Raw genomic sequence first — 57,671 nt, 5'->3', positions numbered from 1 at the left:
TGCCAGCATTGCCGACAGGTTTAACACAGGTTCAGATGCGTGAAATTATTCGCCGTGAACGTCAGGTAGAATTGGCTTTCGAAGAACATCGCTTTTATGATGTACGTCGTTGGAAAGTGGCTAATGTTACAGAGAACGTTCCTGCTTATGGAATAGAGGTAACTAAGAATGGTAATACTGTTACCTATAATAAAAAAGAGGCATTAACAGGACGTCATTTTGAGGAAAAAAATTACTTCCTTCCAATACCAAGAGCTGAAATTCAAGCTTCAAATGGTAAATTGAGTCAAACCAGCGGGTACTAATTCAGTAAAATACCTTCTATTCAAGAAAGAAAACAATTGAATAGAAGGTATTTTTGTTTTGAAGAACTAAACGAATCATAACGCTAAACAAATGAGCTTAAAATCAAATATAACCCTCCAAACGCTATTTAATATGAGAAGGATGATTATTTGTCCATTGCTAGTTTCCATATTAAGCTGTTCAAAAGCACAGGTTGTACCAGATAATGTAAAACCAATTGCTGAAAATAAGAAAAGGAATATTAATATTGATGCCACTAAAACGTACCAGAAAATAGAACATTTCGGAGCTTCTGATGCTTGGTCATGTCAATTTGTGGGTAATTGGCCAGATGCAAGCAGAAACGGTATAGCAGATTTATTGTTTAGCCAAGATACTAGTAGTAATGGCCAACCCAAAGGTATTGGTTTGTCCCTTTGGCGATTCAACATTGGTGCAGGAAGTGCAGCAAAAGGGGATAACAGTGGTATTAATGACGAATGGAGAAGGGCAGAATCTTTTTTAAATGACGATGGTACGTATCAATGGGATAGACAAGCTGGTCAAATATGGTTTTTGAATGCTGCCAAACAGCGTAAGGTTGACCAATTTTTAGCTTTTACAAATTCCCCACCTATACAGTATACTGTTAATAAAAAGGCCTTTGCTACCGCTGGAAAATCAAACCTTAGTCCAGATAATTTTGATGCTTTTTCTAGTTTCTTGACTACCGTTATTAAAGGCGTAAAAGACAAAACAGGTATTACGTTTAATTACATAAGCCCAGTGAATGAACCGCAGTGGGAGTGGAGTGACGGAGGACAAGAAGGAACACCTTTCAAAAATGATGAAATAGCAGGAATAACGCGTTCGCTTAGTGCAAGTTTATTAAAAGAAAACCTTTCTACAAAGATTAATATAGCAGAAGCTGGGCAACTAGAATTTTTATATTCAGCCAATAACAATGTTGCTAAAGGAAATCAAGTTGTCGATTTTTTTAATCAAACTTCTCCAAACTATGTAGGGAACCTACCTAATGTAGAAAAGGCAATTTCAGGACATAGCTATTTTACAAGCTCTCCTTTTATACAAGCTCGTGATAAAAGAAAACTATTGTCGGATAAGGTTGCGGAGATACCCTCACTAAAATATTGGATGTCGGAATATTGTATTCTTGGTGATAACGCTGGCGAAATGAATGGAAATAAAAAAGACCTTGGCATAGACCCTGCTTTATATATAGCAAGAACAATCCATAATGATTTAGTGAGTGGTAATGCTACAGCTTGGCACTGGTGGATAGCTATATCTCCTTATGATTATAAAGATGGACTAGTTTATATTGATAAAGCCAAATCAGGAGGCAGTTTTAGTGCTAGCAAAATGTTATGGAGTTTTGGCAATTTTAGTAGATTTATACGACCAAATGCAGAACGTATTGCGGCTGATATTGAAAATGATGATACACAAAACCTATTGTTAGTTTCTTCTTATAAAGACCTTGCCAATAAGCAGCTTATCACCGTAATCATCAATGCTGATATTAATCCTGTTGATGTAACGCTTTCAGTAAAGAACGTAAAAGTTAGCACTGTTAAAGCTTATATTACATCTAAAGATGCTGATTTAAAACCACAAGTGGCTACCAAAATCAACCAAGTTATTACCATTCCAGCTCGTGCCATCACTACTTTGGTTAGTAAATTTGATTAATAAAAATAATGTAGTATAAAAACGAAACAATTTGTGGTTTTGCGGAGCTAGCCTACTTTATTTGTAGCAAGCACCATGAGTAGATAGCTGTCCTTGCTAAATCTTTTGAATAATTTGTAGCTTAAGTGATATACTGTAGTCTCTCTGAGTTCGCTTTACATAATTTGTTTCTTGGTTCATAAGAAAGTTTTTTGTGTATCACATTTTTAGAATAAGCCATAATATTTATCCCCTAGCGAGTGATTTAAGTCACTCGCTAGGGGATAAATGATTTTGAGAATAATAACCCTATTCTTAGATAAGATTCTTTTTAATATAATCGTAGCTCATTTTAACACTTTCAAATTTATCTTCTTTATAAATCTGGTCTTGCTCTACAAAAATGTATTGAAGGTCTTTGTTATGAGCAAAAATTTCTTTGAAATTAACGGCTCCAGTACCCACTTCTGTAAATTTCACTTCGCGTAAAGTATCAAAAATACCTTTTTTGTTGGCATCTGGATAGACTGCTTTGGCGAATTGTTTATCAATATCTTTCACGTGCCACATCACAAAACGTTTTGGATATTTTTTGAATAATGCTACAGGATCTTGTCCTGCTTTCACTGTCCAGAACAAATCCAATTCAAAACTTAATAAATCAGGTTCTGTTTCTTCTAGTAATACTTGATATCCCGATTTATTATCTTGTAAAACCTTAAACTCCCAAAAGTGATTATGATAACCCAATTGTATACCAGATTTATGGCATAATTCACCCGCTTTGTTTAATTGTGCTGCCATAAATTTATAGTCATCCAACGTCATTTTGTCGATTAAACCAAATGGAGGTACTGGCACAACTAAATATTTCTGTCCTAAAGTGGCGGCTTGTTCAATTTGAAACTTGAGAGCATCATCTTTACCATTGTTTGGGGTAAGGTAGTCGTTTAACTGATAATGGCCACTGTGTGTTACCAGATTGTTGTCTGATAATAATTGCTTTAATTCACCTGCTTTTAAATTCCAAAATAAATCTTTGCTAGTATCACCAGTGTAGCCAAAAAAAGTCTCAACATGGTTAAAGCCAATTTTTGAAACTTTACTGATGGTTCCTTTTACATCTTTTGATAATTCATCACGAAGGGTATATAATTGCAAGCCTATTTGTTTAGGCTTAGCAAACGACCGTGCCATTAGCATTTCTGACTGTGCCATCAGTAAGCCTGCACTTGCCAATCCCATCTTTTTGAGAAAGTCTCTTCTTTGATTCATGTAATTTTCAGGTTGATTTAAGATATATGTATTGTGTTTTTGATTGATTTTCTAAATTGGATAAACACTCAAGTAATATTATTTTATCATTATGATACAATAGTACAAAAAAATACATTCTTACCAAAATATTAAATATTTTTATTGAAATAATTATAAATATAAAGCAAGTCAATATTAAATCATTAATGCCATTTAAATGGCAAAGGAAATTCTTGAAATTGGAATACTAATAGTTACTATAAATTACCAGTGAATGTCAGAAAATTTGTAAAGGACTGGAATAGTCATGAAGCAGCTTATCATTGTGCTATTGGGGTTGGGCATATTGCCACCAAGATATATAAACTAGGGGCTTTATTAATAATGGATGTTATTTAAGTCTGCTAAAGGACTAGAGACAAAGATGATTCATCTAAATAAAATAAGAGATTTTATCAAAATAGCCTTATACAGGCGATAGATCGTTGACCACTATTGCGGTAGCCGACTGTTATATTTTACAACGAAAAGGCGATATAGCTATCTCCTTTTTTAGTACCTAGCTTAGTACCGCCACATGCTATGACGATATATTGTTTGCCATTCAACCAATAGGTACTTGGCGTAGCAAAACCAGCGGCTGGTAGCTTCGTTTCCCAAAGAATATCACCTGTTTTTTTATCGAAAATCCTGAACATCCCATCTTTAGTAGCGGCGATGAATAATAGACCACTTGCTGTAACAACTGGGCCACCATAATTTTCAGAGCCAGTGGTAGGAATACCTTTGGCTTTTAGTTCTGGATATTCTCCAAATGGCTTCTGCCAAAGTTGTTTTCCTGTATTTAAATCAATGGCCGTAAGTGTCCCCCAAGGTGGACGAATACCGGGATAGCCCTTAGAGTCAATGAATTTGTTGTAACCATTGAATTGATAAGGAATGTAAGGCGTCTTAGCTTTTACGTTTGAAACACTTGCTTCTACTTTTTCATCACCAAACAAGAACGCTACCAAGGCTTGTCTATCAATAGCTGATAAATGCCCAAAACCTGGCATCATTCCTTTTCCTGAAGCAATGATTTTAGTAACATATTCACGGTCTCTTCTTTGCGAAATATCAACTAATGATGGATAACCACTCTTAGGGTTCCCTTTGAGTTCTTTGCCATGACATACTAAACAAGTATTGGTATAAAGTCTTTGTCCCGGACTCAGGTGTGCAAGTTCATCTGCTTTTGGGGTTGATTTTAGGCTAAATATCCATGCCATTTCGTTGGCATTTACATACATAATACCGTCAGGGTCAACGGCAGCACCGCCCCATTCAGCACCCCCATCGGCACCAGGATACAACAAAGTCTCTTTTTTGTTAAGAGGTTGGAATAAACCTTTTTGGGATGATTTGATGGTTTTTAATAAAGCTACTTTATCGTCTGAATACGGGTTGACATCTGCTTCAGTAATTGTTTGTCTTGAAAAAGCAGCAGGCAAAGTAGGAATAGGCTGGGTTGGCCACGTGCTTTCTTCAGGGATGGTTGATTTAGGAAAAGGTGTTTCTTTGATAGGGAACAAAGGCTTACCCGTTACTCTATCAAATACAAATACGTGTCCTGTTTTAGTTACTTGAGCAACGGCATCAATTTTCTTTCCATTCTTTGTGATGGTTACCAAATTTGGAGGAGCAGGCAAGTCTTTGTCCCAAATATCATGGTGAACAAATTGAAAATGCCATAATCTTTTGCCTGTGTGGGCATCGAGGGCAATCAAGCAATTGGCAAATAAGTTTTGACCTTTGCGATTGCCACCATAAAAATCAAATGCGGCAGAACCAGTAGGCACAAAAACAATTCCTCTTTGGCGGTCAACGGCCATTCCTGCCCAGTTGTTAGCTCCACCGACTTCAGTATTTTTATAAGCATTTTTGGGCCAAGTATTATATCCAAATTCGTTGGGTTCTGGGATAGTATGAAAAACCCAAGAGAGTTTACCTGTGCGTACATTAAAAGCTTGCACATTGCCTAAAGCGGCATCTGCTCCTTCCGAAAGACGCAGTGGCATGATGATGTTATCTTCAAATAAAGTACCAGGGGTATTTGAAATAACAAATTTATTAATGGCTGTATTCCCCAAGCCTTCTTTTAAACTTACTTTGCCTTTATCACCAAAACTTTCTATTTGTTGTCCCGTTTTAGCATCAACGGCATATAAGTAAGAGCCAAGAGCAAAGACAATTCTAGGTACGTCAGCATCATTTTTATCTTTACTTTCCCAATAGGTAACGCCACGATTGGTATTGAGAGAGACGTTTGCTGTATTAGTGAATTTCCATAATTCTTTGCCTGTAGCAGCATCTAATGCGAAGAGTTTGTTGGTAGCTGTGACGGCATACATCACACCATTTACTATAATCGGGTTACATTGTACTTGTCCAGAATCAAGGGTATGATATTCCCAAGCTACTTTTAATTGATTGACATTTGATTTATTGATTTGCGTGAGACTAGAATAGTGATTACGTTCTGGTCCTCCTAGGTATTCGCTCCATCCAGTATTTTCATTATTGGGATTATCCTTTTTTGGCAAATAGGCTGCTGTTAATAAGGCTGTCGCCAAAAATGCTAATACTAGATAGATTTTTTGCATAAAATTGTCAATTTAGTTGTACTCAGTAATGGTATGCTGTATTTTTTAGTCCCTCAAAAACATATTTATCATGTAATTTAAGACTTTTCAAATTTACATATTTTATAACTTTATTCATACTTTTGCTATAGGTGCTTATACTGATAGTCTTTCCCCATTCTCTCTAGGCAGAGACTTAAGTTCCTGCCTAGAGAGAATGGGGAATTCATGCAATAGAATCTAAGAAGATTGTAAAAAAATAAGGTGTTCAAATTATCAATTTGAACACCTTATTTTTTTATTATCGCCTGAAATTATTTCTCTTCTTCTTTTGTGCTTTAGAAACAAGGTCTTGACCAATTACTTTATCAATGGCTGCCTGCTTTTGGCTTTTCAACAAACGTTCAGCCAAATCTGGGCGATTGAGTTTGTGCAAACGCTTACGAATCCAATCTTTAAATTCAGGTTTATACCAAAAGAAATAGTTGTTCTGATTTAGCTTTTCTTCCTTTGTTTTTGCTGTGATGATAGGCTGTAAGGTATAAGGATGCACCCCTGAATAATAAATTACTTCTGCCACCGTCATAGGTGTTGGGGTAAAATCTTGCACCTGCTCCAATTGAAATCCTAAATCTTTGGTTTCAGCAGCAAGGTTTGCCATATCAACTTCTTCACAACCTGGGTGTGAAGAAATAAAATAAGGAATCAACGGTTGTTTCAAGTTATGCTTCGCCTGAATGTTATCATATTTTTCCTTAAACTTTCTGAAATATTTAAAAGAAGGCTTACGCATTACCTTTAAAGTTGCATCAGATGTATGTTCTGGAGCAACTTTCAAACGACCAGAAACATGGCGAGTTATCAACTGTTCCATGTAGATATCATGGTTGCCATCTTGGTTATTTTTGTTGAAATCATCCACCAACAAATCATAACGAACACCTGAACCAACAAAGGCTTTTTTGACACTTGGGTGAGCATCCACTTTTTTATAAATCTCCGTCAACGGTGTGTGTGAAGTATCCAAATTCGAGCAAATAACGGGGTGAATACAACTCGGACTTTGACAACGGTTACAAATTGACTCATCTTTCCCTTTCATTTGGTACATATTCGCCGAGGGACCGCCCAAATCAGAGATATATCCTTTAAATTCAGGGTGTTTCACAATTTGATCCACCTCCTTCATGATTGATTTCTCACTGCGCGAGGCAATAAATTTCCCCTGATGTGCCGAAATCGTACAGAAACTGCATCCCCCAAAACAACCACGGTGCATATTAATGGAGAACTTAATCATCTCGTAAGATGGAATCGGGCCTCTTTTTTTATACTTGGGGTGTGGCATGCGAGTATAAGGCAAATCAAAAGAAATATCCATCTCTTTTTCCTCCATTGTTTTAAAAGGAGGATTAATCACCAATGTTTTATCACCTACCTTCTGAATAATTCTGTTGGCTTGCCATTTGTTTGATTCCACTTCCACTACTTTAAAGTTAGCAGCGTATTTGATTTTATCTTTCAAGCAAATTTCATGGCTTGAAATTTCCACAGTATCCCAATTGTTGAATTCTCCAAGAGGCTCTGTAGAAGGCTGTAAATATGAAATCTGGTTGATGTTGCGAATGGTATCTAAAGGAACACCTTGTTTTACCAAGCGTAAAATTTCACGAAGTGGCTGTTCGCCCATTCCATAAACCAACATATCAGCTCCTGAATCGTATAGAATAGAAGGCAAAAGCTTATCTTGCCAGTAATCATAGTGCGTAACTCGACGAAGAGAGGCTTCAATGCCACCAATCAACACTGGAACATCTGGATATAACTCTTTTAAGATTTTAGTATAAACGGTAGTAGCATAATCAGGACGATAACCCGCTTCGCCACCCGGTGTATATGAATCATTTGAACGCAAACGTTTGTTGGCAGTATAATGATTCACCATTGAATCCATACAGCCAGCCGTTACGCCAAAGAAGTATTTTGGTTTCCCTAATTTTTTAAAATCACGTAAATCATCTTTCCAATTGGGCTGAGCCACAATGGCAATTTTAAACCCCTCACTTTCTATAATACGACCAATCACAGCCGTTCCGAAAGCTGGATGATCTACATACGCATCCCCTGAAATTAGAATTACATCTAATTCCTCCCATCCACGTTTTTCCACCTCTTTTTTGGTCAGAGGTAACCAGTCGGTTATTGGTCTTTCAATCATAACACAAAATTACGCAAGAAATCAATGACAAAAGTCATTTCTAGTGAATTATTCAGCCGATAAATACTATTTATTAATGACTGACCAATTTATAATTGGCTAATTAAAAGGAGTTTACTCATTTTATACACAGCTATTTGACGGTTTTTGCAAACAACAATAGCTAATATTTTACATCAAATTCTAATGATACAAGCTATTACTTAGTAATCATAAATCGTGCCCACTTAGAGATATATACTTCAAAACTTTTTTGATTTAAATATCTCTATGGAAAAACGTGAAAGTCGAAATGCTAAAAAAGCATTAATTTAGCCGAATATAAGTCAAATTGGGCAATAGCACAGAGAAAATAAGGATGAAAGGAACGGTACTGATTATCGATGATGAAAAGCAACTCAGGGGGCTACTCAAAAGGATTATTGAGTTAGAAGATTATGCTGTAACAGAAGTAGGAGATTTAAAATCTGCTTGGAAAATCCTTGAAAATCAGGTGATACAAGTGGTATTATCAGATGTAAAATTACCTGACGGCAATGGTGTGGAGTTTACCCAAAAGTTTAAAGAAAAATATCCTCAGCTCGAAATCATCGTAATGACTGCCTATGGAACTATTCAAGATGGCATCAAAGCCATGAAGAATGGTGCTTTTGATTATTTAGTAAAAGGAGACGATAACGAAAAAATATTGCCTATGCTTAGCTTGGCAATGGATAAAGTTCAAAATCAACCATTAACGTTTCAGAATACGCATCAAGGTTTTGAGAAAGTACTTGGAAAATCTAAACAGATTAAGGAAGTAATCAGTTTAGCGTTAAAAGTAGCTAAAACCAATACGACTGTTTTATTGACAGGCGAAACAGGAACAGGAAAAGAGGTTTTTGCAAATGCAATTCATCAAGAAAGTATAAGAGCATCCAAGAATTTTGTGGCTGTAAACTGTGCTACTTTTTCTAGAGAAATTCTTGAATCTGAATTGTTTGGACATAAGGCAGGTTCTTTTACAGGAGCTACCAAAGATAAAAAGGGATTGTTTGAAGAAGCCGATGGAGGTACTATTTTTCTGGATGAAATCGGTGAAATGTCTTTGGATTTGCAAGCCAAATTATTAAGAGTACTTGAAACAGGAACGTTTATGAAAGTAGGGGATACCAAACTTATCAAGGTAGATGTTCGGATTATTTCAGCCACTAATCGTGATTTGAGTCAGGAAGTGAACGAAGGACATTTTCGGTCGGATTTATTTTATAGACTTTCGGTTTTTCAAATTGCTCTACCACCTCTTCGTGAACGAAAAACAGATATCGAGGTGCTTGCTCGTTTCTTTACGAAAGAGTTTTCAAAGAAATTCAATATTGCCATTGCTGACTTACAACAAGGTTTTCTAGAGAAATTAGAGAATTATGACTGGAAAGGTAATATCCGCGAGTTAAAAAATGTAATTGAAAGAACCATTATCCTGAATGAAAATGGGCAATTGACCATAGATAGTTTACCGATTGCTATTCAATTTCCTAGTGAAAATGTTGCTAGTCAAATCAACTCTTTTGATTTACAAACCATTGAAAAACAGCATATTCAAAAAGTACTGAAACATACAAAAGGCAACAAAACTGAAACTGCCCGCTTATTAAATATTGGATTGACAACCCTTTATCGCAAAATTGAGGAATATGGAATAAATTAGTTGTGAATGAGTTATTATTTTAAAATCTTTGAAAATCAGCGTTATTTATCTCTGTAAATCTGCGGGAAATAAATAATACAAAACCTAATAGTAGCTTTAAGCAATCATTTTTATTAATTCATTCTCAAGTCTATCCATGTTTTCCTCGTTTTTATCGATAACAAATGGTTTTAACTTATTACATTCTTCTTCTGAATTAAAAAGCATTTTAAAAATAACCTTTGTCTTGTTGCTAGATACTACATCAAAAGTTGCCACTACTTGAAATAGCGGCTTAGAATGACGTTTCCATGCAATAAGGTTCGGTTTATCTATCTTTATAAACTCACATTCATTTGGGTAATTCCCTTTGTCTGGCCCGTGCATGATAAAACTCCATTTACCTCCTTCTCTTAAATCAAACTCGTTGAAAGTATTCGTAAAGCCAGTGGGTCCCCACCAATTTTTTAGATGATTTGGATCGGTCCAAGCCTTATAAGCAATCTCGATTGGTGCATTTACAATTCTTGAAGTTACAATTTCGCAATCTGGCGTTGTCGAGATAATTTCTGAAGTCATCTGTATAAAATTTTATTGCTCAAATAGTCTAATTCATCAAAGGTTAAAGATAAAAAATATTTATTAGCTAATACCAAGAATATGCGACTGTCTAGTTCAATTATTTTTAACAGATAATAGCTTTTATGAGCAGTCTAATTAAATGACTGCCTAAATTCCAAAGGAGAAAAGTTGGTTTTTTTCTTGAATAAATTACCGAATGTTTGGGGATAGTCAAAGCCTAATTCGTATGCAATTTCACTTACCGATAAATCAGTCGTTGATAATTTTTCTTTTGCTTTATCAATTAATTTGTCTTGTATGTGTTGTTGGGTGCTTTTCCCTGTCAATATCTTGAGTAAGCCACTTAAATAATTGGGAGATACATTTAATGTTTCAGCAATATATTGAACTGTCGGAATCCCTTTTTTCAACAAAGCATCGTTATTGAAATAGTCAGCCAGTAAACTTTCTAATTTTTCGAGGATTTGGTGATTAGCTTTTTTACGAGTAATGAATTGTCGATGATAAAACCGTTCAGAATAATTAAGTAATACTTCTATCTGTGCAACAATTACCCCTTGGCTGAATTTATCAATGTTAGTATAATATTCCTGTTGGATATTTTGTATGATATTGCCAAGGATAGTTTCTTCTTTGTCCGACAGAAATAAAGCCTCATTTACGGCATAATCGAAAAACTCATATTGTTTGATCGTTTTTGCTAACGATGTATTCCATAGAAAATCAGGATGGATGAGGAGCATCCACCCTGAATGTTGTATCTGCATATTTTGTCCTACTTCAATGCTAAAAACTTGATTGGGAGCCATAAAAAACATCACACCTTCATCAAAATCATACTCCTGTTGTCCGTATTTTATTTTGGTATTTGGATTTCTTTTTATTGAAATAGAATAAAAATCAAGTACCCAACTACTCAAATTACTATCAGTAGAATGTTTAATTTCGGCATAATTTATCACACTGATTAAAGGGTGCTGAGGTTTAGGTAAACCTCTCAGCCGATGAAACTCGGTAATTGTTTTTATTCTCTGAATTTTATTATTAGCCATTTTGCTTTTATTTATTGTTCATACACACGAGCGAACTCTTTAGCAAAATCTACAATTTTTACATTTCCCAATGTAGGTTTGTAACGATTATAATCTTCGTATAAAACACCGCCACGTCTACTTGCATTCATTTCTACAAAACCTTTGGCAGTTTGTGGATTCATTCCTGCCGCTACCATATTGTTCAGCATTTCTTCATCAGAAATTGCTATCCATTTCAAATCTGGTTTGCCGATGGCTTCTCCTAACATTTTGGCAACTTCATTGGGCGACGCTTCATCACTTGCTATGTATCTAATTTCTCTGCCGTCAAAAGGTTTTTCAATTTCTTCAGCAATTACAGAAGCGATATCTAAAGGAGAAACCCAAGGCTCTCTCTCATCACCACCATAGTTAGACACGATTACATCTTGCGCTTTAATTGTTCGTATAAATGCAAACATATTATAATAAAAGCCAACAGGACGCATAAATTTGATGGAAACATCATTAGGCAGTTGCTTCAAAATATTTTCAACATTATAATGAAAGGCAAGTATACCATTTCCTGTATCAGTATGAGCACCAATACTACTAAGATGAACAACGTTCTTTACGCCAGATTGTTCAATAGCTTGTTTATAATTATTACCAATGCTAGTAATTTCAGCGATTACATCAACAGTTGGGTCAAAAAAAGCATTCTCTCCAAGTACTTCCATCACATACACTATATCAGCCCCTTTGAAGGTTGCTGATAAAAAATCCACGTCTTTCATTGAACCAATAGCAGGTTGTGCTCCAATCGCCTCAATGTCTTTTTGTCTTTCGGCTTTGCTACTGATAACCGTAACTGAATGTCCTTTTTCTACTAACGCCATGGTTAGTGGCTTACTGATGTTCCCAAGAGAACCTGTGATGACTATTTTCATTTTTCCTATTTTTTTATTTGACACAAAGTTCTGCAACAAACAAAAAACAGGAATAAGCAAATCTATTTTTATCCTAATAAAATATAAGGTTGATTTGTAATGGGCTAAAGTCTGAGCAAGAATTTAATCCAAGTATTCCTGTTAATCAGATTTATTAGAAAGATATAATTATTGCTTTGATTAGTATTGAAAACAACAAATGTATAAATCATATTTTGGTATTTCCAATATCACTATAAGGCTTCCCTCTCAGTTGTTCCCACGCTCGGGACTGAAAATGTCAATTTATTGATTTGGCAACGTTGCCGGCAACGATTGCATAAAAAAAACAAAAAAAATATTTGTTTACTTAGAAAGATTGTGAGAATTTCGGGAAAGTAAGCCGAATGATAGCTCAATTTTATTCGTGTTTAATGCTCTTCCATAGCAAAAATCATTATCTCCGTGCATACATAATAAGCTTTGATGACAGCTAGAATCTGTCATGATTCTTTATTGTGCTTACCATAAACTACCTTATCAGATTGATTAAAGGTAAGTTATAAATTAACCTTAAAAAACGATAAGTAGGATGCTTTAGGTTAATATAACAGATTGAGTTTAATACTAAAGCTGACAATTTATCGCTTAAAATTTACTAAAATTAAAAATCATTATTCATGAAATGTACACACTTACGATGGATGGTTGCCTTTTGGACATTATCTACTTTCAATGCAGCAGCTCAAAAATCATCTGAGTACAATTGGGAACATTTGCCCAAAGTTGTACAACCCACATTTAGAAGAGACACTATTAATATCCTGTCAAAAGGAGCAAAGCCTGATGGTATAACGCTTAATACGGAGGTCATCAATAATGCTATTATAACCTGTAGCAAAAAAGGTGGTGGTGTCGTATTAGTTCCTAAAGGCTTGTGGTTAACAGGGCCTATCGAATTAAAAAGTAATGTAAACTTACACCTCCAAAAGGCAGCTACGCTTTTATTTACAACAGATAAAAGTAAATACGCGTTGGTAGAAGGAAGTTATGAAGGCAAAAAGGCTGCTCGTAATCAGTCGCCAATTTCAGGTATTGGGCTTGTCAATGTAGCCATTACTGGTAAAGGAATTATAGATGGCAATGGTGACGTTTGGCGTGCTGTAAATAAAGCTCAATTGACAGAAGGGGAGTGGAAAGAAAAAGTGGCTTCTGGAGGAATTGTAAGACCTGACGGCAAAGTGTGGTACCCAAGTGAACAGTTTTTAAAGGCTAGTACTGAGGGCAAAAGTATGTTATTGACAGAAGGTAAAAAACCTCAAGATTTTGCTGATATAAAAGATTTTTTACGTCCTAATTTGGTGGTACTTACGCAATGTAAAAATGTATTGCTTGAAGGCATCACTTTCCAAAATTCTCCTGCTTGGTGTTTACACCCCCTGATGACTGAAAACCTTACTTTCAGAAATCTGACTGTGAAAAACCCAGAGTATGCGCATAATGGAGACGGTATGGACATTGAATCTTGTAAGAATTTCTTGATAGAGGGTTGTGCTTTGGATGTAGGTGATGATGCTATTTGTATTAAATCAGGAAAAGATGAAGAGGGACGCAAACGTGGCATGCCGACAGAAAATGGCGTTATTCGTAACAATGTAGTGTATAATGGACACGGAGGTTTTGTGATAGGCAGTGAAATGAGTGGCGGGGCACGTAATATTTTTGTGTACGACTGTACTTTTATGGGTACTGATAAAGGACTAAGATTCAAGTCGGTACGTGGCAGAGGGGGTATTGTAGAAAATATTTATGCTAAAAATATTTATATGAAAGATATAGCACAAGAGGCTATTTTCTTTGATATGTACTATTTCGTAAAATTTGCTACAGATAGTCCAAGAGACGAAAGACCAGTTGTAAATGAAGGCACGCCAATTTTCAGAAACATGAAATTTGAAAATATTGTTTGTCATGGAGCGACCAAAGGAATTTTTATTCGTGGTTTACCAGAAATGCCTGTAAAGAATATCACGATTGAAAATGCAACTTTGCAATCTGAAATCGGTGTCGAATTGATAGATGCTGCTGAAATTACCTGCAAAAATATTACGCTTTATACAGCAAAAACAGAACCTGTGATTGCTATTGAAAATAGCCAAGCCTTGGTATTTGATAAAATTACGCTGGGAACTACTGCCAAAAGATTTTTCACCATCGCTGGACAGCGTAGTCAAAATATCAAAGTCCTTAATACTGACTTCGAGAAAGCACAACAAAAGATAACGTGGAAAGAGGGTGCGACAGAAGCGGCTTTAGTAAAATAACCTATTATGCTAGGAGAGGTAAACTACTTATCTCTCCTAAATGCTAGGCTCAAACATTCATTATACTCGACACATGAAAAAAATACTCTTTATCCTGCTTCTAATAGTAGGGTTAGCGGATGCTTTTGCCCAAAAATCAAAATATCCGACCAAATTCACGGTTGCCCAAGATGGCTCAGGGGATTTCAAAACGATACAAGAAGCCATTATGGCTTTTCGTGACCATTCCCAAGAAAGAGTAACGCTATTTATTAAAAATGGGATTTATCATGAAAAGGTTGTCATTCCTCCTAACAAACCTAACCTTCATTTACTAGGCGAAAGCAGTGGTGGTGTTATCATTACGAATGATGATTATTCTGGAAAAGTATACCCTAATGGACAAAAAGATGCTACGGGCAAAAGTCAATTCAGTACTTATAATTCCTTTACCGTTTTGGTTGATGCTCCTGATATTATTATCGAAAACCTTACGATTCAGAATACGTCAGGACGAGTGGGGCAGGCTGTAGCATTGCATGTAGAAGGCGATAGATTTATATGCAAAAACTGTTTGATTTTGGGTAACCAAGACACGCTATACGCTGCTAGAGAAGGCAGTCAACAATATTATGTGGATTGTCAGATAGAAGGGACAACAGATTTTATTTTTGGAAAATCTATCTGTGTTTTTGAAAAATGTATCATCAAAAGCCTTTCAAACTCTTTCATTACTGCCGCTGCAACGCCTGCTTATCAAGCCTACGGATTTGTCTTTTTGGATTGCAAACTCACTGCTGATTCGTCAGCCCAAAAAGTATATTTGGGTCGTCCATGGCGACCGTATTCTAAAACTGTTTTTATCAGAACGGAAATGGATAGCCATATTCTTCCTATAGGTTGGAACAACTGGGGAAATACAGATAATGAGAAAACAGTTTTATACGCCGAATATGCATCTTATGGTTCAGGGGCTAATATGGCTCAAAGAGTAGCTTGGAGCCGTCAGTTAAAAAAGAAAGAGGCAGACGATTATAGTGTAGAACGCATTTTTGGGTCAAGAGATACTATTAAAAATTGGTGGAAATAGCTTTAAAAATATAACAATGATGCTGAAAAAATACGTTTATATACTTTGTCTTTTAAGTCTTTCATTAATAGGACAGGCACAAAAAGATAACTATGTTTCAAAGGTTTGGGTAGCTGACTTAGGAAATGGGCAGTACAAAAACCCTGTGTTAGATGCAGATTATTCAGACCCAGATGTTTGTAGGGCGGGTAATGATTTTTATATGACAGCCTCAAGTTTTGATGCTGTTCCCGGCTTACCCATTTTACATTCTAAAGACTTAGTCAACTGGACACTTATTGGTCATGCGCTAAAACGTCAGCCTCCTATTGAACATTTTTCTAAAACCCAACATGGAAATGGCGTTTGGGCTCCTGCTATTCGCTATCATCAAGGGGAGTTTTGGCTTTATTATCCTGATCCTGATTTTGGTATTTACTTAACAAAAACTAAAAATCCAGCAGGTACTTGGTCAGAACCAGTATTGGTTGAAGCAGGGAAAGGATTGATAGACCCTTGTCCTTTGTGGGATGAAGATGGGCAAGTGTATTTGGTACACGGTTGGGCTGGAAGTCGTGCAGGTATCAAAAGTGTATTAACTATCAAAAAATTAAATGCCAATGGGACGAAAGTAATGGATGAAGGAGTAATCGTTTTTGATGGACATGAGACTGACCCAACATTGGAAGGACCAAAGTTCTATAAACGAAATGGTTATTATTACATTTTCGCTCCAGCGGGTGGAGTATCTACAGGTTGGCAATTAGTACTTCGTTCTAAAAAGGTATATGGACCATACGAACGAAAAGTAGTAATGGACCAAGGGAAAAGTACTGTAAATGGTCCACACCAAGGAGCATGGGTAAATACATCAACGGGTGAAGATTGGTTTTTGCATTTTCAAGATAAAGACGTATATGGTCGTGTGGTGCATCTGCAACCTATGAAATGGGTAAACGATTGGCCAGTGATAGGCATTAATCCAGACGGTGATAATAAAGGTGAACCAGTGATTACTTACCGTAAACCCAATGTTGGTAAAATACACCCAATAGTTACTCCTGCCGAGTCGGATGAATTTAATACCAATACGCTTGGGCTACAATGGCAATGGCAAGCAAACCCCAAAGGCATTTGGCATAGTATGACCAACCAAGGGCACTTACGTTTGTATTCTTACAAAGTGCCAGACGAGGCTAAAAACTATTGGGAAGTACCGAATATTTTACTCCAAAAGTTTCCGACAGAAAACTTTATGGCCACTACTAAAGTGCTTTTTACACCCAATGTTCGCTTAGAAAATGAGAAAACAGGCTTGATAATTTTAGGAAAAAGCTATGCTACTATTGCTCTGAAAAGTAAAGGCAAAGATGAAATAACATTAGTATACGTTGAATGTCACAAAGCATCAGAAGGAAAGGCAGAAACAGAAACGACATTGGCTACTATCCCAGCCAAAACACCTGTTTATTTACGGGTAAAAGTGATGAAAAATGCTAAATGTCAGTTTAGTTATAGCATTGATGGAAAAGAATTTAAGGATGTTGGTAATGAGTTTCAAGCAATTGTAGGGCATTGGATTGGTGCAAAGATTGGACTGTATTGTACTCGTGTTTCTCAAATCAATGATTCGGGTTATGCTGATTTTGATTGGTTTAAGATAGAACCTTTACCTTAAAAACAAAAGATGATGAAAAGAAGAGAGCTACTTAAAATGGCTATGAGCCATGGCTCCCCACTTAGATTAAAAAAATGATTTGTACTTTATTTCACCATTTGATTGGTTCTTGTGTACAAAGCAGTTTATCTTATACAATTAATACCATAAAGGCTATCATAGTGAGAAGCTCTTACTTCCGATTATGATAGCCTTTATGTCAATCACTGGACTATATTATGGTAAAACATTCATGGTGTACCAAGCTTCTGTACTCCATAAATTATTGCCATTTTGACTAACAATTGAGTTTCGATTCAAGTGTATATAAACCACATGTTTGCTTTTCATACCCGCCAGTTGTAGGGTTACTTTCTTGCGGTCGGCAGATACACTCACCGATTTTACAGGCAAACTTTCATTATCCAATTTAGGCCCGCCATAATCGCCAGTTGGCTTAAACCACCATTGACGAATATCGTAGTCTGACGTTTTTTCTCCAACACCTTCTTTCAAAGGTTCTGTAAACTCAATTTCTACGCCATCCGATTTGGCTCGAACCGCCAGCATCTCAAATGCTATATTATTATTGAAAGTCAGTTTTTGCAAACCATAACTTAGCTTACCAGTATGTCCCCAGTTGCCCGTTGAACCAACGCCACCAATATAAAGCGAGCCATCTGTCCCCCAAACGAGGCGGTTTACACCTGCTTCTAACCCTTGGGTAAACCGAAATACTGCCCCTTGGTAAATACCATGAATTTTTTCGGCAAATACTCGTTTTATACCTCCGTGTGTTACGTCGCCGTGTATCATTTGGTTTTGGTAAGGCCCAATATTAAGTTTGGCAGGTTGACTAGGCGAATTGCCGATTTCATCTTGCGTGAGCCAAACAACAGGGGGCGTTTCTTTCCGATTGGCAGTTCCCTCAAAATCTACTGAGCGAGAACCATACCATGCACCTTCTTGCAAATGAACGATTTTGTTAGCAGGCAACCAGTCTCCTTGATTATCTGCGATGAAAATCTCATTATCTACCCCTAAACCTATTCCGTTAGGGGTTCTTAAACCTGAGGCTACAAAGGTAAAAGAACCATCCTTTTTAGCGATTTTTACTACTTTCCCACGGTCAGGAATTTGTGGCTTTGTACTTGCTCCACCCGGATTAATGGCGGTTGCAAGTGTTCCGTAAAAATAACCGTCTTTATATACCAACCCAAAAGCAAATTCATGGAAGTTGGCCGAAACCTTCCAACCATTACAAATTGTTTGGTATTCATCAATAAGCCCATCTTTGTTTAAGTCAACTAGCTTAGTAAGTTCCTGCTTTTGCATGATATAAATTTCATCATCAACCACTTTCAAGCCCAATGGCTCGGCCAGTCCGTATGCAATACGTTTTACTGTAATATCATTTGGCGAAGCAGCTTTGCGTCCATCAACAATGTAAACAGAGCCTAGTGAGTCCCAAGTACTAACCACCATTCTGCCATCAGAAAGGAAATCCATTCCCCCTACTCTTGGCTGAAAATTGTCTGGTCGAGCCTGCGACAACGTAAAGCTTGGATGCACTGCAACCAGTGGAGATTGGTCGCCAGGAATATCATTTTTTTGAACTTTTATGGCTGTTTGTCCTGTCTTTTTAATAGCTGTTCCTTGATAAGTAAAAACAGAAGGGGGTATTACTACAAAAGTTTTGCTACCATAAGGTCTCCATTGTAAGGAAAGCCCTTTCCCATACGAGCCTTGATAATATTCTACCCTAAATGGATGTTTTCCGGGCTTCAAAATTACTTCTCCATCGGTGGGTTGAAGTCCGTGATTTACGCCATTATCTGTGATAAGTTTGTTGTCAATAAATAGCTTACCGCCATCGTCACAAACCAATCTAAAAACAATATTTGTTGTCTTTTTAATGTTGATAAAACCGCTGGCATAAATAACAAAGTTATCTTTCAAATCGCCAAAATCTTGTTCATCCAAATGCAAGGCATTGATTGACCCAGATTTTACAGGTAACATTTCGTCATTGATTTCAGGTACTTCTCCGATACCACTAGCAAATTGGTATATGTTTATTGCAATACCTGCTTTTTCAGAAGCCGTTGCCATTTGACTAGGTTTTTCTGATTTTAGTACAATCTTATAAGTTGGTTTGGGCATCAATTTGCTTGCAGCTTGTGCCCTTTCTTTTGCTGCATCTAGGTTCAGAATGTAGGATACCATTGTTTCCACATCTTCTTTTTTCAATGTAGGGTGGGCTGACATCGGGATTTGGCCCCAGTTGCCTGCACCACCATTGATTACTTTGGCAACAAGCGTATTCTTGTTTTGTTCATTGTTTTCATAACGCTCAGCAATTGCCTTATAAGACGGCCCAACTGTTTTTACTTCCTGATTATGGCAAGTATTACAGTCACTTTTAGCAAAAAGTCCAGCAACCATTTCTGATTTACTTATTTTTTGCTCTGATAAAAGTTGCTCTTGTTTTTGGGTTAGGTGAATAGAAAAAGTTGTTTTTCCATTATCATTAAGTAGCAATTTCCCTTCTACAGCTTTAAAAGACTGATTTGGGGTATTATCATCATGCTGATTGACTACTACAAATTTACCATCAGTTTTATAATCTGTTGTAGCAGACAATGAAGCCAAGTGCATATTCAGCAATAAAGCCATACTAGCAGGAATATTCTTTACGGTAAATACACGCTCGAACCCAGCCTTGCCGTTCCCAGCATCAAAAAACTCAGGTTTTTCTTCAACCAATATTTTCTGACCTTGATAATTTAGTTCGTATTTCAGCGTAACCTGATTATCCAGAATGGTATGGCCTTTGTAGCTAATTTCGGGAGTAACTTCCTTTCCATCAACCTCAATTCGCCAAGGGTTTTCATCTGGTTCTTCCATGTAGGTAATTCCTGATGAAACAGGTTGAGGTCCATGCGAAGAAGTATAAACGGGACCGTTGAAATCTATTTTCCCCGTCCAAGCTTTATATAAGGCCGCAGTTTGGGTATTATATGCGAGCCACAGATTATTATGCAATGCAATGCTCAAAATTCTTGGTTTTGAATCAAGTACAGAGCGTAAAACCCATGCTTCACGTGGACGCTTTATATTAGCGATATGTTTTGTTGTTGGCTTTGAGCCAATAAAAGTACTGGCCGAGCCGAGTACCGCAAACATAATTGCGGTACTTAGCACAGCCAAGGGCTTGTTATATTTCATTAATATAATATTTAGTAACCAGGGTTTTGCTTCAATTGAGGAGAAGCATTTAATACATTTTGTCCGATTGGGAATATGTCGGTGTGGTTATCAGCATCAGGGCTTTTATCCCACCAAGTACCAGTACTGAACACGCCCCAACGTACTAAGTCTGTTCTTCTTCTACCTTCTGCCAAAAATTCACGCATCCATTCATCAAGCATTTCTTGGTCGATCAAATCACTACCATTAGCTTTATAAAGACTTGGTGAACCTTCTGGAAAATTGCGTTTACGAACAGCATTCAATAATGCCGCAGCACCAGCTTTGTCGCCAGCTCTGTATTTACATTCTGCCAAAGAATAATAAATTTCAGCATAACGAATTTCAGCATAGGCTGAAGAAATTTTGTTTTGATCGCTACTTGGATAGAACGGATACTTCACTGGAAAAATACCTGAGTTGTTATCAGCATTATTCATATTTGAAACCTTGTCGGCTATCAATGTCCCTGGTTTTGCGTCAAGGAACTTACCAACTTGGTCTCTTAAATAAAGAGGATAAGGACCTTTGAAACCTCTAACAGTATCCTGCTTACCAGTCGAATTAATATAAGGTAAATAGCCATACAAGAACATTCCTTCACGTTTGCTATTTCCTAGATTCTTATATTTTTTCAAACGAAGATCATCTTTGTATTTTTGGAATTTCACAAATGGCTTTCCTAAGGTAAAATTATACTCTACACCATCCACATTAAGGCCTGGTTGCATAGCGTATTTAGGGTTGGCATTACCAAAATCAGTGAATCCAAAATAGCTAGGAGCCATGTTTGGCAACATCCAAAAATACATTCCGCCATCATACTGCCAGTGTGTTAAGCTGAAACTTCCCGGAAAGCCGAAAATTGTTTCTTTTGAAGTTGGGTTAGTATAGTCAAAAGGAGCATCCCAACGATTTTCAAGTTCATAACTACCATATTCACCATTGATAATATCTTGAGCCACTTTAGCACAATCTGCAAAGCGGTCTGTACCAGTATATACCTTAGCGTTCAGATATAGTCTTACAAGAAGTGCAGCCGCACCTCCTTTCGTCCAGCGTCCTCCTACATTATTTCCCAAAGTAGCATTCGTAGAAAGTTTTGGAAGAGCGTCTTTTAGTTCTTTTTCAATGTAATTGAACGCTTCCTGTGGTGGTACTTGAAGCCCACCTTCGCTTTGTCCTTTTACTTTGGTAACAATAATGATATTTCTATAAAAATCTAACAAACGGATGTTTAACCATGCACGAAGTACTTTTAGCTCGGCAATCATACCGTCTAATTCAGCACGTGTCATCTCGAATTTAGCAGGATCAGAGATTCCTTCTAAGTCTTCGAGTGAATTGGTTGCTAGCGTTACACCACCGTAAAGAGCATTCCAAGGGTCACTAGTGAAACCGTCGTTGGGAGTCCAAGTGTGGTAATGAACACGCTGAAACTGACCACCATCAAACCAGTCTCCTTGGCGGTTGGGCGTCATCATTTCGTCTGAACTATTTTCTTGTAGCATAAATGTATTGCCACCTTGAATACTCCAATAACTGTGTTCAAATGCACGCAGGAAATCTCGTGTTACATCATCACGTGTTTGAAGGAAGTTTTCTGATGTTATCCTGTCGTATAGCTCTTCGTCCAGATTAGTACACCCCACCGTCATCGACAGTAGCATACAGGTAAAAAACCGAAATAAGTATTTTGAAATAAGATTCATTTTCATGTTTGGAGTTTTAATCAGGAAATTAAAAAGTAAGTTGTAAACCCAACAACAATTGTGTTGTAGAAGGGTAGTAGTTTAATGAACTATTGACACCCGGATATAGCCCGTTTACTTGTACGAGGTCTGGGTCGCCGCCCGTGTATTTCGTGAACGTAGCTAAATTTCTGGTAGTAGCATAGATACGCGCAGACTTCATAAACTTAAGTTTCAATGGTTGAGTATAGCTTAAGGTAATGTTATCAATTTTCAAGAATCCACCCGGTTCCAAGAAATAATCTGAAAGTGATGAATAAGTTGATGTACTAGTAAGCTTTGAATATTTACCACCATCATAAGCTGATGTAAGGACGTTAGCATTTTCCTGAGTGGCTGGTGTACCCAGATAAAAAGCATAAGTATTAAATAGTTTATAGCCAAATGCCCCACGAAGGAAGATACTCAAATCCCAATTTTTGTATTTGAATGTATTTGAAATACCTGTAGTGAATTTAGGAAGACCATTTCCAACAAATTGCTTATCGTCGTTGTTGGCTTGGTTTGCAGGTATGATTTCGCCATTTTTGTTATAGACTAACAATACTCCCTTATCATTTACTCCTGCGGATTTAAGGGCGTAGAAGCTACCAATTCGTTTATCTTCTTGCAAACGCTGAATTGTTCCGGGGCTTCCTGGAGCTGGCATTCCTACTACGTCAATATAAGTTTGTCCTTTGAACAAGTCACTAGAGAAGGATACAAACTTATTATCATTAAATGCTCCTGTTAAGCTAAGGTTATAACTAAAATCTCCTTTATTTACTACAGCAGCACTTAGTTGTAATTCAACACCTGTGTTTCTCATGGTACCTACGTTGGCAAACGTGCTTCCTTGAATATTGGGTGGGTTCGGCACATTATATGAACCTAACAAATCTTTGTTAGTCCGAACATAGTAATTTACGCTACCGCTGATTTTATTGTCGAAGAGTTCAAAGTCAACACCAGCATTAAAGTTAATTGCTTTTTCCCAACGTAAGTTATAGTTCGTGTTTTGGCTTGGACCCCATACTTGGTAAGAAGTTCCATTATAAGGATAATAGCCATAACCTCCGTAGGTATCAAGTGATAAGTAATTTCCGAAATCTTGGTTACCAGTTTCACCATAATCGGCACGTAATTTTAATTCATTCAACCAAGAAACACCCTTCAAGAAGTTTTCCTGTGTTAAGTGCCAAGCAGCCGAAGCAGCAGGGAAGTACCCCCACTTATTATCATAGCCAAATTTTGATGAACCTTCTTTACGAAGACTAACAGATAGGTAATATTTCTGATCAAAATCATAGTTCAAACGACCAAAGAATGCTATCAACGTTGAGCTATTTCTGTATGAACCCACATTATTAATGCCTTTTTCTAAGTTCCAAAGTCCCGTCCCTAATGCATTGTAAGTAAGTACATTCGATGGGAATTTCTCATTGCTTGCATTAAAGCCTGATGCTGTAAAGTATTGATATGAATATCCAGTAAGCAATTTTAAAGAATGTTTGTTAATATCTAAGAAATAGTTTCCTAACCATTCAACACTTTTCTGATCGTACTCATCTAATGATTGAGAGGCTGTATTACGGCCACTACCATTGATTACTGGCGTAATGGTAGATGGCGTAAAGTTCATGTTACGATACGAAGAACTTACTTCCCCAAAAGTTACGCTAGTATTTAAGTTTTGAAGAATATTCAATTTGGCTGAACCATTGAAGTCTAACAGTTTAAACTCTTGGTCGGCCAAAACATTTTTTGCAACCTCAACAGGGTTGTTCGCAAAAAAACCAGAAGTAATATAATTGTATTTACCTGCTACATCTTTAACCGATAACGTAGGGTTTAGTGTTAATGCATAATTAAATCCGCTGTAATCTGCTCCGCTTGTTTTGGCGTATCGTGGTGCTGCACTAAAGGTTAAGGCAATTAGGTTGTTTGCTGAAGTGTGATTTATATTAACACGCCCGCCGTATTCTCTTTTGGCCGAACGTAAGTCAATTCCATTGGCATCTCTAAAGTCTAATGAAGTAAAATAATTTGTTTGTCCATTTCCTCCTGAGAATTGTAAAGTATGTTTTTGTGAAAATGAAGGTGTACGACTTACTTCTTTCATCCAGTTGGTATTTCCACCAAAATCTACTCCACGCTTATTAGCTAAGAATTGCTCTTTCGAAAGAACCGATAATTCATTCGTTAGATAATCAAAAGTAGCATAACTATCGTAAAACAAACGAGATTCAGAAGAGCCTTTTTTGGTAGTGATTACGATAACCCCGTTACTTCCACGTGTTCCATAAATCGCAGAAGCCGCTCCACCTTTTAGTACATCAATAGATTCTATCTCGTTTTGGTTGATGTTGTCGATATTTCCACCCGGAATACCATTCACGACAAATAATGGACCAAGACCTGCACTACGTGAAGATGCCCCACGAAGCTGAATACTTGGCGAAGAATTTGGGTCAGCACTAGCGGTATTGGTTATTGAAAGCCCCGCTACTTTTCCTTGAATGGCCATTAATGGGTTATTCCCACCCACTCGCAATAAATCTTTTGCATTTAAGTGAGTAATGGCACTAGAAACCTCTCTTTTATTCAATGAGCCATAACCGATTACAACTACTTCGTCCAACGTTTTTAGGTCTTCTTCAAGCGTAATTTCAATAGAAGAGTTGTTTTTTACATCAACATCTTTTGTAAAATAACCCACGTGCGAAATCGTCAATACTTTCGTTTCTGAAGAAAGTTGTAATGTGAATTTTCCATCAGTATCAGTCCTCGTTCCGTTGGTGGTACCCTTTTCAAGAATTGAAACACCTGGTAAAGCACCTTGTTTGTCTATAATTTTACCAGAAATAGTGGTACTCTTCTGAGCCTGAGCCACTCCAGACATCACTACAAACATACTGAAAAGCGCTACTAGGCTCGTCTTGGTAGACAGGCCTTTTTGCAAAAACTTTTTCGTATCTTGTGCCAATTTGTACAAGTTTTTTTTCATCAAAATTGTTGTTTACATGGATTTACTAGATCCATAATTGTTACTATTTGATTAATTAATTGGATATATTTAAAATTTTTCACGAAGTTCCTGCTTAATTAATTAATGGGATAATCGCTGAGTCTCAATTTAAAATCAATCTGTCTCAATGTTTATTTTTGTTAAAAAACTATGATTATATAGGGATATATTTACAAAAGTTGTTATGGAATATGAACCTGAAATGCTAGCATTATTAGAAAGAATTAAGTGAAAAATCTTCTTATTACGATTTGTGGTTTACTCCTTAGTATGACTTGTGTGGGTCAGGACGTTCGATATTATTTCAAAAGCTACAAAGTCTCCGACGGCCTGTCGGGCAATACAACCCACGATATTATTCAAGATAAAAAAGGCTTTATCTGGATTGCCAGCCGTAATGGCTTGAATCGATTTGACGGAAATACTTTCAAAATATTTAGAAACAAACAAGGCGATTCTACTAGCCTAGGCAATGATGCGATATCGTCGTTGTATGAAGATGAAGATGAAAAATTATGGATTGGGACTCATAAAGGAGTATATATTTATAACCCACTCACAGAGCGATTTACTGCTTTTAATTTAATTCGCCCAAGCGAGATTCGAATGCTGAGAGGCGACCATGACGGAGGAGTATGGATTATTTCTGATTATCAATTGTATAGATTTGATAGAAAGACGGGTAAAATTCAATCGTTTGGTTGGGCAGGTTATACCGTTTCTATTCATGTTTCACAAGCTGGGAAAGTATGGATTGCTAATGGTAATGGTACTATTAGGTGCTATAATCCTCAAAAAGGTAAATTTTTGGAATATAATATTTCCAAATTGACAGGAGGGAAGGAAGTTTTTACCAATATGGTGCTTCATACAGTTTCAGACTCGGCACTTTTGGTCGGGAATATGAAGAGAATATGGTTGTTCAATTATAAGACAGGAAAAATTGCTGATATTTCTGAACAAACAGGACAAAAGGATGGGATTCATGTGCATTCCATCTTTGAAAATAATGGACAGTTTTGGCTTGGGTCTGAATCAGGGCTTTTTATTTTAGACCTGAAAAAACATCAAATTAAGCATATTCAGAAAGAAAAGTATAATCCATATTCTATTACCGACAATATTATTAATGGAATATTTAAAGATAGAGAAGACGGCATCTGGATTAGCACACAGTTTGGAGGCGTTAATTACTATTCATCTGAATTTAATCGTTTCAAAAAGTATTTTCCTTTACCGAGTAATAGTATTAGCGGAAACCTGATTCATGAAATTTGTATGGATCAGTACGGTAAACTGTGGATTGGGACAGAAGATGCTGGGCTCAATCAATTGGATTTAAAAACGGGTAAATTCAAATCTTTCCTGCCTGATGGAAAAAAAGGAAGCATTGCTTATAGAAATTTGCATGGATTGGTAGCCGACGGTGACCACCTATGGATTGGTACTTATGAACACGGACTTGATGTAATGGATTTGAAAACCAATAAAGTTATTCGGCACTACTCGAGAGATTCTCCACGTTCATTTGGGAGTAATTTTATTGTAACTTTGTACAAAACCCGAGAAGGAGATATTTTAGTAGGTACGTGGTCTGGGTTGTATAAATATAATCGAGATACTGACGATTTTACCCGAATAGATTTTTTCAATACGCAAATTCAAAGTATTCACCAAGACTCACAGGGAACGCTTTGGGTAGCTAGTTATGGGAAAGGAATATTTTATTTTAATCCAAAAACGAATAAAAAAGGCAGGATTCAGTATGTTGCAGGTAAAACAAACGGGTTACTTGATAACTACATTAATAGCCTTTTCCAAAGTAAAAATGGTGATTTTTGGTTTTGTACAGAACACGGGCTTTCTAGATACAACGATATTACTGGAAAATTTAAAAACTATCATATCGAAAATGGCCTGCTGGATAATCAGGTTTTCCGTGTGTTAGAAGACGACAAAGGTAATTGTTGGATTGCTACTTCCAGAGGCTTGTCTATGCTCGACCTTAAAACAGATAAATTCACCAACTATACTGAAGCCAATGGGCTTCCCAGCGAACAGTTCAATTATAATTCTTCTTATAAAAGTAAAGATGGTGTGCTATTTTTTGGTACGGTAGCTGGAATGATTAGTTTTAAGCCAGAGTCGTTCATCAAAAATATTTATGTTCCGTCTGTGTATATCACCGGAATCCGAGCTAACAGCAAGGAGCTTACTATTGCTGATAAAGATGCGCCACTCACTAGGTCTCCAATTTATACTGAAAGAATTAAGTTGCCTTATGACCGTTCCAGTCTCAGCTTTGATGTAGCGGCGCTTAGTTATGTTATCCCTCAGATGAATAGTTGTCAGTATCAAATGCTAGGCCTTGATAACCAGTGGTATAGTCTGACAAACCAGCGAAAAATATCTTTTTCAAAACTACAGCCTGGCCATTATGTTTTACGGATTAAAGGAGCGAACAACGATAATGTTTGGAACATCCAAGAAACAAAACTAAGTATTGACATTATGCCACCGTGGTGGGCTTCTGGTTGGGCCTATGTTTCATACTTTGTTTTAATCTGTACGATTGCGGTTGTTCTGTTTTGGTACTATCATTTAGCGATGAGCGAAAAAAATAAAAGAGAAATTGAGGCCATCCAAATTGGGAAAGAACGGGAGATATATAATGCTAAAATTGATTTTTTTACGAATGTGGCACATGAAATAAAAACGCCATTGACATTAATTAAAATGCCCTTAGATAAACTATTATCTAATAAAAATACTAATCTAGAAACATTTGATAATTTAAATATGATAAAAAAAAACACCAATCGCCTCATCGACCTTACCAATCAATTACTAGATTTCCGAAAAGCAGAGGCGAATAATTTTAGTTTAAATTTTACCAAAACAGACATCAATGAGTTACTCAGTGATGTATTTACTACCTTCAAGCCAGCAGCCGAACAGAAAAAACTAAACTATAAAATTGAGCTTCCAAGAATAACACTACACGCTTATGTAGATATTGAAGCCTGTAAAAAGATTATTAGTAATCTAATCAATAATGCCGTTAAATATGCTGACAGCACGGTGAAAGTAAAACTATTACCTTTTAGTAGCGATGACCTACTTTTTCATATTGAGTTTACCAACGACGGATTTATCATTGACAATGAAAACAAAGAGAAAATATTTGAACCTTTCTTTCGCCTAAAAGTCAATCAAAAACAAGAAGGAACTGGTATTGGGCTTCCGTTGGCACGTTCGCTGGCAGAACTTCATAAAGGTAAAATTGAAGTGCATCTTCGCAACGAGCAACAAAACACTTTTCTGTTGTCACTACCCATTCATCAAGATTATGAAATGGATTTGAAAGGCAATAATGATGATTATCAAACCGAAGTATTCAGTAATGAACCAAACGAAGCAGACGACACGGGCAAACCTGTGATTTTAATTGTTGAAGATAATGTAGAAATTATGAATTATCTAAGCCGTGAACTAAGTCTTTCTTATCATGTTATGCGTGCATTAGATGGCGAGCAAGCCATTGAAATATTAGAACAAGAAAACGTACATTTGGTGATTAGCGATATTATGATGCCAGTAATGGACGGAATAGAGCTTTGTAAAAGAATAAAAACAGATGTACAGTTTAGCCATATCCCGATTATATTTTTAACAGCAAAAAGTTCGATTAACTCAAAAATAGAAGGTTTAGAAGTAGGAGCGGATGCCTATATTGAAAAGCCTTTTGCGTTAGAACACCTAACAGCCCAAATCACCAACTTGATTAATAATCGGAATATTATTAAAGAGTACTTCGCCCGCTCTCCGCTGACGCATATTAAAGGGATTGCATTTTCAACAGCCGATAAACAGTTTTTGGAACAGTTACACGCTATTATTGCCGAGCGAATAGCGGATACTAATTTGGATGTAGATTTACTCTCATCTATGATGAATATGAGTCGACCTACGCTGTATCGAAAAATAAAAGGTATTTCTGATATGAAGCCTAATGAATTGATAAATTTATCTCGCCTAAAAAAGGCGGCAGAGTTACTGGCGGAAAACAAATATAAAATTAACGAGATTGCAGATATGGTTGGATACAACATTCCTACCAACTTTTCGAGAGACTTTCAAAAACAGTTCGGGATTACTCCATCGGCATATGTCAGTAAACTACAAAATCAGAAAACGTAGTAATTAGACTTTGCTATTTTTAAGGTGAAACCATTTTGGAAGGAGCTACGCCATACGTTTTTTTAAAAGCGAATGAAAAATGAGATAAGTCTTCAAAGCCTAAATCTAGGTAAATGTCTGACGCTATTTTCCCTTTTTCATGGATAAGATAAAAGGCTTCTTTTAGGCGTTTTTGTTGTAACCAATGCCTTGGAGAAACACCAAATACTTTGTCAAAATCTCTTTTAAAAGTAGCTAAACTTCTACCTGTAAGGTAGGCAAAACGGTCTAAGTGAACGTTGAAATGATAGTTCTTATTCATAAATGATTCCAAATCAATTTTGTGTGGGTCTTTGAAATCAAATAGAATATCCTTTAATGCTGGATTGGTGTGTAATAGCAATAAAATACCCTCTTTTAACTTTACATCAACCATTTGCGAATTTTCAAAAATTGTACTTTGGCGATAGGTCAATAAGGAATTAACATAGTTTTCCAGTAGTGAATTTGTTTGCAGAGCGTATATATACTGCTCGTATTGTTTTTGGTCAGGCAGCACTTCGTAGGCTAAACTAAATTTTTTTAAAGTTTCTTGGGTAAAGAAAATACTGAGTGATTGATATTCACCATCAACGGGCGGATGTTTGCTGAATTTTAGGAGTTGATTACGTCTGATAAAACGAAAAGAACCCTCATGAGATTCATACCGGTTGTTCCCATCGTTGAGAATAGAAGTACCTGCAATTTGATAATTTAACACATGGTCAGCCACAAATTGCTCTCCTTCTCTGCTTTGTTTGTAATAGCAGGAGTACACAATACTCGCACGTTTTTCATTTTCAGATTTCATATTAAACTCAAATTAATCTGTTTTCAATAGCAATACAATTTTCCCCCTCTTTTGATTTTCTATTAACGAGCGAATAGATTCACTCGCTAATAGAAAATGAAGCAATTATGCTTTTTTAATTATCCCTTTATCCCTTAAAAATTTTCTACCTTCCTCTGTTTCAAAGAGACTTTCTGCTTCGTCGTGGTCGGTAGAATTACTTACCGTAAGCCATTTTTCAAACTCTGCTTTTCTGTTTTCATCTGCATTTCTCAAAATAGTAGTTGCCTCGCTTCCTAATACCAAATGTATGGGGGGCTCAGGATGTGATGCCAGTTCAAACATCACTTTAGCCGCTTTGTCAGGATCTCCCATAGGTACATATTGTCCTGATAAAATATATCCTTTTATACCGCCAACTGTGCTTTCATAGCCCTCAATATCTTCGGCAAAGCTCATAGATGCACCAGCCCAATCAGTACGGAAACCGCCTGGTTCGATAGACGTCACTTTAATGCCTAAAGGAGCTACCTCTTTGCTCAGAGCTTCTGTAAAGCCTGCTAACCCAAATTTGGCAGCTTGATACATGGTCAGTCCTGCGTTTCCAATACGCCCACCGATTGAACTAATTTGGAGAATTCGTCCTGAGCGTTGCTTACGCATAATTGGCAAAACTACACGAGTGATTTCGATAGGTGCATACAAATTAACGTCTAACTGACTGCGAACTTGTTCATCAGTAAATGCCTCGGCTGCACCCGTAATGCCAAATCCTGCATTATTGACTAATACGTCAATTTTACCAAAATGAGCTATTGCTTCAGCAACGGCAGTATCAATCTGAGCCTTGTTGCTTACATCTAGCGGAAGGACCAACACCTGATTCGGGAATAGCTCTACTAAATCATTTAATTGTGAAACATTTCTTGCGGTGGCAACTACGTTATCACCATTTGCCAAAGCTTCTAAGGCAAGGCTTTTGCCTAAACCTTTTGAGCTACCTGTAATAAACCAAACCTTTGTCATTTTTCTTGAATTTTGTTTCTACAAAGTTCATCCAAAAATCAAGGTGCATCTTTGTTAGAAAGCTCAATGTAGGTTTGTTGAAAAGCTCAAATATAAAGTTATTTATTGGCACAAATCAGCAATACTAATACAAATCTCCAGATTCCGTATTTCTGTACTACTTTTCTGCTAAAATGGGTTAGTTGTACGCCAAGGTGCTGAACGTTGTCATATTAAAATAAACAAAAAACAAATAGTATTATGGACAAGACAATTTTTACTTACAGGAGGAATTAATTCATATTTCGCTTATTTCAGAAGCTAAGATTTACAATTGAAAAGGTTTTACAGCCCCAATCCCAACTTAACAAACAACTTAAAAGCCGAATAGGGTATGATTGAATGAAAACAATATGAACATTATCTTATCATAAATCTACCTCAAGTTCCAATAAGGCATAGTTTAATGTCTTTCCGTGTGGGTCTAGGGCTAAGGAGGTTGTCACGCCACCACCCAAAGCTTCTTCACACACAAAAAGTAGCGATGAAATATTGGGCATTTCATAACGAATGATATTGCCTTTTACGATAGCTTTTAAATGGTCTTTTACTTTTTGAACTGTTACTTGTTCCACCAAACTTGGAAAATCCTCTTCTTTGAAGGGAATCAAGGACAACATCAATGTATTGCCTTTATCGCCTGCTCTGCTGTGAGCGATATGGTATAATTTAGTTTTCATGATTCAAATATTGAAAAAGAGGGATTAATACTATTGCGACTAATCAAGATAGATTGTATTCCAATGATTTCGTTAATAGATTTTCTTACGCCACCACCACCCGATGGTCCATTTGTATAGAGTGCTTCCACTTCCTCGCCGATGAGTGTTGCTATTTCTGGCGAATCTGCGATTCCTGCAACTCTTAAGCGAATTTCATAAGCGGTAGAATCATCTTGATTGATGCCAGCATGAGCCGAATTATTGCCGATATAGTCAATACGGAGTTTATCTGGGTATTGTTCCTGTAAACGTAAACGTATAATTTCACCAGCCATTTTTGCCCTTTCCATCGCAAATGCTCCTGCGTATAAAATTTCTCCTTCGCCCATAAAACCAGCATGATAACCTACACTAACTTTTAATTTTTCGGGTTTTGATGAGCCACTACCACCACTTACTTGTACACTGTTTGGTGCAATTTGCTTGAGTGAAACTGTGGTAAAATCTGCTGAAACGTCGGGTGTAAGGTAGGCAAAAGGATTGAGTACTTCGTAGAGAAGTTGCTCTTTGACGGTGGCAAGGCTAATTATTCCACCTGTGTTTTCTACTTTCCCAAGAAGTGCTGTTCCGTCTTGAGATACATCTACAAACGGATGCCCCAGAATTTCTAAATTTGGTACAATTTTATTTACTCCATCGGCAAAATAACCGCCTGTTACTTGTCCTGCACACTCCATCAAATGACCAATTACCGTAGCTTTTCCGATGAGTTCTACATCATCATACGACCAGCCAAACTCATACATCAGCGGAGCTACTACTAGCGAAGGGTCTGCTACTCGACCAGTAATAATAATATCAGCACCAGAGGCAATGGCTGGTAGAATACTGTCTGCTCCGAGATAAGCATTTGCAGAGATTATTTTGCCAAAACTGTTTAAAGGTTGTCCTGATTCTAAGGTAATTTCATTTCCTGTAATCAGAGAAAGCACATCGTCGCCAACAACAGCGGCCACTTTTATGGTAAGATTGTTCTTTGCTGCTATTTCAGTAATTTTTTTTGCTGCGGCCAAAGGATTGGCCGCACCCATATTACTGAGTATTTTTATATCTTTTTCTTTAATAATTGGAAGCAGTATTTCCATCCGCCTTTCCAACAGTGGGTCATAGCCTTTTGATGAATCGACCATTTTTCTTTTCTGAGCCAATGCAATTGTTCTTTCTGCCAAGCATTCCAATACCAAATAATCTATTTCGCCATCCTGTGCCAATATTTTGGCAGGCTCTAGGCGGTCACCAGAAAAACCTGCTCCTGCTCCAATTCTTATTTTTTTTAATTCTTTCATAGTAAATGAATCGCACCAGTAATGATGGCTGTCAATGTCATTAAAAAAGTAGTCATAAAAGCCCATTTAAAAGTAAATTTCTGATGGTCGGATAATTCAACTTCTGAAAGCCCAACCAGTACAAAAGTAGAAGCCGTGAGCGGACTTAAAGGGAAACCTACCGTCATTTGTCCTAAAATGGCTCCTCTTCCTACTTCTATTGGATTAATACCGTAGTGGATTGCCGCTTCTTTTAGGACAGGTAAGACACCGAAATAATAGGCGTCTGGCGTAAAGACAAAACTCAGTGGCATACTTGTTACTCCTACCAATGCAGGAAGGTAACCTGCGTGTTCGGCAGGAATAAGGGTTACGAGCGACTGAGCCATGGCATCTATCATTTTAGTTCCTGTTAAGATTCCTGAGAAAACACCTGCTGCAAAAATCATTACAGATACAAAAAACACATTGGCAGCGTGTTCTTGTAATCTACTTTTTTGCTCGGTTTGAGAAGGGTAATTAATAAGCATTGCCACAGAAAATCCAATAATAAACAAGGCAGATGGTGGCAATATGGACATAACCAAACAAAATATTAGACAGATTGTCAATATGGCATTCACTAAGATAAGTTTGGGTCTTCTGGTACGTTTTTGTGATTCCGTCAACTCGTCTGCGTGTCTATAATCAAATGCAATGACTCCCAGTCTTTTACGTTCTTTTTTTCCTAACCACCACGATACTCCCAACACCCAAATTATACCTACAATCATTGAAGGAAGTACAGGAACAAGTAAACCAGCAGCATTAGTTTGCATAACTTGTAAAGCCCTCGCCATCGTACCCGACCACGGCACTAAATGCATCACTCCAGCACTCAAAGCTACAATACATGGCAGAATAAGCCTATTTATGCCTAATCTTTTATAGATAGGCAATAAAGCGGAAATAGTAATCATAAATGTAGCTGTTCCGTCGCCATCTAAATGGACAATCATGGTAAGCAGTGCCGTTCCCATCGTAATTTTCAGAGGGTCGCCTTTTGCTAAGTGAATAATACCAGAAATGACGGGGTCAAAAAGACCCGCATCAATCATCAAAGCAAAGTACAAAACGGCAAAAATCAACAGAATACCCGTCGGAGCTACTTGTTTGATGCCTGCCACAATCATTTCGCCGATAGCTTGTGGCTCAAAACCACCTACAATCGCAAAAAATACTGGAATGATAATCAGAGATAACAATACTGATAATTTTCTTGAAATCACCAATATCAGGAACAGGAGTATGGTTGAAAATCCTAATAATGCCAGCATCTTATGTTATTGTTTTTTAGCTTGAAGTACTTTCTGGAAGAATAACAAGTGATAAGGCAAAGCATTTTCCCAATACGGCCATTCATGTTTTCCGGGTCTTTCAGTATAATCGTGGGGCGTTCCGTTGACCGTTAAGAGTTTGTGCATTTCTCGGTTTGGTTCAATTAGGAAATCATCTACACCACAATCAAAAATCAAATGAAGTTTTGCAGCTTTGATTTGCTCTGTCATCGTGATAAGATTAAATCCTGGATAAAAAGGGCCTGATTCTTCACGTTCACCAATCATTTTTTTAAAATTATCTATGCGAATTTTGGCAAAATCTGGGGTAACTTTCCAAGTACTAGGGTTAATATTCAGTACTCCACTCATACTTCCAGCAGCACAGTATACGTCGGGATGTTTGGTGGCAATATACACAGCACCGTGCCCGCCCATCGACAAACCCGTAATCGCTCTACCTTCTCTGGTTTTAATGGTGCGATAATCCTTATCTACTTTTTCCCTTACTTCTTTTGAAATAAAAGTTTCATATTGGCTATCTTTTAGCAAGGGACTGTCGAAATAATAACTTGAAGTACCGCCATCTGGCATAACGATAATGACATCAAATAAATCAGCCATCCTCGCAACAAGAGATTTGTCGGGTGTGAGCTCAGTCCAATTTTTGTAATTACCGCTTCCACCATGAAGTAAATACACTACTGGGTAATTCTTTTTGGAAGATTGATAGCCTTGTGGTGTAATAACCACTGCTTTCAATGTTTTATTCATTACCAAACTTTGTATCGCCAAAGTATCTGTTACGGCAGCTTGAACTTTTTGTGCAAAAAATGTACAGGCAAAGACAAGCAAAATAATTACAGCGTTTTTCATCGAATTATATTTTTTAATACTTACCTGAATTGGCAGATTTAAGGATTTTGGAGAAGTAAAGGGCATGAAAATAAAGAGAGTTTTCCCAATACGGCCAAGAATGCCCACCTGGTCTTTCTGAATAGTCGTGTGGTGTATTGTTGAAGACCAACCTACGGTGAAGTTCACGGTTAGGTTCAATCAAGAAATCGTCTGTTCCACAGTCAAAAATAAGGCTCACGCCATTGGTTTTCATTTTATCGGCCATTGCAATCACCGAATAGGGTTCATAGCCTTTCGGGTCAGTATTGTATGAGCCAATGATGGCGTCAAAAGCTTTTCTGAGGTTCTCAGTAGCTTCTTTTGGTAATTTCCATCCTTGTAAATCAGGATTAAGGGCTCCGCTCATACTTCCAGCAGCCACAAAAAGTTCAGGATATTTTCCTGATAAATACAAAGCACCGTAGCCTCCCATCGAAAGACCCGTAATTACTCGCCCATTTTTAGAAGCAATCGTTCGGTAAGTCTTATCAATTTTAGTGATTACATCTTTTACAATATAAGATTCAAACTGACTATTTTTATCAACAGGGCTATCAATATAATAACTAAACACTTCACCCTCAGGCATCACAATTACTAAATTATACTGGTCGGCTAGGTTCTGGATAAGGTTTTTATCTGGAGATTTGGTAAGCCAGTCATTAAAATGCCCAATACCACCATGCAATAAATAAAGTACGGGGAAAGATTTTTGGTTATTTTCATAAGACTTTGGCAGTGTAACGGCAGCTTTGTAAGTCTTATTCATTTTAGATGAGGCGATTTCTAGCGTATCGGTTTTTGCAAATACCATCAGCGAAATCATTTGGAAAATAATTAAATAGACAAGAAAGTTTTTTTTCATTTTATTAAGGTTAATTGTTTATATTTTTATGTTTTGATTCTTTCTTGGCAAAATATTCTCTTTGTTGTTCTCTTGAATTTGAGTAGTTTTAATTTCAAGCGAAAAAAAACTTTGTACCGTCAACCAATATATTGATGAATAAGGGGCTATACTTCAAAAGTATGAAAGGCAGATAATTTATCACTAATTTTAGTTGAATGAATACATTCCAGAAACCGAATCTTAATTTCTGGAAATTGTTAATTGTCTATTATTCAATAATTTATATAAAATACTGAGTAGTTGTAAATACTCATCCGACGAAATGGAATTAAAATCTGGTAAAGAAGAAATAGCTTATTTATTAGGGAAAGTCATTGAAAAATTTGAAACTGAAAGCGGCCAGAAAGTAGTTAGAAATTCAAACCGAAAAAATTATGAAGAAGTAGCTAAAGTTTTAAGTGAAATAAGTAACCAACTTCCCTTTACTTCAGCGGAGCTTCACCACGAGGATTATGCTCCTGAAAAAACTCATCGACCATCAGAGTATCCTTTTCGTAAGTATGACATTACTGGTAATCAAATCAAAGATGCTTTTTACAATCAGATTGTTACACATCCAAGGTCATTCTTGGTAGATTCCGCTTATATTTATCTATTTGGTATAGGGCGTAAAGGTTTTGCTGAAAACCCTACAGACCCTGAATTGATAAATTACAAAGAAAATATTACTATATCATTAGGTACTCAAAAGCAGTATGAGGCCTTCAAAACTAGAGGTTTTTTTGATTTAAGTAATTTATCTTATTTTGTAAGGGGCTTATTGATATTATTAACCTTTGGTTTTTCATTGAGTAGTTTCTTGTTGATAAAAGAAACTAAAAAACTTGAAACCTTGAAAGAAGATTTGAGTATTGTGCCTTATTTACCCTCAAAAGCAGAGATTGATAGTCTGGAAGGTATCTGGCTCTGTTATACTGGTTCTCCGCAAGCCCGTAGTTTTGATCCCGACCGCTACCACATGGTGGTATCTAATGTGATGAATGTAAGCTATAAAGATGGTTATTTCACTTTTATTCGTTACGGTTCAAATTTTAATCATAAAGGTTTTATGCAATTTGAAGCACCGTGGTTGGTATCTGTTCACTCTCGGGTAAAGAATGCTCCTGAAAATCCATCTCCCAAACACTCGTTGTTAAAACTAGAAAAAGACAAAACATTTACAAGTGTGATTTCTGCTTCTTGGAATTTTGATATAGGCGAACGAAATAAAATTATCGGTATTAGGGAAATATACATCAAATTAGGCAAAGGATTGACAGTAAAAGAAGTAATTAATGAACCAGAAAATGCGCTTTGTCGCTGTAAAATCATTAAATTAATCGAGCCCAATGGGTATATTCGTTCTTTCCAGTTGAAAAATGAAAACCTTGATAAGCTTCCTTATGAGCAAATAAAAGGGCTTTTAGACGAAAATAGTATCTTACTAAAAGACCCTGAAAACGGTGTTGTTTTGGAAAAAAAAGAATAACGATATTGCTGGTTTAATACTCACCTCTGCCAAGTGTCTAATCAAAAATTGTGGTCTGTATGTACAATTCAAATCAATTAGTTCATTCATTTGGTCTTTAGAAAACTCAATGGCGAATTCGGCTTTTTACCCAACATCATTCGATAGACTAAATTCTTAATAAAAAGTATAATGGTGATTTATATACGGTTCTCTAAGATATTCATCGACTTGGCTGTTTTGTTATCAACAGCCAAGCCGATGCTAACCAATTAGTTAAGATTTTAAAAACTGAAAGCCTCTACAGCCTCCAATGCTTTTGTAGTTGCTTGTTCGCCCAAATTTGGCACAGAAATACCTTCTAGGCGAAAAGTGCTTACGTCGGTCAAGCCCATAAATCCGAGAACAGCACGCAAATAGTTTTCCGTAAAATCATAGGCTTTCATCATGCCTTCAGTGTATATCCCACCAGATGCAATAGCCAAATAGACTTTTTTATTCATCAATAAACCTTGTAGAGAGCCTGTTGCATAGCTAAAAGTTTCATTGGCACGAGCAATTTGGTCGATCCATGCTTTCAGGTTGGCAGGAATACTAAAATTATACAATGGAACTGCCAGAACTACAATATCTGACTCCTTGATTTGTTTTATGGCAATTTCGGAAGGCTGAATGATTGCTGTCTGCGTTTGGCTACGTGCCTCTTTCGGGGTAGAAAATGCCTGATACATTTCATTAGTAAGAAAAGGCAGAGGGCTTTCTGATAAGTCTAGGGTTTTAATCGTGCATTCCGAATACGTATTATTGAGCTTTTCAATGATTGCGTTTGAAAGCAGATTGCTTTTAGAGGCATCGCCATTGATGCTTGCTTTAATGTGAAGTACTTTTTTTGTTGACATTTCTTGAAAATTTATTTAAATGATGTCACAAATCTATCTACATTTGCTTTCCAAAAGTTACTACTATACATAAGGTAAGTAGTAACCTTTAGGTTAGTTAGCTATACAAATATGAAAAACGTAATTAGTACAGAAAAATGTAGGAACTCCATCAAAGCCCTCGAAGACGCTATGTACGTAATAGGGGGCAAATGGACTTTGCGGGTAATTCTTGCCCTAAAAGACGGACATACCCGCTTTAATGACTTACAAAGAACCATAGATGGTATTTCTGCTAAGGTGCTTTCAGGGGTACTAAAAGACCTCGAAGAAAATGGCTTTGTAAAAAGAAAAGTGGACATAGGTGTACCTGTGGTAGTAGAGTACGAACTATTATCTTATGCAGATACCTTACAAGATGTGCTTTCGGCCCTTGTTTCGTGGGGTGAAATGCACAGACAAAAAGTGATTAAAAGGCAAGAGGAGTTCGTTTGAAAATCCTATGTTGATTTAGTGGACGAAACACGCAGTTAAACTGCGTGTTCCTGTGACTTGCCACTATAAAAAACGTAGTTGTTAGCTTCTCACTTTGTCAGCCCGTAATTTTCAAAGACTCAATAAGTCCGTCTTTTAATTTAAAATGATATGCCAAAACAATAGGACTTCCTGGGAAATTGCCCGAAACTTCAGCTTTTAGAATTTCCTCTGTTGAAGCATATTCAAGAGGTTTCATAACGGCTTGGTACGCTTCATTGGCTTTTTTAATCCATTGTTGGATTTCCTTTTTCCCCTTGTGATTTTTGCCTTCGTCAAAAACTATGGCAGTTTTGGAAAAACAATTGGCGTAAGCCACACTGTCGAAATTGTTTTGTGCATTTGTTAAATCTGCAATTACATTTGGTAAGTTCATCTTTTTATTTTTTAGGTTATTAAATTGTTGGCACTGTGCCACCATCTATTACAAAATTTGTCCCTGTTAAGTAATTGGCTCTTGGTGAAACCAAAAAGCCAACGAATTCGGCAACTTCTTCGGGTTGGGCTGGGCGACCAAAAGGAATTCCCCCCAAAGCGTCCATCACACTTTGCTGAGCTTCTTCTACGGTACTATTTGCATTTCTTGCAATCTCGCCCAACCAAGCTTCTGATGCGGTTGTATTTATCCATCCTGGCGAAACAGTTAGGACACGAACTCCTTTTGGTGTAACTTCATTTGATAAACTTTTGCTATAATTAATCAATCCTGCTTTTGCGGCTGCATAGGGCAACGTAGAAGCATATAGTGGTAATTTACCTTGAATAGAAGCTATGTGAATAATAACACCACTTTTTTTAGCTAACATTTGTGGTAAAAATCCTCTGTCTAGTCGAATAGGAGCAAGCAGATTGGCTTGTAGGGTTGATTGCCAATCGTCATCAGTTAATACAGCAAAACCACCAGCAGGAGTTACTGAAGAACCAAGGTTATTCACAAGAATATCTAGTGTGCCATAAGTAGATAGCACTTCGCTGACCACTTTTTGTGCATCTTCTGCCTTGCTTAAATCGGCAGGAATGAAATACAAATTACTGTTCTCTTTTTCGGGTGGATTTCTTGCGGTAATAATAACCGTTGCACCAGCTTGTAAAAGCCTTTCTGCAATGGCTCTTCCAGTACCTTTGGTTCCGCCTGTAACCAAGGCAATCTTGCCTAATAACTCATTGTTAAAATTAAATTGTTGTTCCATTTCTGTTTTTTTTTTGTGCAAATTTCATCCGTACATTGCTCTAAAGCAATTACGGAAATACGATTCGGATAGGGATAAATTTTTCCCCTATTGCACAGTTTGGAACTGTGGTTTAAATTTGTTTTATGTATGAAAGGAAAATTTTACCGAACCTAAATTGTGGTTTGGATTTGATCGGCGAAGTGCTTTATGGCAAATGGAAAATCCGTTTGTTGTGGTTTATCAATCAAGGGCATCAACGCCCGAGTGAGCTTCAACGCAAAATACCTGATGCTTCAAGAAGGGTTTTAAATATTCAGTTGAAAGAATTAGAAGACCACGACTTGGTTACGAAAAAAATATATCCAGTAGTTCCGCCAAAAGTAGAATATAGTCTTACCGAATTTGGCAAGACCTTGATTCCTGTACTTTCAGCTTTGGGTCAGTGGGGCGACGAAAATGAAGAACATTTACGGTCGGTTATTTTAAAACGTTTAGATTTGGGAAGTCAATAGTTTTTTAAAACTGCTATTGCATCTTTTTAAATTTGGTGTGAATACATCGATTTCTCACCCTCAGTAATTAAAATAATTATTTGTATGATAAAGAAAAACCTAATTGTTGCACTTTTCTTCTTTTTATTATTGAATAAACTTACAGCTCAGTCTATCAAAAGTAAAGAAAGTACCTTTCCCGAGAATCGTATTTTGATAGCTCCTCAGAGTGTTTTTAAAATGTTTATTGAAGCTGGAATGGAGCCATCAAACCATGTACTGACAGCAGTTGAAAAAGAGAAAGTAGAGCAAGCCTTTGCTATATTACCACCTTTGTATAAAAAAATATTAAAAGAGCATTTGCAGAGTATTAGTTTTATGGACAATATGCCTAATACAGCACTGACTTCGCCAGTAGAAACGACTGATTCTACCAAACAATTTAATATTACTTTTCGAGCAGGGATTCTGAAAGAAACCATTTCTGAATGGGCAACATGGAAAGAAAGAACCATTTTCAATAATCCTAAAAATTCAGGATTTGAAATAATCATAGATGCTGGGAAATTAGATGCAATACAATATGTTTTATTGCATGAGGCTACTCATGTTGTAGATGCCATTTTAAATCTTGCACCACACCTAGACAAAAAAGACACTTTGATTATACCTACACCCTTTACTAAAGATATATGGAGTAAATTGAATACCCCAGTGGCAAAATTTACTAATCCATCACTAGAAAAAACACGTTTCAGAAGTAGCAAAATTCAGCCAATTTCATCTGCCTCAGAAGTATATGGAGCACTCAAGAAAACCCCGTTTCCATCACTTTATGGAATGGCTTCATGGCATGAGGATATTGCCGAACTAGTGTCTATTTACCATCTGACAAATAGACTAAACCAACCATTCGTAATTTATATTAAAGAAAAAGATAAGGTCATAGCAACATTTGAACCGATGAAGAATAAATTAGTAAAAAAGAGAGTAAAGCAACTCCGCTTTTTTTACAGAGAAACGACGGCTTAATTAAGCTATGTTTGTTCGTTGTTTCTCCTATCCTTCGGTTTCCTCTTTAAAGTTTGCATAAATTGTCATAGCGTGTCCATGTCACAATTCAAACGCTTCTTTTAGCCAATTAATAATCTTTGTATGTTTAATTTTTCAAGTACAATTTTAAATTAGTAAAGAGAGAATCTAAAATTACGATTGCTAAAACTGTCTTTTTTTATGTTTGTATCTGTTAGAAATGTTATTGTTTTTTGATGATACAAAGTGGGGGCGCTTCAATGGCCGCTTTTCGCGTTTGGTTGTACTTTTTCCCTATTCATAAAAAAGTTTTTTGGAGTATTCCTATTTGGCAAAACACAAAAAGACATGACCATTAAAGCCATGCCTTTTTTGTGTTTTATGGAATTACCTTAAAATTGCTCTGATTACGATGGTATTGTTTTCTTGAAGTGGATTTGTATGATAAGCCAAATTTACTTTGGCACTGAACACAAAGCATTAAATATGAACACCACCCGAGACTTCAATTCTTTGGGCATTGATCCATTTTGACTCTTCTGAGCATAAAAATACGATAACACCTCCAATATCATCTGGCAAACCAACTCTTCCTAATGCCGTATTGCCTGCAATCATATCGTTTAATGCTTGGTTGTCTCTTACAGCACCACCACCAAAATCAGTGGCAATAGCACCAGGAGCGATTGAATTAACTCTGATTTTTTTAGCACCAAATTCTAAGGCTTGGTAACGTGTTAATGAATCAATACCAGCTTTCATAATGGCATAAGCAGCATAATTGGGATAGCTAAAACGAGCTAGCCCAGAAGAAGTATTGACAATACTTCCGCCTTCATTAATGAATGGAAGTAATTTTTGCGTAAGGAAAAAAGGAGCCTTTAGGTGTGTAGTTGCCATTTCATCGAAGCCAGCTTCTGTGGTATCTTCAATAGAAGCGTAGTAGCCTGTTCCTGCATTATTGACTAATGAATCAATTTTAGTTTTTCCAAAGTCTTTTTCCAAAATATCTTTCAATTCTGAAACAAATCCGTCAAATGAAGCTACTTTCCCTAAATCCAATTGAAGGCTTGACGATTTTCTTCCTAATGCTTTGATTTCATTTACCACATTTTCAGCATCTGCTTTATTATTTTGAAAAGTAATAATAACATCGAAGCCATTTTTCGCCAATTGAAGTGCTGATTCTTTACCAAGTCCACGACTACCGCCTGTTAATAAGACGATTTTATTTGCATTATTTGTCATTGTTTTTTGTTTTTGATTACAATGCAAAGTTGCGAATAATAGGATAATAATGATTTGTAAGAATCAAAGCGATATTTGCAAGAATCAAACAACTATTCTCTAAACGTCAAAGGAGACTTTTCACTATGCTTTTTAAAGAAGTTAGAAAAATGAGCCACTTCTTCAAAACCTAAAGTATAAGCAATCTCTGAAATATTCCAGTGTGTTTGTTTGAGTAATGCCTTCGCCTCTTGGTTTATTCTGCTGGCAATGATTTCGCCAGTAGTCTTTCCTGTGGTTTCTTTCAGTACTCTATTTAAATGATTTACGTGTATGCCTAAAGTAGTAGCATACTCTTTTGGTGTTTTCAATACCAAAATTTGTGTAGTGTTCTCTATGGGAAATTGACGTTCTAGCAGTTCAATAAATAAAGATGTTATTCTGGCAGAAGCAGTTTTGATATTTCCAATAGGGGTGATAGGTTTTAGTTTTTGACCATAATGAATCAACTCCATCAAATAATTGCGTAATAAATCATATTTATATTCGTAATCTGAATTAATTTCTGCGTGCATTTTACCAAAAAGAGTGTCAACTTGTTCAAACTGTTCCTTCGTTATTTGATAAATAAACTCACTCTGATTAGAGAAAATAGGAAGAACATCTATATCTATTCCTATTTTTGATTTAGCCAAAAATTCTTTAGTGAAAACACAAAAATGTCCCGCTTGATTGTTGTCTTGAGGAGTGTAATTGTATGGTATTTTGGGCGTTGCGAATAAAATTCCGTACTCCAATACTTCGATGGTTCTATCAGCATATTCCACTTTATTCTTGCCAGAAATTAAACTTATTTTGTAATAAGTCCTTCTGTTATAAGGCATTTCTGGTTTATCCTTAGCTACTTTATACATTTCGGCTATATCAAAAACATTAAAATGTCCAATGTCTTTATTGATATTAACACTCAAAATATCATCTAAATCTGGATTATTACCTCCAAAAATTTCTTCATAAAATTGTTTTATTGTTATTGAGCTCATCGGTATGTTTGTAAAATTCAAATATAGCTAATTGTTTCAAAAGTAGATGATAGCATTTAATATGAAGTGTAAATTCTTTATTTTTTTAAGAATAAACGCAATTTTATGATGTTTTAATGGCAAATAAAATCCCAAACCCTATACTAAAGGATTTGGGATTAATGAATAAATGGAATTTAATTATTCATTGAGCGAAGCCATATTTATGTTTAGCCGAAACGATAGCTATGATAAAGAATGCTTACTTCCCAACTCTTTGCTGCAAACTTGCAGGATAACGATCTCCTTGTACGTTAGTCTTGGCAAAAGCCTCATCAATGGCTTTTATGTCATTTTTAGATAAGTCAATCGAAGCACCTCCAATATTTTCTGTTAAGCGATGAGATTTTGTAGTTCCCGGAATTGGTACAATCCACGGTTTTTGTGCCAATAACCAACCCAATGCGATTTGTGCAGGGGTTGCCTCTTTTTGACGGGCAATTTCAGCTAACAATTCAACCAATTTTTGATTCGCCTTTCTGTTTTCTTCAGTAAAACGGGGAACAATATTTCTAAAATCAGTTGGGTCAAATTGGGTCTCAGCATTAATAGCACCTGTCAAAAAGCCTTTCCCTAATGGGCTAAATGGCACAAAACCAATGCCTAGTTCTTCAAGCGTAGGTAAAATGGCTAACTCTGGTTCTCTCCACCATATCGAATACTCGCTTTGCAAAGCAGTTACGGGTTGTACGGCATGTGCTTTTCGGATTGATTCAACCCCTGCTTCTGAAAGTCCAAAATGTTTTACTTTTCCTTCATGAATAAGGTCTTTTACTGTTCCAGCCACATCTTCCATCGGAACGGTTGTATCTACACGATGTTGATAAAATAAGTCGATGATATCTGTTTTCAATCGTCTTAAAGATTCTTCGGCTACTTCTCTAATACGCTCAGGGCGACTGTCTTGTCCTTTCTTTGAATCGCCGTCACGGAATCCAAACTTAGTAGCAATCACAACCTCTTTTCTAAAAGGAGCTAGGGCTTCACCCACTAACTCTTCATTATCTTTGCCATAGGCTTCAGCTGTATCGAAGAAAGTAATTCCTTGTTCATACGCTTCTCTAATTAATTTGATGGCGGTGGCTTTATCGGTAGCTGGGCCATAACCAAAGCTTAACCCCATACAACCCATCCCAAGGGCTGATACTTCCAACCCGCTATTTCCTAATATTCTTGTTTTCATGTTGAATCTTGTGATTGTTTATTAGTTCTACCTTAGTCAAAACCTTAATGGCGATACAAATTTCCCCCTTTATTATTTTCAAAAAGTATATATATTCCTGATGTTGCTACCATCATTACTGATTTAAAGATTGGGGTAAGCATAGATAAAATCCTAGTGCTATATTTACGTCAATGGATTTAAAAATTAAGGTCATGGAGCAGATTATAAAGCTTGAAAAGATTTCTCAATATAATGCTATAAAGGGTGTAGAAACGCAACATCCACTAATAAGTGTGTTTGATAATTCAAATACAAAAGCCTTGCCCAATCACAGTCGTTTTCATTTTGGTTTTTACGCTATCTTTTTGAAAGAAGTACATTGTGGGGAATTGAAGTATGGACGTAATAGCTATGACTATGATGATGGAACACTTGTTTTTATAGGGCCAGGGCAAGTGATAGAAGTAAATAATGAAGAAAATTATCGACCAACTGGCTGGGCGTTACTTTTTCACCCTGATTTAGTAAAAGGAACGGCGCTAGGAAAACTAATGAGTCAGTATTCATTCTTTTCGTATGAATCGCATGAGGCGCTTCATTTGTCCTTGAAAGAACAGCAAATTATCAAAGATTTATTGAGTAAACTTGAATACGAAATAAGTCAAGCGATTGATAAACACAGTAAAAGAATTATTACAAACAACATTGAATTACTCTTGAACTACTGTGTTCGTTTTTACGATAGACAATTTATTACTCGAGAAAGCATCAATAATGATGCTTTGACAAGATTTGAACATTTGTTGAATGACTATTTTCAAACAGAAGTTACACAGGAATTAGGGCTGCCATCGGTGGGGTATTTTGCAAGTCGTTTGAACCTATCTCCAAATTATTTTGGTGATTTAATCAAAAAAGAGACTGGTAAATCTGCTCAAGAACATATCCATTTAAAATTAATAGATGTAGCCAAAGAACGGATTTTTGATACAGAAAAATCGGTAAGTCAAATAGCTTTTGAGCTTGGATTCAAATACCCACAACATTTTAATAGAATGTTTAAAAAGAGTACAGGTTATACGCCTAATGAATACAGGATGTTGAATTAATGATTTTTTGATGCTTATTAGACTTTTAGGGCTTTGCTTTGGCTGGTATCTTGCCTAAAAAGCTGAGTCATTTAGTCCAATACATGCTTTGAGATATGAGTAATACGATCTCAAGAAAGCCTACATGTGGATTTACTTCAATTAAATCAATTTTTATAATAAAGATTATTACAGTTATCTTCTTGATTTTTTATTAACATAGTTGATTATCATTGTGGAAGTCTTGAAAGAAATACGAAAATTCATCTTCCTTTGTTTTGAAATATTCATTAGCATAGTATGATTTAAACACTAATAATCAAAATACAGTACACGGTTTGGTAATTGTATTAGGGCTTTCAGTAGCGAATTAGGTAGATTAAGCAAGAAAAAAATAAAAGTTAATATAGAATAATTCAATTTTGGGAACTTATAAATCCATAAAGATATAAATGCTTATCTTTCAAGCAAAAACTTTCATCAATAATTCAACCTACAATCACAGTTTTTTTAATAAATGAGAAGTAAAAAAGATACATTTTTAAGCAATAAAGGTAAGCGTATAATCATTGTGGTATTCGCTTTTATCTTATTGAATCTCGTTTCTTATGTCATTGACCCTTATTCTTCTTACTGGATTTCTTACTTAAAACGATCTGTACTTTCTATTACAGAAGATTTAGCTTTATCATTTGTTTTCTGCTTATTAATCTCTGAATCAAGTATCTGCATTAGCAACAAGCTCAATAATTCTATTTCTTGGACAGAAAAACCCTTGAAACGATTAATCATTGAAACGGCACTAAATTTGGTTATTATTTTTGTAAGCCTTGCCATATTAGACCAACTGTACCGATTAATGGATGAGGCTGAAACTTGTATAGAAATCCACTCGGCTGACAAAGTGAGAGGTTTTTTTCAGTGGATTGTAGTCAGTATTATTATTGCTTTTATGATTATTGGAATTAATACTTGTAATTACCTGATTGTCAGCTGGAAAAATGCGGCCATGAAAGCTGCCGCACTCGACCAACTAGCAGTTGAAGCAGAACTACAATCTTTAAAACTTCAGATAGACCCCCATTTTGTATTCAATAACCTAAGTGTGCTTTCTGAACTGATATTGGTCAATCAACAATTGGGCTATGAATATGCTGAAAATTTTTCAAAGATATATCGCTATATGTTGGTCAATTCCAAGAAAGATATAATTCTATTAGAAGAAGAGTTGAAGTTTCTGAATTCGTATATGTTTTTGATTAAGAACCGTATAGGTGATGGCGTAGCATTTGAAGTAAACATTGACCAAGCCAGTAAACAACTGTATTTGCCACCGCTGACCTTACAATTATTGGTAGAAAATGCCTTGAAACACAACAAAACTAATAAGAAAAATCCCTTGAAAATTAGTATTTACAATACGGATGAACAGGCATTAATTGTTGAAAATATATTACTTCCCATCGAAAATCAGCTTGAATCATCAGGAATAGGCATTCAAAATATCATTAGAAGATATGATTTGCTTTGGCAAAAACAGCCTGAAATTATAAAGGATGAAACTACATTTAAAGTAAAAATTCCGTTAATAAAACAATGATAGAAAAAATACTGATAGTAGAAGACGAAAAACCTAATGCGGATAGGTTGCAACGTTTGATTAAAATAATCAGACCCAAAGCTACAGTCATTGAGGTATTAGACAGTATTTCTGACAGTGTGATGTGGTTTAATACCCATGAAAAACCAGATGTAGTGATGATGGACGTAAGATTGTCGGACGGACTGAGTTTTGAAATTTTTGAACAAGTAAGCATAAACTGCCCAATCATTTTTACAACGGCTTATGATGAATATGCCGTAAAAGCATTCAAATACAACAGCATTGATTATTTATTGAAACCCGTTGAACAAGACGATTTACAGACAGCCTTCACAAAATTGGAAGCTTTGTCTGTCGATTTTCACCAGAAGTCTTTGAAAGGATTATTAGAATTTTTAAAACCAAAAGATTTTAGAAATAGATTTTTACTTCCTTATAAAGATGGTTATAAAACGGTTCAAGTAAGTGATATTGTCTTCTTTTATTCTAAACATAAAATCACCAGAGCCAAACTTCTTAATGGCTCAGAAGAAACTATTCCACTGACAATGGAAGAACTTGAGTTACAACTCAATCCAAAAATCTTTTTTAGGGCAAATCGTCAAATTATCATTCATATTGATGCCATTCAGCAAGTACATAATTATTTCAATGGAAAATTGAAAATTGACATTGAAAAAAACACAGAAGTAGAAGTAATCATCAGTCGAGATAAAGCTGGCTTATTCAAATCGTGGATGGATTATTAAGTAATGATTATTTAATCCAACATTAATTAAAAGTACTCTTTCCAAATACTTTTCCCTATAAAATTCGGAAAGATAAATCTTCAATTCAGGTGTGAAAATATACACTTCAGTTATTTTCCCCATAATTAAATCAGTCAGTGAAACTTTCTTTGTAGTATAAATTAATCCTTATACTCAATGTTAGAACTCACTTTTAAAACAAGGCATACTATTAAAGGAATGATATTTCTGCTATGTTCCTTAGTAATATTTTCTTGTAAAGAACAAGCCCACGAACAGCCTGAACAACTACCGCCAACAGTGGATTTCCTTCAAATAAGTATTGCAAATGCTGATGTTGCAAAAAAATATCCCGGAGCCATTGAAGGGTCAGTCAATGTTGACTTAAAAGCACAAGTATCAGGCTATTTAGAGAAGATATTCGTGAAGGAAGGCGATTATGTACAAAAAGGGCAAGCCCTTTTCAAAATCAAAGCAGAGGTCTTCAATGAACAGGTGAATAATAGTTTGGCGACATTAAAAGCTGCTTTGGCAGCACAGGCCAATGCCAAATTGGAAGTTGAAAAGATTCGCCCTTTGGTAGAAGGAAAAGTAGTTTCTGAAATCCAATTACAAACGGCACAAGCCAATTATGAGGCTGCTTCTGCACAAGTAAACCAAGCAAAAGCCATGTTGAGCTCTTCTAAAATCAATGCAGAATTTAGCCTGATAAAAGCTCCTATTAGCGGTTATATTGGTAGAATTCCGAACAGAATTGGCAATTTGGTAACACCAGCTGACCTTGTTCCGCTTACAACTCTTTCAGACATTAATCAGGTTTTTGTTTATTTCTCGCTCACAGAAGCAGATTATATCGCTTTTATGAAAGAAAAAGGGCTACAAAAAAACATAAATACAGTTTCATTGGTAATGGCTGACGGTAGCGAATATGAACACAAAGGTAAATTAGAATTTGCTAGTGGGAATATCGACCGCACTACCGGAAGCATTGCCTTGAAAGCCATTTTCCCTAATCCTGACAAACTACTACGTTCGGGAGGTTCCGCAGGTGTGGTTTTGCAAAAAGCTTATCAAACTGCATTGTTAGTACCAATGGCGAGTGTTAAAGATATTCAGGATAAATACTTCATTTTCTCCTTGGCTGATAGCAACAAAGTAGTCATGAAGCCTTTTGAAATAGAAGGTAAATCAGGCAGTAATTATATCGTAAAATCAGGAATAAGTGCAGGTGAGAAAATAGCCCTTACTAGTATTGATGTATTGAATGAAGGAATGACGGTTATTCCTAAAATTACAAAAAGTTCATTGGGGAAATAGGTGCATTTCAAAATTGAAAAACCATGTTAAAAAGAATAATTGATAGACCCGTTTTGGCGACGGTAATTTCTATCGTAATTGTGGTGTTAGGGATTGTCGGACTTGATAGACTTTCCGTAACACGATTTCCAGACATTTCACCTCCAACAGTCATGGTGTCGGGTTCATATCCAGGAGGTAATAGCGAAACCGTAATTCGTTCTGTTGTTACGCCACTCGAAGAGCAAATCAATGGAGTAGAAAATATGCAGTACATCAAATCTACAGCTAGTAATGATGGAACATTTTCAATTTCAATTATCTTCAAGCAAGGAGTAAATGCCGACCAAGCAGCAGTAAATGTGCAAAATCGTGTGCAACAAGCTACACCGATTTTGCCACAAGAAGTAATTAGGATGGGACTCACTACTTCTAAACAACAGAATAGCATGATTATGATATTCAACTTGTTTACAGAAGATAATAAAAAATACGATGAAAAGTTTTTGCAGAATTATGCTAATATCAACCTTATTCCGCAAATCAAAAGAGTTCCGGGCGTAGGGCAAGCTATGGTTTTTGGGACAAAGGATTATTCCATGCGTATTTGGCTGAACCCACGCCAAATGGCCAATTATAATTTAGTTCCTGCCGACATCAGTAACGCCATTGCCGAACAAAGCTTAGAAGCTGCCCCCGGAAAATTGGGTGAAGAATCTAACGCTGCTTTAGAGTATGTAATTCGTTACAAAGGGAAGAAGAATCTACCTGAAGACTATGATAATATTGTTGTTAAGAATGCTGGGAATAATATTATTCGTTTGAAAGATGTAGCACGAGTTGAATTTGGAGCAATTTCTTACAGTGGCAATAGTACTTCAAACGGAAGGAATACGGCTACTATTGCTATTTTACAAACAACAGGTTCGAACGCTAATGAAATCGAAATAGGAATAGATAAAGAAATTGAACGACTGTCCAAATCGTTTCCTCCAAGTATAAAATACTCGAAATTAATGAGTACAAAGGAAAAACTGGACGAAGCAACTAGTCAGGTAAAATCAACTTTGTTTGAAGCCTTTGTTCTTGTATTCTTGGTCGTATTTCTATTTTTGCAAGATTTTCGTTCTACGATTATTCCTGCAATTGCTGTACCTGTAGCCATTATCGGAACGTTTTTCTTTTTGCTCGTACTGGGTTTTACGATTAATGTATTGACCCTTTTTGCCTTAGTTTTAGCCATTGGAATCGTGGTAGATGATGCCATTGTAGTAGTGGAAGCTGTGCATAGTAAAATGGAGGGGACTCATTTAAGTGGGAAAGAAGCGACTCATTCGGCAATGGGGGAAATTACAGGTGCTGTAATTTCTATTACACTTGTGATGTCTGCTGTATTTATTCCGATTGGCTTTATGACGGGTTCAGCAGGAATTTTTTATAAGCAATTTGCTTATACACTGGCTATTGCGATCATCATTTCAGCTGTAAATGCCCTGACCCTAACGCCTGCTTTGTGTGCCTTACTCTTGAAAAATACACATCGTGAAAGTAATGCAAAGATAGGTTTTATTAAACGCTTTTTTTCTGGTTTCAATGCGGGTTTTGATAATCTGACCAATCGCTATGTAAAGAGTATTCGTTTCTTAGCAATACACAAATGGTTGGCTGTGGGCTTTGTGGTTTCAATAATAGGTGTGGCTACTTGGGCTATTATGAGTACTCCCAAGAGTTTTGTGCCTATGGAAGATGATAGTATGTTTACTTACGTACTTAGTATGCCTCCGGGTACGGCATTGACTCCTACAACCAAAGTAGCCGATAAAATTGATAAGCTTTTGTCTGAAATAGAAGCCATTGAAGATAATACCACCATTACTGGCTTTAACCTGATGACCAATAGTACAAGCCCTGCTTATGCAGTAGGTTTTGTTAAATTTAAGCCCAGAACACAGCGAGGGAAAATTCAAGACATTGATGAATTGATGAAGGTTGTTGATGCAAAACTATCTGTCATTAAAGAAGGTAGTATCCTCACGATGAGAATGCCCCCAGTAGATGGATATGGCGTTACGAACGGAGCTGAAATTGTATTACAAGATCGTCAAGGTCGTAGTTCAGTAGCATTGAAAGCTCAGGCTGATAAAGTAATTGTCGACTTAATGAAGGTTTCTGGCGTGCAATTAGCCTATACTATGTTCCGAGCTGATTATCCACAATTAGAGCTGGAAGTAGATGAAGACAAAGCCAAACAGATGGGGCTTAATATTAATGGTATTTTGGGTACTGTTCAAAGCTATTTCTCTGGTGACCAATCTTTAAATTTTTCCAGATTTGGGAAATTCTATAGGGTAAATATCAAAGCAGATGGTGTATTTAGAATGGACGAACAAGCTTTTGATGAAATTTTTGTTCGAAACGATAAAGGAGTAATGATTCCTGTAAAATCAATTATCTCGTTGCATAAAGTATATGGTCCAGAATCGGTAAGTCGCTATAATCTCTATAATGCTTTGACAATTAATATCAATGCGATGCCCGGCATAAGTAACGGAGCTTTGATGGAACGTTTGGAAGCCGTTTTGGATAAAATGCCAACAGATTATAGCTACGAATGGACAGGACTGAGCTTGGAAGAAAAATCGGCAGGGAATCAGACGATAGCCATTTTGGGGCTTTGTTTACTCTTCGTGTATTTACTATTATCCGCTCAGTACGAAAGTTATTTATTGCCTCTTGCGGTTTTATTATCTATTCCAACGGGGATTCTGGGTGCTTATATCGGGATTAAAAGTATTGGATTAGACAATAACATTTATGTACAGATTGGGATTATTATGCTGATTGGTCTATTAGCCAAAAATGCTATTTTAATAGTAGAATTTGCTGTACAACGTAGGCGTGCAGGATTATCCATTCTGGATGCAGCATTAGATGCTTCCAAAGCTCGACTAAGACCCATTGTGATGACATCATTCGCATTTATTGTAGGAATGCTTCCTCTGATGTTTTCAAAAGGAGGAACTGCAACGGGAAATCATTCTATCAGTACCAGTGCCGCAATGGGCATGCTAAGTGGTGTGGTTTTGGGCGTAATTGTTATTCCTTTATTGTTTATGTTATTCCAATACTTACAAGAAAAAGTAGCAAGAAAAAACTAAGAATTTTAATCTTGAAATGACCTAAAATGAAATTATCAAAAATACATATATTCCTAAGCGTTATTATATCATTACTACTTTCTTCTTGCATGATTGAGAAGAAATATAGCCGTGCGAACTTAAACGTTCCTGAACAGTATAGAGAAACTGTTACTGTAACAGCTGATACTATTCAATTGCCTTGGAGGACATTTTTTAAAGATACAATATTGGTCAATCTCATTGAAAAAGCTCTTCTCAAAAATAATGAAATTGTTGTGGCAGTAATGAATATGCAACAGTTGGATTTGATGTACAAACAGTCAAAATTGGGGCTTTATCCCTCTGTAGATTTGAACGTAGGGGCAAATAGAAATTGGCTTTCTAAAAGTTCTCTTAACGGTTCATTAACTGAACAATTTTTGGGGACAAGTTATATGGATGATTATGCTGCCAGTTTAAGACTTTCTTGGGAAGCTGATATTTGGGGGAAAGCCAAAATGCATAGAGAGGCTTCACTTGCCAACTATTTTGCACAAAAAGAAAATCTTTCTGCCTTGAAAACTAGGCTCATCGTTCAGGTTGCTCAAGCCTATTATAACTTAATCGCACTAGATGAACAATTGAAAGTAGCAAAACGTAACATTATTTTGGGAGATAGCACTCTAGCGATGATTCGGCTTCAATATAAATCTGGACAAGTAAATTCCTTGGCAGTTGAACAGACAGAAGCACAGAAAAAAACAGCGGAATTGTTAGTGCCATTAGCTTTACAAAATATTACAATCCAAGAAAATGCACTCAGTATTTTGTGTGGAGAATACCCTAGCAGTAAGGTAAGAGTTGACATTATAGACAATGTCATGCCTTCTTCCATATTCCCTTTGGGGGTTCCAGCCATGCTTTTGAGTCGCCGACCTGACGTAAAAGCAGCAGAATATGCTGTGGTTTCAGCCAATGCAAAAAGGAATCTTGCCAATCTTGCCATGTATCCAAGTATCAGTTTTACGCCATCTGTAGGGATGAATTCTTTTAAGCTTGATACATGGTTTAATCTGCCAGGTTCTATCGTGAAAAATATTGGAGTCAATTTAGCACAGCCAATTTTTATGAAAAAGTCGCTTAAAACGGCTTATGATATTGCTATCCTTGATCAAGAAAAAGCAGTAAGTACTTTTAAACAATCGCTATTAACAGCTGTAGGTGAAGTATCTGATGCCCTTGCCAGAGCTAAGTATGCAGATGAAAGAATGGACTTAGTTAAACAAAAAAAAGCATCACTCACAAAAGCTTCAAATGATGTATTTATGCTTTATAAGAGTGGGATGGCTACTTATTTAGAAGTAATTACTACACAGAACAATTCTTTACAAAATGAATTGGAAGTCATAGAAATCAAAAAAGAAAAGTTTAATGCCATCACTGATTTGTATAGAACATTGGGTGGTGGTGAGAAATAAAATTAAAGCGTAATTGTTGCCAATAGTATTTGGATAACTAAAAATACATAAATACCACAAAGGCAGGGTCATGATTTTAAAACACTCACTGTGTTGTATCAGTTAGTATCATAGAAAACGGCGGTGTGGTAGCATGAACTTCACAATATCAAAAAAAGGAATTTTGATATTGTGAAGTTCAATTTACCTAATGTTGTTGTGTGTATTGCTCAAGTCTGTAAAAAATATGAATATCTACATACGTATCAAACCTTATGAATATGTTGTAAAATATAATCTTTGATAACTACCAACCCTTTATTGCACGACCTTTAAAAGCTTTTTCGGCAGCTTTTTCAACGGCTTCTGATTGATAAGCTTTTACGAAATTTTTCACTTTTTCTTCGTTTTTATTGTCTTCTCTTGCTACTATCACATTTACATAAGGAGACTCTTTCTCTTCTTTCAAAATGCCTAATTCATCAGGATTTAATCCGGCTTGTGCAGCAAAATTATTATTGATAATAGCAATCGTAACTTCTTTGTCATCTAAGACTGTGGGTAATTGCGGAGCTTCTATTTCCAGAATTTTCAACAGTTTTGGATTTTCAACGATGTCTGTTACCTTTGGTAAAAGCCCGACATTTTCTTTCAGCTTCAGCAACCCGTTTTTTTGTAAAAGCAATAATGAACGTCCGCCATTGGTCGGGTCGTTTGGAATGACAATCGTGCTACCGTTTTGCAGCTCAGCAATGTTTTTGATTTTTTTGGAATAAGCCACAATTGGGTAAACAAACGTATTTCCCACAACCGCCAATTTGTAGCCACGCTGTTTGGATTGTTCTTGTAAATACGGAACGTGTTGAAAGGCATTTATGTCAATCTCGCCATTGTTCAAGGCTTCGTTTGGAATAACATAATCATTGAACGCAATCAATTCTACTTCCAAATTGTATTTTTCTTTAGCTTCTTTTTTAGCAGCTTCGGCAATTTCTTGTTCCAAACCCGAAGTAATCCCAACTCTGATATAATTCGGGTCATTCTTTTTTGAATTTCCGCAAGAATTAAACAATAGTAATCCTGCCGTAACCAAACTTAATAATCCTATTTTTCTCATTTTCTATTTGTTTTATCTATGATTAAATCTTTTTGAAAGTTTATCGCCCGAAAATTGTATCACAAATACTAATGTTATCAATAGAACCAGAACCGTATTCATAATAAAAGCATCATAGCCGACATAACCATATTGGTAACCAATTTGTCCCAATCCGCCTGCACCAACAGCTCCGCCCATTGCAGAATATCCGACTAATGTAATGAGCGTAATGCTTGCATTATTTATTAATGACGGCAACGCTTCAGGTAACAACACTTTGATAACAATTTGTAAAGGACTTGCACCTAATGCTCTGGCAGTTTCTATCAATCCGTTTGGCACTTCAAGCAAACTGTTTTCTACCAATCGTGTAATGAATGGTGCAGCACCAATACTCAACGGAACCAACGCCGCATTTACGCCAATGGAGGTCCCTACCAATGCTCTTGTAAATGGTATGAGCCACACGATTAAAATGATAAAAGGAATGGAGCGGAATACGTTTACCAATACCGATAATATACGATTGTAGATAGGGTTTTCAAGTAGCTGTCCTTTTTTTGTAAGAAACAAAATAACTCCCAAAGGAAGTCCGATTAAAAAACCAAAAAATCCTGATGTAAACGTCATAAAAACCGTTTCCCAAATTCCTTTTAATAGTAGTGCAATAGTTGTTTGCTCAAACATATCCTTTAATGGTGTTTTGAATGTTATTTTGATTGAAATACTGAATCACTTTTTCATTTTCCTCCGAACTTCCTTGTAAGGACAAGAATAATTTTCCAAAATTGGATTTACCCAAATATTCCACTTCTGCCGAAAACAATTTGTATGGAATTTTATAGTCGCTGTGTACACCCGATAAAAGTTGTTCAAATGAAATTTGTCCATTTAATTCAATTTCCATCAATGGAAACAAACCTTCAGATGATACTGGTTGTAATTGGCTACTTAAAGATTGAGGTATAGTCGCTGTTTTAGGAATTATAAATTGTTTGATGATAGGATTTTCTTTATTTGATATGATTTCTTCCAACGTTCCTTTTGCAATCAGTTTTCCCTTGTCTATAACGGCAACGTGGTTGCAGATGGCTTTTATTACTTCCATTTCATGAGTAATCAATAAAATGGTGATGTTCAATCTTTGATTGATGTCTTTTAACAGTTGCAAAATGGATTGCGTTGTAGCGGGGTCTAATGCACTTGTGGCTTCATCGCAAAGCAGTAAATAGGGGTCATTTGCCAAAGCTCTGGCAATGGCAACTCGCTGTTTTTGTCCGCCTGAAAGGCTTTTTGGATAATCATTTGCTTTATCTTCCAAGCCAACGACTTTTAAAAGTTGGTTTACTTTTTCTACAATTTCAGATTTGCTGGTATTGTCCAATTCTAAAGGCAATGCAACATTGTCAAAAACAGTTCTGGAAGAAAGAAGGTTAAAATGCTGGAAAATCATTCCGATTTTTTTACGTTCTCTAGCCAATTCCCTATTATTTAATGTTGTTAAATCTTTTCCGTTGATGATAATTTGACCTTGGTCAGGTTTTTCTAACAAATTAACCGACCGAATTAAGGTACTTTTACCGGCACCTGAAAAACCGATGATTCCGACGATATCACCTTGTTCTATATTTAAACTTACTTCATCAAGAGCCTTGAATGATTGTTTTTTCTGATGAAATGTTTTGGAGATATTTTTAATTTCAATCATTAGATTTCTATTGAATTTTTAGTTTGTTGATTATCAATGCTATTA

General features: G+C 36.3%; 42 protein-coding genes (1 of these 42 running past the window's edge). 17 read left to right on the top strand and 25 right to left on the bottom strand.

The window, feature by feature from the left end; genetic code table 11:
• Together AC07XN_RS01095 and AC07XN_RS01090 are read left to right on the top strand one after the other, a co-directional pair.
• A protein-coding gene (locus tag AC07XN_RS01095; RefSeq protein ID WP_494741739.1) for a RagB/SusD family nutrient uptake outer membrane protein crosses the window boundary here: on the top strand, nucleotides 1–305 show its end. 1,378 nt of this gene lie to the left of the window's left edge; the window shows 305 of its 1,683 coding nt (coding positions 1,379–1,683); the start codon falls outside the window, past its left edge; it ends in the stop codon at nucleotides 303–305.
• 91 nt (nucleotides 306–396) lie between these two features.
• Nucleotides 397–1,998, top strand: coding sequence for a glycoside hydrolase (locus AC07XN_RS01090; RefSeq protein WP_494741738.1), 1,602 nt, complete (start codon nucleotides 397–399; stop codon nucleotides 1,996–1,998).
• A 294-nt stretch (nucleotides 1,999–2,292) separates the two neighbouring features.
• On the opposite strand, the gene AC07XN_RS01085 is transcribed toward AC07XN_RS01090, so the two are convergent.
• The 3 genes from AC07XN_RS01085 to AC07XN_RS01075 all read right to left on the bottom strand — a co-directional run bounded on the left by AC07XN_RS01085 (nucleotide 2,293) and on the right by AC07XN_RS01075 (nucleotide 8,073).
• The gene (locus AC07XN_RS01085; protein WP_494741737.1) at nucleotides 2,293–3,252 is read right to left on the bottom strand and encodes a sugar phosphate isomerase/epimerase family protein; all 960 of its coding nucleotides are present in this window, start codon (nucleotides 3,250–3,252) and stop codon (nucleotides 2,293–2,295) included.
• Nucleotides 3,253–3,752: 500 nt separating this feature from the next.
• Nucleotides 3,753–5,876 carry an outer membrane protein assembly factor BamB family protein gene (locus AC07XN_RS01080; protein WP_494741736.1) on the bottom strand — a complete coding sequence of 708 codons (2,124 nt, stop codon included), beginning with the start codon at nucleotides 5,874–5,876 and terminating at the stop codon, nucleotides 3,753–3,755.
• A 280-nt stretch (nucleotides 5,877–6,156) separates the two neighbouring features.
• The gene (locus AC07XN_RS01075; RefSeq protein ID WP_309918368.1) at nucleotides 6,157–8,073 is read right to left on the bottom strand and encodes a YgiQ family radical SAM protein; all 1,917 of its coding nucleotides are present in this window, start codon (nucleotides 8,071–8,073) and stop codon (nucleotides 6,157–6,159) included.
• Between the two features lie 331 nt (nucleotides 8,074–8,404).
• Between AC07XN_RS01075 and AC07XN_RS01070 the strand changes: the two genes are divergently transcribed.
• Nucleotides 8,405–9,760, top strand: a complete 1,356-nt coding sequence (locus tag AC07XN_RS01070; RefSeq protein ID WP_494741735.1) for a sigma-54-dependent transcriptional regulator — start codon at nucleotides 8,405–8,407, stop codon at nucleotides 9,758–9,760.
• A gap of 96 nt (nucleotides 9,761–9,856) precedes the next feature.
• Here AC07XN_RS01070 and AC07XN_RS01065 read toward each other — a convergent pair whose 3' ends face one another.
• The 3 genes from AC07XN_RS01065 to AC07XN_RS01055 form a co-directional block, all read right to left on the bottom strand.
• Complete coding sequence (locus AC07XN_RS01065; RefSeq protein ID WP_494741734.1) at nucleotides 9,857–10,318, bottom strand: SRPBCC family protein; 462 nt, start codon at nucleotides 10,316–10,318, stop codon at nucleotides 9,857–9,859.
• Between the two features lie 134 nt (nucleotides 10,319–10,452).
• Nucleotides 10,453–11,373, bottom strand: coding sequence for a helix-turn-helix domain-containing protein (locus AC07XN_RS01060; RefSeq protein ID WP_494741733.1), 921 nt, complete (start codon nucleotides 11,371–11,373; stop codon nucleotides 10,453–10,455).
• Nucleotides 11,374–11,384: 11 nt separating this feature from the next.
• Nucleotides 11,385–12,284 carry an NmrA family NAD(P)-binding protein gene (locus AC07XN_RS01055; RefSeq protein WP_494741732.1) on the bottom strand — a complete coding sequence of 300 codons (900 nt, stop codon included), beginning with the start codon at nucleotides 12,282–12,284 and terminating at the stop codon, nucleotides 11,385–11,387.
• 659 nt (nucleotides 12,285–12,943) lie between these two features.
• Between AC07XN_RS01055 and AC07XN_RS01050 the strand changes: the two genes are divergently transcribed.
• The 3 genes from AC07XN_RS01050 to AC07XN_RS01040 all read left to right on the top strand — a co-directional run bounded on the left by AC07XN_RS01050 (nucleotide 12,944) and on the right by AC07XN_RS01040 (nucleotide 17,313).
• Nucleotides 12,944–14,587, top strand: a complete 1,644-nt coding sequence (locus AC07XN_RS01050) for a glycoside hydrolase family 28 protein (protein WP_494741731.1) — start codon at nucleotides 12,944–12,946, stop codon at nucleotides 14,585–14,587.
• A gap of 73 nt (nucleotides 14,588–14,660) precedes the next feature.
• Nucleotides 14,661–15,656, top strand: coding sequence for a pectinesterase family protein (locus AC07XN_RS01045; RefSeq protein ID WP_494741730.1), 996 nt, complete (start codon nucleotides 14,661–14,663; stop codon nucleotides 15,654–15,656).
• Between the two features lie 16 nt (nucleotides 15,657–15,672).
• Entirely contained in the window at nucleotides 15,673–17,313 is a 1,641-nt protein-coding gene (locus AC07XN_RS01040; RefSeq protein WP_494741729.1) for a glycoside hydrolase family 43 protein, read from the top strand.
• 216 nt (nucleotides 17,314–17,529) lie between these two features.
• Here AC07XN_RS01040 and AC07XN_RS01035 read toward each other — a convergent pair whose 3' ends face one another.
• The 3 genes from AC07XN_RS01035 to AC07XN_RS01025 are packed head-to-tail and all read right to left on the bottom strand — an operon-like array spanning nucleotide 17,530 to nucleotide 25,278.
• The gene (locus tag AC07XN_RS01035) at nucleotides 17,530–20,520 is read right to left on the bottom strand and encodes a PA14 domain-containing protein (RefSeq protein ID WP_494741728.1); all 2,991 of its coding nucleotides are present in this window, start codon (nucleotides 20,518–20,520) and stop codon (nucleotides 17,530–17,532) included.
• A gap of 11 nt (nucleotides 20,521–20,531) precedes the next feature.
• Complete coding sequence (locus AC07XN_RS01030) at nucleotides 20,532–22,259, bottom strand: RagB/SusD family nutrient uptake outer membrane protein (RefSeq protein WP_494741727.1); 1,728 nt, start codon at nucleotides 22,257–22,259, stop codon at nucleotides 20,532–20,534.
• Nucleotides 22,260–22,281: 22 nt separating this feature from the next.
• The gene (locus AC07XN_RS01025; protein ID WP_494741726.1) at nucleotides 22,282–25,278 is read right to left on the bottom strand and encodes a SusC/RagA family TonB-linked outer membrane protein; all 2,997 of its coding nucleotides are present in this window, start codon (nucleotides 25,276–25,278) and stop codon (nucleotides 22,282–22,284) included.
• Nucleotides 25,279–25,527: 249 nt separating this feature from the next.
• Between AC07XN_RS01025 and AC07XN_RS01020 the strand changes: the two genes are divergently transcribed.
• The gene (locus AC07XN_RS01020) at nucleotides 25,528–29,499 is read left to right on the top strand and encodes a hybrid sensor histidine kinase/response regulator transcription factor (RefSeq protein ID WP_494741725.1); all 3,972 of its coding nucleotides are present in this window, start codon (nucleotides 25,528–25,530) and stop codon (nucleotides 29,497–29,499) included.
• Between the two features lie 19 nt (nucleotides 29,500–29,518).
• Here AC07XN_RS01020 and AC07XN_RS01015 read toward each other — a convergent pair whose 3' ends face one another.
• The 7 genes from AC07XN_RS01015 to AC07XN_RS00985 all read right to left on the bottom strand — a co-directional run bounded on the left by AC07XN_RS01015 (nucleotide 29,519) and on the right by AC07XN_RS00985 (nucleotide 36,437).
• Nucleotides 29,519–30,328 carry a helix-turn-helix domain-containing protein gene (locus AC07XN_RS01015; protein ID WP_494741724.1) on the bottom strand — a complete coding sequence of 270 codons (810 nt, stop codon included), beginning with the start codon at nucleotides 30,326–30,328 and terminating at the stop codon, nucleotides 29,519–29,521.
• Between the two features lie 105 nt (nucleotides 30,329–30,433).
• On the bottom strand, nucleotides 30,434–31,333 hold the full coding sequence (locus AC07XN_RS01010; RefSeq protein WP_494741723.1) for an oxidoreductase: 900 nt from the start codon (nucleotides 31,331–31,333) through the stop codon (nucleotides 30,434–30,436).
• Between the two features lie 407 nt (nucleotides 31,334–31,740).
• Nucleotides 31,741–32,052, bottom strand: a complete 312-nt coding sequence (locus tag AC07XN_RS01005; protein WP_309918327.1) for an AtuA-related protein — start codon at nucleotides 32,050–32,052, stop codon at nucleotides 31,741–31,743.
• Nucleotides 32,049–33,380: an acyclic terpene utilization AtuA family protein gene (locus tag AC07XN_RS01000; protein ID WP_494741722.1), complete on the bottom strand. Its 1,332-nt coding sequence runs from the start codon at nucleotides 33,378–33,380 to the stop codon at nucleotides 32,049–32,051. The genes AC07XN_RS01005 and AC07XN_RS01000 overlap by 4 nt, the downstream gene beginning before the upstream one ends.
• Nucleotides 33,377–34,675, bottom strand: coding sequence for a CitMHS family transporter (locus AC07XN_RS00995; protein WP_309918320.1), 1,299 nt, complete (start codon nucleotides 34,673–34,675; stop codon nucleotides 33,377–33,379). Before AC07XN_RS00995 ends, AC07XN_RS01000 begins: the two co-directional genes overlap by 4 nt.
• 6 nt (nucleotides 34,676–34,681) lie before the next feature.
• Nucleotides 34,682–35,551 carry an alpha/beta hydrolase gene (locus AC07XN_RS00990; RefSeq protein ID WP_494741721.1) on the bottom strand — a complete coding sequence of 290 codons (870 nt, stop codon included), beginning with the start codon at nucleotides 35,549–35,551 and terminating at the stop codon, nucleotides 34,682–34,684.
• Between the two features lie 13 nt (nucleotides 35,552–35,564).
• Nucleotides 35,565–36,437: an alpha/beta hydrolase gene (locus AC07XN_RS00985; protein WP_494741720.1), complete on the bottom strand. Its 873-nt coding sequence runs from the start codon at nucleotides 36,435–36,437 to the stop codon at nucleotides 35,565–35,567.
• 304 nt (nucleotides 36,438–36,741) lie between these two features.
• Between AC07XN_RS00985 and AC07XN_RS00980 the strand changes: the two genes are divergently transcribed.
• On the top strand, nucleotides 36,742–37,947 hold the full coding sequence (locus AC07XN_RS00980) for a hypothetical protein (protein WP_494741719.1): 1,206 nt from the start codon (nucleotides 36,742–36,744) through the stop codon (nucleotides 37,945–37,947).
• A 263-nt stretch (nucleotides 37,948–38,210) separates the two neighbouring features.
• Here AC07XN_RS00980 and AC07XN_RS00975 read toward each other — a convergent pair whose 3' ends face one another.
• The gene (locus AC07XN_RS00975; protein ID WP_494741718.1) at nucleotides 38,211–38,825 is read right to left on the bottom strand and encodes an FMN-dependent NADH-azoreductase; all 615 of its coding nucleotides are present in this window, start codon (nucleotides 38,823–38,825) and stop codon (nucleotides 38,211–38,213) included.
• A gap of 111 nt (nucleotides 38,826–38,936) precedes the next feature.
• Between AC07XN_RS00975 and AC07XN_RS00970 the strand changes: the two genes are divergently transcribed.
• Nucleotides 38,937–39,299, top strand: coding sequence for a winged helix-turn-helix transcriptional regulator (locus AC07XN_RS00970; RefSeq protein WP_309918305.1), 363 nt, complete (start codon nucleotides 38,937–38,939; stop codon nucleotides 39,297–39,299).
• Between the two features lie 97 nt (nucleotides 39,300–39,396).
• Here the strand turns inward: AC07XN_RS00970 and AC07XN_RS00965 are convergent, their stop codons facing one another.
• Both AC07XN_RS00965 and AC07XN_RS00960 read right to left on the bottom strand, forming a co-directional pair.
• A complete protein-coding gene (locus AC07XN_RS00965; protein WP_494741717.1) occupies nucleotides 39,397–39,714 on the bottom strand; it encodes a nuclear transport factor 2 family protein in 318 nt (105 codons plus the stop codon).
• 19 nt (nucleotides 39,715–39,733) lie between these two features.
• Complete coding sequence (locus tag AC07XN_RS00960) at nucleotides 39,734–40,528, bottom strand: SDR family oxidoreductase (RefSeq protein ID WP_494741716.1); 795 nt, start codon at nucleotides 40,526–40,528, stop codon at nucleotides 39,734–39,736.
• Between the two features lie 125 nt (nucleotides 40,529–40,653).
• Here AC07XN_RS00960 and AC07XN_RS00955 point away from each other — a divergent pair, with 125 nt between their 5' ends.
• Entirely contained in the window at nucleotides 40,654–41,022 is a 369-nt protein-coding gene (locus AC07XN_RS00955; protein WP_309918297.1) for a winged helix-turn-helix transcriptional regulator, read from the top strand.
• Nucleotides 41,023–41,106: 84 nt separating this feature from the next.
• On the top strand, nucleotides 41,107–42,033 hold the full coding sequence (locus tag AC07XN_RS00950) for a hypothetical protein (RefSeq protein WP_494741715.1): 927 nt from the start codon (nucleotides 41,107–41,109) through the stop codon (nucleotides 42,031–42,033).
• A 480-nt stretch (nucleotides 42,034–42,513) separates the two neighbouring features.
• Here the strand turns inward: AC07XN_RS00950 and AC07XN_RS00945 are convergent, their stop codons facing one another.
• From AC07XN_RS00945 to AC07XN_RS00935, 3 genes are all read right to left on the bottom strand, one after another.
• Entirely contained in the window at nucleotides 42,514–43,281 is a 768-nt protein-coding gene (locus AC07XN_RS00945) for an SDR family NAD(P)-dependent oxidoreductase (RefSeq protein WP_494741714.1), read from the bottom strand.
• A 92-nt stretch (nucleotides 43,282–43,373) separates the two neighbouring features.
• A complete protein-coding gene (locus AC07XN_RS00940) occupies nucleotides 43,374–44,303 on the bottom strand; it encodes a helix-turn-helix domain-containing protein (RefSeq protein WP_494741713.1) in 930 nt (309 codons plus the stop codon).
• Between the two features lie 241 nt (nucleotides 44,304–44,544).
• Nucleotides 44,545–45,525 carry an aldo/keto reductase gene (locus tag AC07XN_RS00935; RefSeq protein WP_494741712.1) on the bottom strand — a complete coding sequence of 327 codons (981 nt, stop codon included), beginning with the start codon at nucleotides 45,523–45,525 and terminating at the stop codon, nucleotides 44,545–44,547.
• A 194-nt stretch (nucleotides 45,526–45,719) separates the two neighbouring features.
• On the opposite strand from AC07XN_RS00935, the gene AC07XN_RS00930 reads away from it, so the two are divergent.
• The 6 genes from AC07XN_RS00930 (at nucleotide 45,720) to AC07XN_RS00905 (ending at nucleotide 54,840) form a co-directional block, all read left to right on the top strand.
• Nucleotides 45,720–46,616, top strand: coding sequence for a helix-turn-helix domain-containing protein (locus AC07XN_RS00930; RefSeq protein WP_494741711.1), 897 nt, complete (start codon nucleotides 45,720–45,722; stop codon nucleotides 46,614–46,616).
• A 496-nt stretch (nucleotides 46,617–47,112) separates the two neighbouring features.
• Nucleotides 47,113–48,195, top strand: coding sequence for a sensor histidine kinase (locus AC07XN_RS00925; protein ID WP_494741710.1), 1,083 nt, complete (start codon nucleotides 47,113–47,115; stop codon nucleotides 48,193–48,195).
• Nucleotides 48,192–48,947 (top strand): LytR/AlgR family response regulator transcription factor, encoded by a 756-nt coding sequence (locus AC07XN_RS00920; protein WP_494741709.1) that lies wholly within the window; start codon nucleotides 48,192–48,194, stop codon nucleotides 48,945–48,947. The genes AC07XN_RS00925 and AC07XN_RS00920 overlap by 4 nt, the downstream gene beginning before the upstream one ends.
• Before the next feature lie 177 nt (nucleotides 48,948–49,124).
• A complete protein-coding gene (locus tag AC07XN_RS00915) occupies nucleotides 49,125–50,264 on the top strand; it encodes an efflux RND transporter periplasmic adaptor subunit (protein ID WP_494741708.1) in 1,140 nt (379 codons plus the stop codon).
• 23 nt (nucleotides 50,265–50,287) lie between these two features.
• Nucleotides 50,288–53,401 carry an efflux RND transporter permease subunit gene (locus tag AC07XN_RS00910; RefSeq protein WP_494741707.1) on the top strand — a complete coding sequence of 1,038 codons (3,114 nt, stop codon included), beginning with the start codon at nucleotides 50,288–50,290 and terminating at the stop codon, nucleotides 53,399–53,401.
• A 26-nt stretch (nucleotides 53,402–53,427) separates the two neighbouring features.
• Nucleotides 53,428–54,840, top strand: a complete 1,413-nt coding sequence (locus AC07XN_RS00905; protein WP_494741706.1) for an efflux transporter outer membrane subunit — start codon at nucleotides 53,428–53,430, stop codon at nucleotides 54,838–54,840.
• Between the two features lie 286 nt (nucleotides 54,841–55,126).
• On the opposite strand, the gene metQ is transcribed toward AC07XN_RS00905, so the two are convergent.
• From metQ to AC07XN_RS00890, 3 genes are read right to left on the bottom strand one after another with little or no spacing between them, the layout of a single operon-like run.
• A complete protein-coding gene (metQ, locus tag AC07XN_RS00900) occupies nucleotides 55,127–55,936 on the bottom strand; it encodes a methionine ABC transporter substrate-binding lipoprotein MetQ (RefSeq protein WP_309918261.1) in 810 nt (269 codons plus the stop codon).
• Between the two features lie 12 nt (nucleotides 55,937–55,948).
• A complete protein-coding gene (gene metI / locus AC07XN_RS00895; RefSeq protein ID WP_494741705.1) occupies nucleotides 55,949–56,605 on the bottom strand; it encodes a methionine ABC transporter permease MetI in 657 nt (218 codons plus the stop codon).
• Complete coding sequence (locus AC07XN_RS00890; protein ID WP_494741704.1) at nucleotides 56,598–57,626, bottom strand: methionine ABC transporter ATP-binding protein; 1,029 nt, start codon at nucleotides 57,624–57,626, stop codon at nucleotides 56,598–56,600. The genes metI and AC07XN_RS00890 overlap by 8 nt, the downstream gene beginning before the upstream one ends.
• Nucleotides 57,627–57,671: the final 45 nt, after the last annotated feature.

The sequence above is a fragment of the Arcicella sp. GW458-12-2-14-TSB2 genome (genome assembly GCF_059423785.1).
The sequence above is the reverse complement of the archived record's forward strand: the minus strand, read 5'-3'. Positions and strand labels throughout refer to the sequence as shown.

Excerpts from the sequence above, each read along its gene's own strand:
- AC07XN_RS01010 (WP_494741723.1), bottom strand. The coding sequence starts at position 31,333 with ATGACAAAGGTTTGGTTTATTACAGGTAGCTCAAAAGGTTTAGGCAAA.
- AC07XN_RS00995 (WP_309918320.1), bottom strand. The coding sequence starts at position 34,675 with ATGCTGGCATTATTAGGATTTTCAACCATACTCCTGTTCCTGATATTG.
- metQ (WP_309918261.1), bottom strand. The coding sequence starts at position 55,936 with ATGAGAAAAATAGGATTATTAAGTTTGGTTACGGCAGGATTACTATTG.
- AC07XN_RS00915 (WP_494741708.1), top strand. The coding sequence starts at position 49,125 with ATGTTAGAACTCACTTTTAAAACAAGGCATACTATTAAAGGAATGATA.
- AC07XN_RS00960 (WP_494741716.1), bottom strand. The coding sequence starts at position 40,528 with ATGGAACAACAATTTAATTTTAACAATGAGTTATTAGGCAAGATTGCC.
- AC07XN_RS01065 (WP_494741734.1), bottom strand. The coding sequence starts at position 10,318 with ATGACTTCAGAAATTATCTCGACAACGCCAGATTGCGAAATTGTAACT.
- AC07XN_RS00955 (WP_309918297.1), top strand. The coding sequence starts at position 40,654 with ATGTATGAAAGGAAAATTTTACCGAACCTAAATTGTGGTTTGGATTTG.
- AC07XN_RS00905 (WP_494741706.1), top strand. The coding sequence starts at position 53,428 with ATGAAATTATCAAAAATACATATATTCCTAAGCGTTATTATATCATTA.
- AC07XN_RS01035 (WP_494741728.1), bottom strand. The coding sequence starts at position 20,520 with ATGAAATATAACAAGCCCTTGGCTGTGCTAAGTACCGCAATTATGTTT.
- AC07XN_RS00980 (WP_494741719.1), top strand. The coding sequence starts at position 36,742 with ATGGAATTAAAATCTGGTAAAGAAGAAATAGCTTATTTATTAGGGAAA.
- AC07XN_RS00910 (WP_494741707.1), top strand. The coding sequence starts at position 50,288 with ATGTTAAAAAGAATAATTGATAGACCCGTTTTGGCGACGGTAATTTCT.
- AC07XN_RS00945 (WP_494741714.1), bottom strand. The coding sequence starts at position 43,281 with ATGACAAATAATGCAAATAAAATCGTCTTATTAACAGGCGGTAGTCGT.
- metI (WP_494741705.1), bottom strand. The coding sequence starts at position 56,605 with ATGTTTGAGCAAACAACTATTGCACTACTATTAAAAGGAATTTGGGAA.
- AC07XN_RS01005 (WP_309918327.1), bottom strand. The coding sequence starts at position 32,052 with ATGAAAACTAAATTATACCATATCGCTCACAGCAGAGCAGGCGATAAA.
- AC07XN_RS00940 (WP_494741713.1), bottom strand. The coding sequence starts at position 44,303 with ATGAGCTCAATAACAATAAAACAATTTTATGAAGAAATTTTTGGAGGT.
- AC07XN_RS01030 (WP_494741727.1), bottom strand. The coding sequence starts at position 22,259 with ATGAAAATGAATCTTATTTCAAAATACTTATTTCGGTTTTTTACCTGT.
- AC07XN_RS01050 (WP_494741731.1), top strand. The coding sequence starts at position 12,944 with ATGAAATGTACACACTTACGATGGATGGTTGCCTTTTGGACATTATCT.
- AC07XN_RS01085 (WP_494741737.1), bottom strand. The coding sequence starts at position 3,252 with ATGAATCAAAGAAGAGACTTTCTCAAAAAGATGGGATTGGCAAGTGCA.
- AC07XN_RS01040 (WP_494741729.1), top strand. The coding sequence starts at position 15,673 with ATGATGCTGAAAAAATACGTTTATATACTTTGTCTTTTAAGTCTTTCA.
- AC07XN_RS01045 (WP_494741730.1), top strand. The coding sequence starts at position 14,661 with ATGAAAAAAATACTCTTTATCCTGCTTCTAATAGTAGGGTTAGCGGAT.
- AC07XN_RS00950 (WP_494741715.1), top strand. The coding sequence starts at position 41,107 with ATGATAAAGAAAAACCTAATTGTTGCACTTTTCTTCTTTTTATTATTG.
- AC07XN_RS00920 (WP_494741709.1), top strand. The coding sequence starts at position 48,192 with ATGATAGAAAAAATACTGATAGTAGAAGACGAAAAACCTAATGCGGAT.
- AC07XN_RS00925 (WP_494741710.1), top strand. The coding sequence starts at position 47,113 with ATGAGAAGTAAAAAAGATACATTTTTAAGCAATAAAGGTAAGCGTATA.
- AC07XN_RS01090 (WP_494741738.1), top strand. The coding sequence starts at position 397 with ATGAGCTTAAAATCAAATATAACCCTCCAAACGCTATTTAATATGAGA.
- AC07XN_RS01000 (WP_494741722.1), bottom strand. The coding sequence starts at position 33,380 with ATGAAAGAATTAAAAAAAATAAGAATTGGAGCAGGAGCAGGTTTTTCT.
- AC07XN_RS01060 (WP_494741733.1), bottom strand. The coding sequence starts at position 11,373 with ATGGCTAATAATAAAATTCAGAGAATAAAAACAATTACCGAGTTTCAT.
- AC07XN_RS00965 (WP_494741717.1), bottom strand. The coding sequence starts at position 39,714 with ATGAACTTACCAAATGTAATTGCAGATTTAACAAATGCACAAAACAAT.
- AC07XN_RS00975 (WP_494741718.1), bottom strand. The coding sequence starts at position 38,825 with ATGTCAACAAAAAAAGTACTTCACATTAAAGCAAGCATCAATGGCGAT.
- AC07XN_RS00930 (WP_494741711.1), top strand. The coding sequence starts at position 45,720 with ATGGAGCAGATTATAAAGCTTGAAAAGATTTCTCAATATAATGCTATA.
- AC07XN_RS01080 (WP_494741736.1), bottom strand. The coding sequence starts at position 5,876 with ATGCAAAAAATCTATCTAGTATTAGCATTTTTGGCGACAGCCTTATTA.
- AC07XN_RS01015 (WP_494741724.1), bottom strand. The coding sequence starts at position 30,328 with ATGAAATCTGAAAATGAAAAACGTGCGAGTATTGTGTACTCCTGCTAT.
- AC07XN_RS01075 (WP_309918368.1), bottom strand. The coding sequence starts at position 8,073 with ATGATTGAAAGACCAATAACCGACTGGTTACCTCTGACCAAAAAAGAG.
- AC07XN_RS00990 (WP_494741721.1), bottom strand. The coding sequence starts at position 35,551 with ATGAAAAACGCTGTAATTATTTTGCTTGTCTTTGCCTGTACATTTTTT.
- AC07XN_RS01025 (WP_494741726.1), bottom strand. The coding sequence starts at position 25,278 with ATGAAAAAAAACTTGTACAAATTGGCACAAGATACGAAAAAGTTTTTG.
- AC07XN_RS00970 (WP_309918305.1), top strand. The coding sequence starts at position 38,937 with ATGAAAAACGTAATTAGTACAGAAAAATGTAGGAACTCCATCAAAGCC.
- AC07XN_RS01055 (WP_494741732.1), bottom strand. The coding sequence starts at position 12,284 with ATGAAAATAGTCATCACAGGTTCTCTTGGGAACATCAGTAAGCCACTA.
- AC07XN_RS00890 (WP_494741704.1), bottom strand. The coding sequence starts at position 57,626 with ATGATTGAAATTAAAAATATCTCCAAAACATTTCATCAGAAAAAACAA.
- AC07XN_RS00935 (WP_494741712.1), bottom strand. The coding sequence starts at position 45,525 with ATGAAAACAAGAATATTAGGAAATAGCGGGTTGGAAGTATCAGCCCTT.
- AC07XN_RS00985 (WP_494741720.1), bottom strand. The coding sequence starts at position 36,437 with ATGAAAAAAAACTTTCTTGTCTATTTAATTATTTTCCAAATGATTTCG.